This is a genomic window from Streptomyces rubiginosohelvolus (genome assembly GCF_014649875.1).
GTDB lineage: Bacteria > Actinomycetota > Actinomycetes > Streptomycetales > Streptomycetaceae > Streptomyces > Streptomyces rubiginosohelvolus.
In genome coordinates, this window is record NZ_BMTW01000022.1 from 1 (window position 1) to 53715 (window position 53715).

Annotated in this window: 57 protein-coding genes, 1 tRNA gene and 1 pseudogene; 24 read left to right on the top strand and 35 right to left on the bottom strand. The window is 71.2% G+C overall.

Annotated features, from left to right (window positions below; genetic code table 11):
- Positions 1–49: 49 nt before the first annotated feature.
- From IE134_RS31625 to IE134_RS31635, 3 genes are all read right to left on the bottom strand, one after another.
- Positions 50–1051: an ATP-binding cassette domain-containing protein gene (locus IE134_RS31625; RefSeq protein WP_189432450.1), complete on the bottom strand. Its 1002-nt coding sequence runs from the start codon at positions 1049–1051 to the stop codon at positions 50–52.
- Between the two features lie 688 nt (positions 1052–1739).
- Entirely contained in the window at positions 1740–2630 is an 891-nt protein-coding gene (locus tag IE134_RS31630) for a DUF4097 family beta strand repeat-containing protein (RefSeq protein ID WP_189432453.1), read from the bottom strand.
- 106 nt (positions 2631–2736) lie between these two features.
- Entirely contained in the window at positions 2737–3261 is a 525-nt protein-coding gene (locus IE134_RS31635; protein ID WP_030720560.1) for a toxin-antitoxin system HicB family antitoxin, read from the bottom strand.
- Between the two features lie 388 nt (positions 3262–3649).
- Here IE134_RS31635 and IE134_RS31640 point away from each other — a divergent pair, with 388 nt between their 5' ends.
- From IE134_RS31640 to IE134_RS31650, 3 genes are read left to right on the top strand one after another with little or no spacing between them, the layout of a single operon-like run.
- Entirely contained in the window at positions 3650–5212 is a 1563-nt protein-coding gene (locus tag IE134_RS31640; protein ID WP_030720558.1) for a PP2C family protein-serine/threonine phosphatase, read from the top strand.
- A complete protein-coding gene (locus IE134_RS31645; RefSeq protein ID WP_189432455.1) occupies positions 5209–6294 on the top strand; it encodes a cobalamin B12-binding domain-containing protein in 1086 nt (361 codons plus the stop codon). The genes IE134_RS31640 and IE134_RS31645 overlap by 4 nt, the downstream gene beginning before the upstream one ends.
- Positions 6291–6710, top strand: a complete 420-nt coding sequence (locus IE134_RS31650) for an STAS domain-containing protein (RefSeq protein WP_229823789.1) — start codon at positions 6291–6293, stop codon at positions 6708–6710. The genes IE134_RS31645 and IE134_RS31650 overlap by 4 nt, the downstream gene beginning before the upstream one ends.
- 53 nt (positions 6711–6763) lie before the next feature.
- Here the strand turns inward: IE134_RS31650 and IE134_RS34320 are convergent, their stop codons facing one another.
- The 3 genes from IE134_RS34320 to IE134_RS31665 all read right to left on the bottom strand — a co-directional run bounded on the left by IE134_RS34320 (position 6764) and on the right by IE134_RS31665 (position 8280).
- Complete coding sequence (locus tag IE134_RS34320; RefSeq protein ID WP_050513334.1) at positions 6764–7159, bottom strand: STAS domain-containing protein; 396 nt, start codon at positions 7157–7159, stop codon at positions 6764–6766.
- Between the two features lie 88 nt (positions 7160–7247).
- Positions 7248–7691 carry an ATP-binding protein gene (locus tag IE134_RS31660; protein ID WP_189432457.1) on the bottom strand — a complete coding sequence of 148 codons (444 nt, stop codon included), beginning with the start codon at positions 7689–7691 and terminating at the stop codon, positions 7248–7250.
- Between the two features lie 253 nt (positions 7692–7944).
- The gene (locus IE134_RS31665; protein ID WP_050513814.1) at positions 7945–8280 is read right to left on the bottom strand and encodes an STAS domain-containing protein; all 336 of its coding nucleotides are present in this window, start codon (positions 8278–8280) and stop codon (positions 7945–7947) included.
- A 133-nt stretch (positions 8281–8413) separates the two neighbouring features.
- Here IE134_RS31665 and IE134_RS31670 point away from each other — a divergent pair, with 133 nt between their 5' ends.
- The gene (locus tag IE134_RS31670) at positions 8414–8734 is read left to right on the top strand and encodes a hypothetical protein (protein ID WP_030720547.1); all 321 of its coding nucleotides are present in this window, start codon (positions 8414–8416) and stop codon (positions 8732–8734) included.
- A gap of 111 nt (positions 8735–8845) precedes the next feature.
- On the opposite strand, the gene IE134_RS31675 is transcribed toward IE134_RS31670, so the two are convergent.
- Positions 8846–8919 (bottom strand) — tRNA-Thr (locus IE134_RS31675).
- Between the two features lie 176 nt (positions 8920–9095).
- Between IE134_RS31675 and IE134_RS31680 the strand changes: the two genes are divergently transcribed.
- The 3 genes from IE134_RS31680 to IE134_RS31690 all read left to right on the top strand — a co-directional run bounded on the left by IE134_RS31680 (position 9096) and on the right by IE134_RS31690 (position 11702).
- Entirely contained in the window at positions 9096–10232 is a 1137-nt protein-coding gene (locus tag IE134_RS31680; RefSeq protein ID WP_010063542.1) for an ABC transporter ATP-binding protein, read from the top strand.
- Positions 10233–10465: 233 nt separating this feature from the next.
- Positions 10466–10879 (top strand): hypothetical protein, encoded by a 414-nt coding sequence (locus IE134_RS31685; protein ID WP_126932602.1) that lies wholly within the window; start codon positions 10466–10468, stop codon positions 10877–10879.
- Between the two features lie 106 nt (positions 10880–10985).
- A complete protein-coding gene (locus IE134_RS31690) occupies positions 10986–11702 on the top strand; it encodes a nucleotidyltransferase family protein (RefSeq protein ID WP_010063545.1) in 717 nt (238 codons plus the stop codon).
- Positions 11703–11790: 88 nt separating this feature from the next.
- Here the strand turns inward: IE134_RS31690 and IE134_RS31695 are convergent, their stop codons facing one another.
- The 7 genes from IE134_RS31695 to IE134_RS31725 form a co-directional block, all read right to left on the bottom strand.
- On the bottom strand, positions 11791–13431 hold the full coding sequence (locus IE134_RS31695) for a DoxX family membrane protein (protein ID WP_229823790.1): 1641 nt from the start codon (positions 13429–13431) through the stop codon (positions 11791–11793).
- A 161-nt stretch (positions 13432–13592) separates the two neighbouring features.
- The gene (gene rlmB, locus IE134_RS31700) at positions 13593–14549 is read right to left on the bottom strand and encodes a 23S rRNA (guanosine(2251)-2'-O)-methyltransferase RlmB (RefSeq protein ID WP_030720538.1); all 957 of its coding nucleotides are present in this window, start codon (positions 14547–14549) and stop codon (positions 13593–13595) included.
- Between the two features lie 113 nt (positions 14550–14662).
- Entirely contained in the window at positions 14663–16063 is a 1401-nt protein-coding gene (gene cysS, locus IE134_RS31705) for a cysteine--tRNA ligase (RefSeq protein ID WP_030720535.1), read from the bottom strand.
- Between the two features lie 137 nt (positions 16064–16200).
- On the bottom strand, positions 16201–16605 hold the full coding sequence (locus IE134_RS31710) for a PPOX class F420-dependent oxidoreductase (RefSeq protein WP_010063550.1): 405 nt from the start codon (positions 16603–16605) through the stop codon (positions 16201–16203).
- Positions 16606–16752: 147 nt separating this feature from the next.
- Positions 16753–17265 (bottom strand): 2-C-methyl-D-erythritol 2,4-cyclodiphosphate synthase, encoded by a 513-nt coding sequence (gene ispF / locus IE134_RS31715; protein WP_030720532.1) that lies wholly within the window; start codon positions 17263–17265, stop codon positions 16753–16755.
- The gene (gene ispD, locus IE134_RS31720; RefSeq protein WP_032769402.1) at positions 17255–18022 is read right to left on the bottom strand and encodes a 2-C-methyl-D-erythritol 4-phosphate cytidylyltransferase; all 768 of its coding nucleotides are present in this window, start codon (positions 18020–18022) and stop codon (positions 17255–17257) included. Before ispD ends, ispF begins: the two co-directional genes overlap by 11 nt.
- A 371-nt stretch (positions 18023–18393) precedes the next feature.
- Positions 18394–18876, bottom strand: a complete 483-nt coding sequence (locus IE134_RS31725; RefSeq protein ID WP_003953493.1) for a CarD family transcriptional regulator — start codon at positions 18874–18876, stop codon at positions 18394–18396.
- A 687-nt stretch (positions 18877–19563) separates the two neighbouring features.
- Between IE134_RS31725 and IE134_RS31730 the strand changes: the two genes are divergently transcribed.
- Positions 19564–20310 carry a hypothetical protein gene (locus IE134_RS31730; protein WP_030720527.1) on the top strand — a complete coding sequence of 249 codons (747 nt, stop codon included), beginning with the start codon at positions 19564–19566 and terminating at the stop codon, positions 20308–20310.
- Between the two features lie 123 nt (positions 20311–20433).
- Here the strand turns inward: IE134_RS31730 and phoP are convergent, their stop codons facing one another.
- A complete protein-coding gene (gene phoP / locus IE134_RS31735; RefSeq protein WP_007446453.1) occupies positions 20434–21105 on the bottom strand; it encodes a two-component system response regulator PhoP in 672 nt (223 codons plus the stop codon).
- Positions 21106–21110: 5 nt separating this feature from the next.
- Entirely contained in the window at positions 21111–22373 is a 1263-nt protein-coding gene (gene phoR, locus IE134_RS31740; RefSeq protein WP_030720523.1) for a two-component system sensor histidine kinase PhoR, read from the bottom strand.
- Positions 22374–22571: 198 nt separating this feature from the next.
- Between phoR and phoU the strand changes: the two genes are divergently transcribed.
- Positions 22572–23249, top strand: a complete 678-nt coding sequence (gene phoU, locus IE134_RS31745) for a phosphate signaling complex protein PhoU (protein ID WP_006125649.1) — start codon at positions 22572–22574, stop codon at positions 23247–23249.
- A 298-nt stretch (positions 23250–23547) separates the two neighbouring features.
- Positions 23548–23697: a hypothetical protein gene (locus IE134_RS31750; protein WP_179255683.1), complete on the top strand. Its 150-nt coding sequence runs from the start codon at positions 23548–23550 to the stop codon at positions 23695–23697.
- Positions 23698–23783: 86 nt separating this feature from the next.
- On the opposite strand, the gene IE134_RS31755 is transcribed toward IE134_RS31750, so the two are convergent.
- Positions 23784–25112 carry an MDR family MFS transporter gene (locus IE134_RS31755; RefSeq protein ID WP_098895242.1) on the bottom strand — a complete coding sequence of 443 codons (1329 nt, stop codon included), beginning with the start codon at positions 25110–25112 and terminating at the stop codon, positions 23784–23786.
- 218 nt (positions 25113–25330) lie between these two features.
- Between IE134_RS31755 and IE134_RS31760 the strand changes: the two genes are divergently transcribed.
- On the top strand, positions 25331–26092 hold the full coding sequence (locus IE134_RS31760; RefSeq protein WP_010063558.1) for a phosphoglyceromutase: 762 nt from the start codon (positions 25331–25333) through the stop codon (positions 26090–26092).
- 78 nt (positions 26093–26170) lie between these two features.
- On the opposite strand, the pseudogene IE134_RS34325 reads toward IE134_RS31760, so the two are convergent.
- The 3 genes and pseudogenes from IE134_RS34325 to IE134_RS31770 form a co-directional block, all read right to left on the bottom strand.
- Positions 26171–26347, bottom strand: a pseudogene (locus IE134_RS34325) (site-specific integrase); the annotation flags it as partial.
- 511 nt (positions 26348–26858) lie between these two features.
- Positions 26859–28655, bottom strand: a complete 1797-nt coding sequence (locus IE134_RS31765; RefSeq protein WP_229823791.1) for a GmrSD restriction endonuclease domain-containing protein — start codon at positions 28653–28655, stop codon at positions 26859–26861.
- 365 nt (positions 28656–29020) lie between these two features.
- Entirely contained in the window at positions 29021–29761 is a 741-nt protein-coding gene (locus tag IE134_RS31770) for a class I SAM-dependent DNA methyltransferase (protein WP_189432459.1), read from the bottom strand.
- Positions 29762–29857: 96 nt separating this feature from the next.
- Here IE134_RS31770 and IE134_RS31775 point away from each other — a divergent pair, with 96 nt between their 5' ends.
- The 3 genes from IE134_RS31775 to IE134_RS31785 all read left to right on the top strand — a co-directional run bounded on the left by IE134_RS31775 (position 29858) and on the right by IE134_RS31785 (position 30928).
- The gene (locus IE134_RS31775; protein ID WP_229823792.1) at positions 29858–30250 is read left to right on the top strand and encodes a YunG family protein; all 393 of its coding nucleotides are present in this window, start codon (positions 29858–29860) and stop codon (positions 30248–30250) included.
- Positions 30251–30440: 190 nt separating this feature from the next.
- The gene (locus tag IE134_RS31780; protein WP_010063563.1) at positions 30441–30689 is read left to right on the top strand and encodes a hypothetical protein; all 249 of its coding nucleotides are present in this window, start codon (positions 30441–30443) and stop codon (positions 30687–30689) included.
- Entirely contained in the window at positions 30686–30928 is a 243-nt protein-coding gene (locus IE134_RS31785; RefSeq protein ID WP_030720470.1) for a hypothetical protein, read from the top strand. The genes IE134_RS31780 and IE134_RS31785 overlap by 4 nt, the downstream gene beginning before the upstream one ends.
- Positions 30929–30991: 63 nt before the next feature.
- Here IE134_RS31785 and IE134_RS31790 read toward each other — a convergent pair whose 3' ends face one another.
- Complete coding sequence (locus tag IE134_RS31790) at positions 30992–31792, bottom strand: hypothetical protein (protein WP_098016706.1); 801 nt, start codon at positions 31790–31792, stop codon at positions 30992–30994.
- A gap of 218 nt (positions 31793–32010) precedes the next feature.
- Here IE134_RS31790 and IE134_RS31795 point away from each other — a divergent pair, with 218 nt between their 5' ends.
- Positions 32011–33060: a phosphotransferase family protein gene (locus IE134_RS31795; RefSeq protein ID WP_189432463.1), complete on the top strand. Its 1050-nt coding sequence runs from the start codon at positions 32011–32013 to the stop codon at positions 33058–33060.
- On the opposite strand, the gene IE134_RS31800 is transcribed toward IE134_RS31795, so the two are convergent.
- Together IE134_RS31800 and mshA are read right to left on the bottom strand one after the other, a co-directional pair.
- Positions 33026–33538, bottom strand: a complete 513-nt coding sequence (locus IE134_RS31800) for a type III secretion system chaperone family protein (protein WP_189432465.1) — start codon at positions 33536–33538, stop codon at positions 33026–33028. The two genes, IE134_RS31795 and IE134_RS31800, sit on opposite strands and share 35 nt — an antisense overlap.
- 46 nt (positions 33539–33584) lie before the next feature.
- Entirely contained in the window at positions 33585–34937 is a 1353-nt protein-coding gene (gene mshA, locus IE134_RS31805; RefSeq protein ID WP_030720459.1) for a D-inositol-3-phosphate glycosyltransferase, read from the bottom strand.
- A 201-nt stretch (positions 34938–35138) separates the two neighbouring features.
- Between mshA and IE134_RS31810 the strand changes: the two genes are divergently transcribed.
- The 3 genes from IE134_RS31810 (at position 35139) to IE134_RS31820 (ending at position 38902) form a co-directional block, all read left to right on the top strand.
- Complete coding sequence (locus tag IE134_RS31810) at positions 35139–35924, top strand: hypothetical protein (RefSeq protein ID WP_030720456.1); 786 nt, start codon at positions 35139–35141, stop codon at positions 35922–35924.
- Between the two features lie 217 nt (positions 35925–36141).
- Positions 36142–37227, top strand: a complete 1086-nt coding sequence (locus IE134_RS31815) for a C40 family peptidase (protein ID WP_189432467.1) — start codon at positions 36142–36144, stop codon at positions 37225–37227.
- A 325-nt stretch (positions 37228–37552) separates the two neighbouring features.
- Entirely contained in the window at positions 37553–38902 is a 1350-nt protein-coding gene (locus tag IE134_RS31820) for a PP2C family protein-serine/threonine phosphatase (RefSeq protein ID WP_030720450.1), read from the top strand.
- On the opposite strand, the gene IE134_RS31825 is transcribed toward IE134_RS31820, so the two are convergent.
- The 4 genes from IE134_RS31825 to IE134_RS31840 form a co-directional block, all read right to left on the bottom strand.
- On the bottom strand, positions 38884–39219 hold the full coding sequence (locus tag IE134_RS31825) for a DUF2516 family protein (protein WP_030720447.1): 336 nt from the start codon (positions 39217–39219) through the stop codon (positions 38884–38886). The genes IE134_RS31820 and IE134_RS31825 overlap by 19 nt on opposite strands.
- 139 nt (positions 39220–39358) lie before the next feature.
- Positions 39359–40060 carry a hypothetical protein gene (locus IE134_RS31830; RefSeq protein WP_030720444.1) on the bottom strand — a complete coding sequence of 234 codons (702 nt, stop codon included), beginning with the start codon at positions 40058–40060 and terminating at the stop codon, positions 39359–39361.
- A 35-nt stretch (positions 40061–40095) separates the two neighbouring features.
- Positions 40096–40581, bottom strand: a complete 486-nt coding sequence (locus IE134_RS31835; protein WP_030720442.1) for a helix-turn-helix domain-containing protein — start codon at positions 40579–40581, stop codon at positions 40096–40098.
- 129 nt (positions 40582–40710) lie between these two features.
- Entirely contained in the window at positions 40711–41889 is a 1179-nt protein-coding gene (locus IE134_RS31840; RefSeq protein WP_189432469.1) for an alpha/beta fold hydrolase, read from the bottom strand.
- 110 nt (positions 41890–41999) lie between these two features.
- Between IE134_RS31840 and IE134_RS31845 the strand changes: the two genes are divergently transcribed.
- From IE134_RS31845 to IE134_RS31855, 3 genes are read left to right on the top strand one after another with little or no spacing between them, the layout of a single operon-like run.
- Positions 42000–42854, top strand: coding sequence for an alpha/beta hydrolase (locus IE134_RS31845; protein ID WP_030720436.1), 855 nt, complete (start codon positions 42000–42002; stop codon positions 42852–42854).
- Positions 42851–43495 (top strand): HAD-IA family hydrolase, encoded by a 645-nt coding sequence (locus IE134_RS31850; protein ID WP_189432471.1) that lies wholly within the window; start codon positions 42851–42853, stop codon positions 43493–43495. Before IE134_RS31845 ends, IE134_RS31850 begins: the two co-directional genes overlap by 4 nt.
- On the top strand, positions 43492–44274 hold the full coding sequence (locus IE134_RS31855) for a phosphotransferase (protein WP_189432474.1): 783 nt from the start codon (positions 43492–43494) through the stop codon (positions 44272–44274). The genes IE134_RS31850 and IE134_RS31855 overlap by 4 nt, the downstream gene beginning before the upstream one ends.
- Before the next feature lie 50 nt (positions 44275–44324).
- Here the strand turns inward: IE134_RS31855 and IE134_RS31860 are convergent, their stop codons facing one another.
- Complete coding sequence (locus IE134_RS31860) at positions 44325–45050, bottom strand: TetR/AcrR family transcriptional regulator (RefSeq protein WP_189432476.1); 726 nt, start codon at positions 45048–45050, stop codon at positions 44325–44327.
- Between the two features lie 19 nt (positions 45051–45069).
- Positions 45070–45852, bottom strand: a complete 783-nt coding sequence (locus IE134_RS31865; protein WP_030720427.1) for a TetR/AcrR family transcriptional regulator — start codon at positions 45850–45852, stop codon at positions 45070–45072.
- Between the two features lie 131 nt (positions 45853–45983).
- Between IE134_RS31865 and IE134_RS31870 the strand changes: the two genes are divergently transcribed.
- Positions 45984–47045 (top strand): ATP-binding cassette domain-containing protein, encoded by a 1062-nt coding sequence (locus IE134_RS31870; protein WP_030720424.1) that lies wholly within the window; start codon positions 45984–45986, stop codon positions 47043–47045.
- Complete coding sequence (locus IE134_RS31875) at positions 47038–47871, top strand: ABC transporter permease (protein WP_189432478.1); 834 nt, start codon at positions 47038–47040, stop codon at positions 47869–47871. Before IE134_RS31870 ends, IE134_RS31875 begins: the two co-directional genes overlap by 8 nt.
- Before the next feature lie 16 nt (positions 47872–47887).
- On the opposite strand, the gene IE134_RS31880 is transcribed toward IE134_RS31875, so the two are convergent.
- The 3 genes from IE134_RS31880 to IE134_RS31890 are packed head-to-tail and all read right to left on the bottom strand — an operon-like array spanning position 47888 to position 50860.
- Positions 47888–49144 carry a GNAT family N-acetyltransferase gene (locus IE134_RS31880; protein ID WP_189432480.1) on the bottom strand — a complete coding sequence of 419 codons (1257 nt, stop codon included), beginning with the start codon at positions 49142–49144 and terminating at the stop codon, positions 47888–47890.
- A 24-nt stretch (positions 49145–49168) separates the two neighbouring features.
- Positions 49169–50155, bottom strand: a complete 987-nt coding sequence (locus IE134_RS31885) for an asparaginase (protein WP_030720415.1) — start codon at positions 50153–50155, stop codon at positions 49169–49171.
- A 51-nt stretch (positions 50156–50206) separates the two neighbouring features.
- Positions 50207–50860, bottom strand: a complete 654-nt coding sequence (locus IE134_RS31890) for an RsiG family protein (RefSeq protein WP_229823793.1) — start codon at positions 50858–50860, stop codon at positions 50207–50209.
- 115 nt (positions 50861–50975) lie between these two features.
- Between IE134_RS31890 and dtd the strand changes: the two genes are divergently transcribed.
- Positions 50976–51425, top strand: coding sequence for a D-aminoacyl-tRNA deacylase (gene dtd, locus IE134_RS31895; RefSeq protein ID WP_030720412.1), 450 nt, complete (start codon positions 50976–50978; stop codon positions 51423–51425).
- Positions 51426–51476: 51 nt separating this feature from the next.
- Here the strand turns inward: dtd and ygfZ are convergent, their stop codons facing one another.
- The 3 genes from ygfZ to IE134_RS31910 are packed head-to-tail and all read right to left on the bottom strand — an operon-like array spanning position 51477 to position 53563.
- Complete coding sequence (ygfZ, locus tag IE134_RS31900) at positions 51477–52442, bottom strand: CAF17-like 4Fe-4S cluster assembly/insertion protein YgfZ (RefSeq protein WP_030720409.1); 966 nt, start codon at positions 52440–52442, stop codon at positions 51477–51479.
- A gap of 9 nt (positions 52443–52451) precedes the next feature.
- On the bottom strand, positions 52452–52934 hold the full coding sequence (locus IE134_RS31905) for a Fur family transcriptional regulator (RefSeq protein ID WP_032769396.1): 483 nt from the start codon (positions 52932–52934) through the stop codon (positions 52452–52454).
- A gap of 56 nt (positions 52935–52990) precedes the next feature.
- On the bottom strand, positions 52991–53563 hold the full coding sequence (locus tag IE134_RS31910) for a heme-binding beta-barrel domain-containing protein (protein ID WP_010063594.1): 573 nt from the start codon (positions 53561–53563) through the stop codon (positions 52991–52993).
- Positions 53564–53715: the final 152 nt, after the last annotated feature.

Here is a 53715-nt window from a genome sequence, read left to right on the forward strand (position 1 = left end):
TTGCGGCGCAGCATGGTGGTGGTGTCGCGGGCGGCGAGGGTGAGGGAGCTCATCGGGCGTTCTCCTTGGGCTGGTTGTTCTGGGCCGGGACGGTGGAGGCGGTGAGTGCGAAGAACACGTCGTCGAGGTCGGGTGTGTGGACGGTGAGTTCGTCGGCTTCGACACCGGCCGAGTCCAGCCAGTCGAGGATGGAGCGCAGTTCGCGTTGGCTGCCGTCGCTGGGGATCTGCAGCGCCAGCGCGTCGTCGTCGCGGACGGCCTCGCCCAGGGCGGAGGCGGCGGAGCGGTAGGCGCCCGGGTCGGTGAAGCGGAGCTTGACGTGTCCGCCGGGGACGATCCGCTTGAGTTCTTCGGCGGTGCCCTCGGCGGCGATCTTTCCGTTGTTGAGGACGGCGATGCGGTCGGCGAGTTCGTCGGCTTCTTCGAGGTACTGGGTGGTGAGGAAGACGGTGACGCCGTCGGCGACCAGGCCGCGGATGATGCCCCACATGGTGTGGCGGGAGCGGGGGTCGAGCCCGGTGGTCGGCTCGTCGAGGAAGATGATGCGGGGCCCGCCGACCAGGGTCATGGCGATGTCGAGGCGACGCTTCATACCGCCGGAGTAGCCCGCGGCGGGCTTCTTCGCCGCCTCCACCAGGTCGAAACGATCCAGGAGTTCGGCGGTGACGCGTCGTCCTTCGGCCTTGGGCAGGTGGTGGAGGTCGGCCATGAGGAGCATGTTCTCCTCGCCGGTGATCAGCCCGTCGACGGCGGAGAACTGCCCCGTGACACCGATCGCGGCCCGCACGGACTGCGGATCGGTGGCCAGATCGTGTCCGCCGACGCTCAGGTCACCGGCATCGGCGGTGATGAGGGTGGAGAGGATCTTGACGGCGGTGGTCTTGCCCGCGCCGTTCGGGCCGAGCAGAGCGAAGACCGTGCCTGCCGGGACGGTCAGGTCGATACCGTCCAGGACGGCCTTGTCGCCGTAGGACTTGCGCAGTCCGGTGGCGGTGATCGCCTGCGTCGCGGCCTGAGCGGCACGCGGCGCGGAGGCCCGGGTGACAGTCATGCTGGTTCCCTTTCGCGAGTGGTGGGTCGAGCGGGGTGGGGCGGGACGGGCGCTTGCCGGGCGGTGTCGAGATGCCGGGCCGGCCCGAGTTGGGCTGCCGGGGTGGTGCGGGGGCGAGCCGGCCGGTGCAGGCCGGGGTGGGCTGCCGGGTGGTACGGGGCCGGACCGGGCGGTGCTGGCCGGGCCGGGGCGCGTCGGGCTGGGCCCGGAGGCCCCTGGGCGGGGTCGGGCTACTGGCCTGTGCGGGACGGAGTCGGGCTGCCGGGCGCCAGGGGGCCGAGCCTGCTGTGCCGGGGCGGAGTTGGACTGCCGGGTGGCACACGCCCGGGCGGGCGTGCGGGGCTGGGCTGACCGGTGCAGTGCGGCGCTGAGCCGCCGGCCGGTGCCGGGCGGTGTGGAGCTGTCGGCTGGTGCGGGGCCGAGCCGGGCGGTGCCAGTCGGTGTGGAGCTGCTGGCAGGTGCGGGCCGAGCCAGGCGGGCCTGGCGGTGTTGAGCTGCAGGATGGTGCGGGGCCGAGCCAGGCGGGGCAAGGCGGGGTTGGGCTGCCGGGCAGTACGGGGCCAGGCGGGGCCGGGCGGTGCGGGGCTGGCCGGTCCGCGTCGGGCCTGGCCGGGCCCCCTCCGGCCTGGCCGGGCCACCTCGGCCCGGACCCCGAGGCCCCCGGGCCCCCCGGACGCCCCGCGCGGGGTCAGGCGCGGCGGACGATGATGTCGCCGGCCCCGCTCCGGGCGTGCACCTCGACGGTCTCGTCGGAGTCCTCGGGACCGGCGGCGGCGCCGAGCGCGTTGCGTACGGTGCCGAACTTGGGGTTCAGGTCGAGCCAGGCGGCGGTGCCCTCGTGGATGCCCACTTCGAGGTCGCCGACCGACGTCCGCAGGGCGATCCGCCCACGGATCACGTCGCCGACCCGGATGCGGCCGTTGGAGGAGGTCGCCTCCACCCCGGCGTGGGCGACGCCGATCTCGATCCGGCCGTTGGCGGACTTGGCGACGACATCGCCGTGCGCGACGCCCACGGAGACGTCGCCGTTGGCCGCGTTGACCTTCAGCTCCCCGCCGACCTCGTCGATCTCGGTCGTACCGTTGCCGTTCTTGACGACCGCCGCCCCGGCGACCGAGCCGATCTCGACCCGGCCCGAGCCGACGGCCTCGGCGTTCCCGGTGGAGCGCGCCAGCCGGATGTCGCCGTGGTCGGTGGTGAGTTCGGCGCGGGCCACCTCGTCCACGTGGAGATCGCCGAGCGAGGTCTTCAGCCGTACCTCGCCGAGGGAGCCCTCGCAGAAGAAGCCGCCCAGGGCGGAGGTGCCCCGCACGTCGGACCCGGCGGGCAGTTCGATGCTCACCACGACGGAGCCCGGCTTGCCGAACAGGGACCGCTTCTTCGGGGTCTTGACGGTGAGGCGACCGCCCGAGAACGAGACCTGGGTCTGCTGCACGGCGCGTACGTCGTCCTGGTCGGCTCCGTTGCCCGGCAGCACCTCGACGACCGTGTCGGTGCGCTTGCCGGCGGTGATACGGGCGGTGCCGGCGTCCAGCTCGACGACGGCGGAGATCGGCTCAGGGGTGTCGAAAGAAGGCATGGCTGTCCCGTCCTCTTGGCTCGGTGAGTTGATGAGCGATCGGTTACGTCGGCCGGATCGGCGATCCGCCGGTGAAAGGGTGAGAGGGAGCCGGCGCTCCCGGTCGCTAGCGGACCCAGCCGGTGAAGCCGCGACCGCCCGAGTCCTTGCCCCGGCCCGGTGCGCTCGCGCGCCCCCCGCCGTCGAGGGCGACGGACACGGCCCGTACGAGCCAGGCGTTGACCGACAGGCCCTCCGCCGCCGCCGCACCCTCGGCGCGGCCCTTGAGGTGGGCGGGGAGGCGGAGGTTGATCCGCACCATGGTGCCGTCGTCGGCCTCCGCCGCGGGCGGCGCGGCCACGACGGGCGCCGCGACCGGTTCCCGCTCCTCCCGCACCGGCTCGGGGGCCGGCGGCGGTGTCACCACGAACTCGGGATCGAGCCCGCGCAGCCGCACGTCGACCGAGCCGGGAGCCAGCTCCCGGGTGACATCGCTCATCGCCGCGGAGAGCACGTTGAGCAGGGTCAGCCGGGCGGCGGACTCCAGGGGAGCACTGAGCCGCTCGGCGAGGGCACGGGCTTCGTCACCGCTGGCATCCGCGGCGACGGCGAGTTCCCGCCGGAGATGGTCGACGTAGGGGGTGAGGTCCATGACGCCATCATGGCACATGAATGGCACCACGTCGAGCCAACCTGGCACCGCGCTTCGCAAAACCCCTCCTACCTGCAAGAACGCAACGAACAGATAGGCGGCGGCGCCATCGGAACCCTCACAAGGGCCAGAGATGGCACCACTCCGATGCCAGATGACACCCCCGGCGCGCCACCTCGGCACAACCCGACCCGGCCACCGGGAAGGTTTGCCAGCGGGGACCACGAGGGTGGATGGTTGCCGAACGACAACATTCCCGACCGGATGAGGTGAGGAGTTCGCCCAGCGGGCTCTCCCCGATGTGACGTCAATTCCGCAGGTCCCCACGGCCCGCACGGCCGAGCCCCTCGAAGCCTCGGCGTGGAACACGGCTCCGTATCCCGCGCTGATGGTGGACGACCTGGGCACGGTCCGCCTCTACAACGACGCCGCAAAGGCCCTGATACCTCGGCTGCGCCGGGGCCGCCCCCTGTCCGAAGCCGGGATCGACTGGCTGGACCAGGGGCACCGTCGACGCGCCGCCGGACCGGTGGACGACGCACCTCTGAGCGGCACCATCGGCGACCGCGACTTCGAAGCACACCCGAGCGACCACACCGACGGCACAGCCGTCTGGTGGCTGGTCGACGACACCGACCACCGCCTCGCCCGCCAGGCGCTGCGGACGGAGCGGCAGCGCAGCGCGTTCCTCGGCGAGGCGTCCAACGCACTGCTGTCGTCGCTGAACCTCGAACGGTGCATGGACGTCACCGCGGAACTGGCGGCCCAGCACCTCGCCGACGCGGCCCTCGTCATCACACCGCGCACGGGCAAGAGGTACCCGGTGGTGACCTGTCTGCGCGACGGGCAGCCCCACTCCGCCATACGGCTGGAGGACCCGGAGGAGGTGCCCGGGCTCGCCGAGGCGCTCCAGGGCTTCCCCCCGGTCCCGTCCCGCTGGATCGACCCCGCCTCCGCCCCCGCCTGGCTGGAGCCGGAGGGATTCGGCCCGATCGGCTCGATCGTCGTGACGCCGCTGCCCGGCCACGGCGTCCCCGCCGGGGCCCTCGTCCTGCTGCGCCGGGACGCGTCGGCCGCCTTCAGCAGCGAGGAGGAGGTCTTCGCCCGGATCTTCGCCGCCCGGGCCGGTGCCGCCATGTCGGCCGCCCGCCTCTACGCGGAACAGTCCTCCCTGGCCCACACCCTGATGCAGGACCTGATGCCGCCGGTCCTGCGCCGGTTGGCCGGGGTGGAGTTCGCAGGCGGCTACCGGCCGTCGAAGAACAACGAGCGCGTCGGCGGGGACTTCTACGACGTGCACCCGGCCGCCGACGAGGCGGAAGCCTCCCTCGCCGTGCTGGGCGACGTATGCGGCAAGGGTCTGGAAGCCGCCGTGCTGACCGGGAAGATCCGCAACACGCTGCACGCCCTGCTGCCCCTGGCCGACGACCACCAGCGGATGATCAACCTGCTGAACGGGGCGCTGCTCAGCTCGCACCACACCCGCTTCGCCTCCCTCGTCCTGGTCTCCACCCTGCGCAAGGCCGGATCCGTACACCTCGCGGTGACCAGCGCCGGCCACCCCGCACCCCTCGTCGTACGCAACGACGGCACGGTGGAACCGGTCCCCTCCCGGGGCACGGTCGTCGGCGTCCTCCCGAACGCCGCCGCGACCACGAGCCGTACGGCCCTGGCGCCCGGCGAGTTCTGCCTCCTCTACACGGACGGCATCACCGAGGCCAGAGGCGGCCCGCTCGGCGACGAGATGTTCGGCGAGGCCCGGCTGACCGAGGCGCTCTCCCACTGCGCGGGCATGCCGGCGGAGGCCGTCGTGGAACACGTGCAGATGCTCGCCTCCCAGTGGACCGGCGACCGGGCCCACGACGACATGGCCGTCATGGCCATCGCGGCACCCCGCTCGCACCACCTCAGCGCGGTGGACGGCCACACCCGGGGCAGGTTCACCGCATGACGCTCGCTCCCCCGCTCGCCCCCGCACCCTGGATCGAACAGCTGTGGCAGTCCGTGACGGACGGCGACGAGTACGCCGCCACCGGGCTCGTCCTGCGCGCGCTCGACGAGGGCTGGGAGCCGGAGAGCATCCTGCTCGACCTGATCGCCCCGGTCCAGGGCAGAGTCGGCGAGGAATGGGCCGCCAACCGCTTCACCGTGGCCCAGGAACACGCGGCCACCGCGATCAACGACCGCGCCATCGCCGCCCTGTCCCACCGCACCCGCACCCGGCCCGCGGGGCAGCCCAGACGGCTCGCCGTGGCCTGCGTGGACGGCGAGTGGCACGCCCTGCCCGCCCGCCTGGTGGCGGAGGTGTTCCGACTGCGCGGCTGGCACGTGGACTACCTCGGCGCCCAAGTCCCCACCCACCACCTGATCTCCCACATCCACCGCACCGGCCCGGAGGCCGTGGCCCTCTCCAGCTCCATCGCGACCCACCTGCCGACCGCGCACGCGGCCATCACCGCGGTACAGGCCACCGGAACCCCCGTCATGGTCGGCGGAGCCGCCTTCGGCGACCGGGGACAGTACGCGGCCCTGCTCGGCGCGGACCTGTGGGCCCCCGACGCCCGGACCGCGGCCGCCCGCCTCCACGAAGGCCCCCTCCCCCGGCCCGCGTCGCCGCACCAGCCCGTCGACGACCTCCCCCACCTGTCCGACCAGGAGTACACCCTGGTCACCCGCACCCGCCCGGCACTCGTGCGCACGGTCATGGCAGGCCTGGCGGAACGGTTTCCCCCGATGCGGGACTACAGCCGCGCCCAGCACGACCGCACCGCCGAGGACATCGCCCACATCGTCCACTTCCTGGCCACAGCCCTCTACCTCGACCGGGCCGACCTGTTCACCGGGTTCCTGGCCTGGACGGCACGCATCCTCGACGCGCGCGGCGTGCCCGCCCACTCACTCGTCCCGGCGCTGGACCTCCTGCGCGCCGAGCTCAAGGACTTCCCCCGCACCACCCGCATGATCGACCAGGCGACGGACCACCTGACCGGTGCAGGCCCCGTCCACCGCACCGACACCAGGAACCCCGCATGATGCCGCCCTACAGGTCCGCCCCGTCCCCCTTCACCCTCACGCCCGCCCCCACCCCGAGCACCAGGAGCGTCCGGGTACGGGCGGAGGGCTACCTGGACTACGACACCTGCGACGACTTCCTGGTCACCGCCACCCGGTACCTCGACCAGATCCCCGCCCCGGACGTACTGCACCTGGACTGCTCCGGAATCGACGGCCTCGACTCCATGGGCCTGGCCGCCCTCCTGATGCTCCACCGCCGCTGCACGGCCGCCCGCGTGACCCTGAACCTGGAACGCCTCCACCCCACGGTCGACCGGATCCTGCGCCTCACCGGCACCCTGGAACATCTCGTCCCCGGCAGCACGACGAGCGGAGCGACCACCCGCCCCGGAGACCACGGAAGACCTTCACCCGGACTCGACGGCGACGCCTGACCCACACCCGTACCGCTACAGCGGCGTACGCAAGAAGAAACGCGTCCGTACCGCTACAGCGGCGTACGTACGAAGAACGCGTCCGTGCCGGTCACCGTGAACAGCCGCTCCACCACCGGCTGAAGAGCCCCCGCCAGAACGAGACGGGCGTCCCTGGCCCGGTGGACACGCTGTGAATCCAGCAGCAGATGGAGCAACGAGGAGTCGGCGAACTCCAGACCGGAAAGGTCGAGCCAGGTCTCCGACGTGGCCGCCAGACACTCGTGGTCCAGGGCCTGTTCCAGCGGCCAGGTGCACCGCCACTCCATGCCGCCCACCGCCGTGACCAACGCCCTGCCGTCGGACAGCGCCAGCGAAACCGCCAGCTCACCACCGTCCGAAGACGCGGCCCGCCGGTACCACACGGTCCCCGAGCCGCCCTGCTCGTCGGCCGTCGCACTGCTGCTCATCGATCTTTCCTCGGTGTCCGGGTGACGGGCGTGTACCCCCCGGCTGAACGATCAAGCACGCGCTTCGACACCACCGGCCGCCCGCGCCTCACTCCAGCCGCAGGGACACCACGATCGTCTTGCCCGGTCCGTCACCGGCCGGCCACGGCCTGATCCGCGCGTCGGCGGACAACCGCCGCACCAGCGACCAGCCGAAGCCACCCGGGACCAGCGGATCATGGGCGGCACTCTCCGGCAGCACCTCACTGTGATCGGCCACCTCCAGCCACAGGTGCCCGTCCTCGACACCCGCGGCGAACTCACGCAGCCCGCCGCCGTGACGGTCCGCGTTGGAGATCAGCTCGGAGACGACCAACAACGCGTCGTTGACGCACCTCTCACCGGCCACACCGGCCAGCAGCCGGCTCACCTCCGCCCGCGCGTCCCGGGCCTTCAGGGGAGCGGCGATCCGTACGGAACGCTTCTCCGGCCCCGGACTCCGTACGCCGACGGCCTCAGGATCGAACTCCGGAAGGCGGGAGCCCTCATCCACCGGGAACACCTCAGGAAGGCGGGAGCCCCCGTCCGCTGGTGAGAACTCCGGAAGGCGGGAGCCCCCGTCCGTCAGCTCGGACATCGGCCCACCTCGTCCTCTCCGTACAGAATCGTGCTCGCCCGGTCAACAGGGTCTGACCCTCCCCGCTACCCGCTCCGCGTCTCAAAATACCTACCGGACCGGCAGGACCCCGCTCCCGCGGCGAAGACCGACACACGATCCCGGCCGGACGCCGCACCGAGTCACCGCCTCACGCCGCGTCCCCGGCACCCGTGACGGTGAAGGCCGCATAGGTGCCCGTCTCCCGCAGCAGGCGCTCCACCGCGGGAGCGAGCGGCCCCCGGACCTCCAGCCGCCCCCCGGCAGCCGTCTGCGCCCGCTGCGCGGACAGCAGGAAGTGCAGCAGCACCGAGTCGCCGAAGAGAAGGCGCGACACATCGACGATCAGGACCGGGGGCGAGTCCTCCACCACCACCGTGAGCGCCTGCTCCAGGACCTGCACATCGTCCTGGTCGCACTCACCAGAGATGACCAGCGTGGTACACCCGGGGGCGACCTGGGTGTCGAGCTGCAACGACGGAACCATGCCCGCATTCTGTCAGCCCCCCGAAAGGACGCCGCCCGCCCCCACCCGGCGGACGCACCGGAGAGCCGCCCCCTCCGAAGCCGCCGCTCCGCCCATACTGAAGGCCCGTTCACGCCCGCCCCGGGAGCCCGGAATGACCGAACCGGACGCCTACCTCGCCCTCTGCACGCACACCCACCTGTTCCCGGGCGCGCGCTGCCGCCTCCAGGGCCTGCCCCACCCGGCGGCCTTCGCGGCGGCCCCGGAGCCGATCGAGGTACACCTCCGCTTCTCCGACGGAACGGCCACCGCGGCAGAACTCCACCCCGGCTCCCCGACCGGCCCGACCCTCACGGTCGCCGCCTACACCACCGCGGCCGGCACTCCCATCGACGACAGCGCCTGGACCGTCAAGGGGATCGCGCGGAAGCAGGACGAGGTGGAACTGACCATCGGCACCCCGAACCGCGCCTGAACAACCGCCACGCCGACCCCGCCCCCGCGGCCCTGGGAAACATAGGCCCGCCCACGGCAGACCAACGACAGAAGCCCAGGCCGGAGGAGATCCGGCCTGGGCTTCACGGTGAGCCCCCTGTCGGATTCGAACCGACGACCTACGCATTACAAGTGCGTTGCTCTGGCCAGCTGAGCTAAGGAGGCGTGCCGGAGCAGTCTAACCAACGCCGGACCTCCGGCGTCCGCGATTTCCGTGTGCTCCGGACTACTGACAGATCGGGAAAGGCCAGGTAGCGTCACCGCAGGTTCACTCAGTGGACCAGACCACTCCCTACTCGGATCGTCCGGCACGTTCCTGCCGGTTGAGGAGAAGATCCATCATGGCCAGTGTCACGTTCGACAAGGCGTCCCGCGTCTACCCCGGCTCCACGAAGCCGGCTGTGGACCAGCTCGAGATCGACATCGCGGACGGTGAGTTCCTCGTCCTCGTCGGTCCCTCCGGTTGTGGCAAGTCGACCTCCCTGCGCATGCTCGCGGGTCTCGAGGACGTCAACGGCGGCGCGATCCGCATCGGTGACCGCGACGTCACGCACCTGCCGCCGAAGGACCGGGACATCGCCATGGTGTTCCAGAACTACGCGCTCTACCCGCACATGTCCGTCGCGGACAACATGGGCTTCGCGCTCAAGATCGCCGGTGTGAACAAGACCGAGATCCGGGCGAAGGTCGAAGAGGCCGCCAAGATGCTGGACCTCACCGAGTACCTGGACCGCAAGCCGAAGGCGCTCTCCGGTGGTCAGCGTCAGCGTGTGGCGATGGGCCGGGCCATCGTGCGGGAGCCGCAGGTCTTCCTCATGGACGAGCCGCTGTCGAACCTCGACGCCAAGCTCCGTGTCTCCACCCGTACGCAGATCGCCTCGCTGCAGCGCCGTCTCGGCATCACCACCGTGTACGTCACCCACGACCAGGTCGAGGCCCTCACCATGGGCGACCGGGTCGCGGTGCTGAAGGACGGGCTGCTCCAGCAGGTCGACTCGCCGCGCAACATGTACGACCGCCCGGCCAACCTCTTCGTCGCCGGCTTCATCGGCTCGCCCGCGATGAACCTCGTCGAGGTCCCGATCACCGACGGTGGCGTGAAGTTCGGCAACAGCGTGGTGCCGGTGTCGCGTGAGGCGCTCTCGGCCGCCGCGGACCGCGGTGACACCACCGTCACGGTCGGCATCCGGCCCGAGCACTTCGACATCGTCGAGCACGGTGGCGCCGCCGCGAAGTCGCTGACCAAGGACGCCTCGGACGAGCCGGCCGGCCTCGCCGTCTCCGTCAACGTCGTCGAGGAGCTCGGCGCCGACGGGTTCGTCTACGGCTCCACGCAGGTCGGCGGCGAGCACAAGGACCTGGTCGTCCGCGTCGGCGGCCGTGCCGTCCCGGAGAAGGGCACCGAGCTGCACGTCGTCCCGCGCCCGGACGAGCTGCACGTCTTCGCGACCTCCACCGGCGAGCGGCTCACCAACTGACCCGCCTCCTGCCGTACGCACGGCCCCGCGTCCCCCGGCAACGCCCGGCGGCGCGGGGCCGTTTGCGTGGTCCCGGCGGGTTTGGGTTTCGGCGCGGGGTCGCGTCAAATACCCCGGCACACTGGGCATTTCACCCCGGGTCGTCAACCTCGTATTCGAAAGGACGCGTCGAACCATCCCCCGCGAGGGTGACGAATTGTCGCCAAGTCATCACCGGCCGCTACGCTCGCTGCGTGACCCACACCGCGCGCCGCATCGGCCGATCCCTCGCTCTCGTCCTGCCCGTCGTCATGGTTCTGTCCGGGACCCTCGCGGTCACCAGCGTCCAGTGGGCGGAGTCGGACAACAACTCCCAGCTGCTGGCCGCCTCCTCGGAGACCGTGTCCAAGCCCGCGAAGCCGCACGCCCCGCAGGACGTCCTGCGCGAGAAGCTGCTCGTGGAGCTCCAGGAGAAGGACCCGGGCGCCGCGCTCACGGGCCTCCAGCGGGCCGTCGAGCAGCGTCCGTCGCTCGCCCGCCACTGCATGTCGATCGCCAGGGCGCTCGGCAAGGCGGCCGTCGAGCAGTACGGCCCGACCCGGGCGCACCGCTTCTCCCGGCCGGTCTGCGACACCTCGTTCGCCTCCGGCGTCGCCCAGTTCAGCTGAGTCGTTCAGCTGATTCCCCCGGAGGCTGAGCCCCGGAAGCTGAGTCCGGTGGGCGTTCTGGTCGAGCGCCGCCTTCCGTCGGCGGGCACCGCATATCGTGCCTGCCATGCATACGTATCCGACGCAGGCCGTGATCCTTGCCGGTGGCCAGGGGTCGCGGCTGCGGCCGTACACCGACGACCGCCCCAAGCCGATGGTCGAGATCCCCGGGACCGGGACTCCGATCATCGGCCATCAGCTGTCCTGGCTGGCCGCCGAAGGAGTCACCGACGCCGTGGTCTCCTGCGGGCACCTGGCCGAGGTGCTCCAGGAGTGGCTGGAGGAGGCCGTCCTGCCGCTCCGGGTCACCACCGTCGTGGAGACCGAGCCGCTGGGGCGCGGCGGCGGGCTGCGGTACGCGGCCGAGCGGCTGCCCGACGCGGATCAGCCGTGGTACGCCACGAACGGTGACATCTGGACCCGTTTCTCGCTGCGCGAGATGGCGGCCTTCCACGCGGAGCGCGACGCCACCGCCACCCTGGCCCTCGCCCGGCCGCGCATCCCGTGGGGTGCGGTGGAGACGGACGCGTTCGGGCACATCACCGACTTCATCGAGTCGCCGCCGTCCCCGTATCTGATCAACGCCGGGGTGTACGTGTTCTCGCCCGCGTTCACGAAGCTGCTGCCGGACCGCGGTGACCATGAGCGGACCACGTTCCCCCGGCTCGCCCGCGAGCGCCGGCTGGCCGGGTATCCGCTGCCGAACGGGGCGTACTGGCGGGCCATCGACACCGCGAAGGATCTGACCGAGGCGGCCCGCGAGCTGGGGTCCCACGGCGTCTGACGGTCCGCCCGTACCCACGCGCGAAAGGGCGGCGCCCACCCGGCAGGAGAACCGGGTGGGCGCCGCCCTTGTCGCGTGGCCGTGCGGGTCAGCCGAGGAGGCCGCCGATCGGGTTCCGGCCGCCGCCGCCGCCCGAGGTGGATCCTTCGCCGCCGGAGGAGGTCGAGCCGCCGGTGGGGGCCGGTTCGCCGCCTCCGCCCGTGGAGCCGTCGCCACTGGTGGAGCCGGACGAGGTGGGTCCGGCGCTGGTGGCGGCCGGGGGCTGCTGCGGGGTGGTCTGCTGCGGGGGTGCCTGGCCGGTGCCCTGGGTCTGGCTGGGCTGGGTGCCCTGGCCGGTGCTCTGGCCGCCGCCGGAGTCGCGGGTCGCGCCGGGGCTGGCCTGGCCGGTGGCGGGGGTGCTCGCCGCTCCGGAGGGGGTGGGGTCCGGCCCGCGCTGCTGCTCCGGGGTACGGGAGGCCTGGCGTTCGCCGGTGGACTCCTGGGGCAGCGGCATGCCGGGGAGGCGGTTGGTGGGGTTGTCGTTGCGGCCGGGGACGGTGACGACCTCGGTGGAGCGGACCGCGCCGCCGAGGATGGAGCCGACGAGGAGGGTGAGGCCGACGACGACGGTCGCGACGACGGTGCCCCGGCGCAGCACCCGGCGGCGCAGGTCCCAGATCTCCGAGCGGGGGCCGAGCTTGCGCCAGGCTTCCCCGGCGAGCCGGCCGTCGACGGAGTAGACGGGGGCGCCGGCGATGATCAGCGGGCTCCAGGCGGCCAGCAGGATGATGTCGGGGGCGTCGTACACGGGGACCGTGCGCCAGCTGACCGTCACCAGCAGCGCGGCGGAGAGCAGGGCGCCGAACGCGGCGGCGACCCGCTGCCAGAGGCCGAGGACGGTGAGGACGCCGACGACGACCTGGAGGAAGGCGACGGTCAGTCCGGCGCCGACCGGGTGGGAGAGCGCGAAGTCGCGCAGGGGTTCGGCCACCGCCCACGGGTGCAGGGAGGTCAGCCACTTGACCATCGAGCCGCGCTCGCCGCCGTCGAAGTAGACGGGGTCGGACAGCTTGCCCATGCCGGCGTAGATGGAGATGAAGCCGAGGAGGACCCGCATGGGGAGCAGGACCACGCCCAGGTTCATCCGGTGGCCGGGGTAGTAGGCGTGCCGGACGGGGTCGCCCGTGCCGCGCCGGGCGCGGGAGTCGGCTTCGTCGGAGTCCGGGGAGTCGGCGTCGTTGTAGTCGTCGCCGGGTCCTCCGGGTCCGTCGAGCGGGTCGTCGTACGCGCCGACGGCCTGCCGCATGGGCGGCAGCAGGGGGCCGGTGCGGGCCGGTTGGTGGGGGGCGGTCAGTACGGGGTTGGGCTGCGTCTCCTCCAGGAGCGGGATGACCTGGGTCGCGCCCGCTTCGTGGCCGTGCCCGCCGGGGGCCGCGCCGAGTCCGGCGTCGAGGTGTCCGGCGGTGGAGTTGCGCACAGCCTGGAGGAGTCCCGTCGCACCGGGGTCGCCGGGAGCGGACTTGCCGCTCCAGACGACGGGTGCCCGCCTGCGGCCTCCGCCGGCGCCGCTCATGGCGGGGATGCGGGCCGTATCCGCGGGGGCACCGCGCAGCCGTGCGCGCTGGCCCGGGGCGAGCTGCACCCGGAAGCTGGCGTGGTTGACGATGACCTGCGCGGGGTCGCTGTCCACCTTGGTCATGCTCAGGGCGGGTTGCTCGTCGAACCGAGGCGTTCTGGTGTCCACACTCATCTAACCGAGTGATGTGTGTTTAGGACACTGCCTTGACCGCACCGGATGTGTCCGAGACCCGTCAAGATCAGGCCAAACTCGGGCATCCTGGATGGATGTTCGGCGTTCGCCCGTCGACTCGCCCGGCGGGCGGGCCTGTCGACGGGCGAGCGCCCGGCGTTCTAGGCGCGGCGGCGCGCCACCTCGTACAGCACGATGCCCGCGGCGACACCGGCGTTGAGCGACTCGGCGCCGCCCGGCATCGAGATCCGCACCCGGTAGTCGCAGGTCTCGCCGACGAGGCGGCCGAGGCCCTTGCCCTCGCTGCCGATGACGATGACGACCGGGCCGTCCAGCTCTTCCAGGTCCTCCACCGTGTGCTCGCCGTCGGCGGCCAGGCCGACGACCGTGAGGCCCGCCTTCTGGTAGCCCTCCAGGGCGCGGGTGAGGTTGGTGACCCGGGAGACGGGGGTGCGGGCCGCCGTGCCGGCGGAGGACTTCCAGGCTCCGGCGGTCATGCCGGCCGCGCGGCGCTCGGGGACGACGACGCCGTGGCCGCCGAACGCGGAGACCGAGCGGACGATGGCGCCGAGGTTGCGCGGGTCGGTCACGCCGTCCAGCGCGACGATCAGCGGGTCCTCGTGGTTCTCGTCGGCGGCGGCGAGCAGGTCGTCCGGGTGCGCGTACTCGTACGGCGGGACCTGGAGGACGAGGCCCTGGTGGTTCAGGCCGTTCGTCATCCGGTCCAGCTCGGGGCGCGGGGCCTCCATCAGGTTGATGGTGCCGCGGTCGCCGGCGAGCTTGAGGACGTCGCGGACGCGCTCGTCGTTGTCGATGTACTGCTGGACGTACAGCGTCACGGCGGGGACGCCGTCGCGCAGGGCCTCGTAGACCGGGTTGCGGCCGACGACCATCTCCGATGTGCCCTTGACGCCGCCGCGCCGGGGCGCGGGGCGGCGTGCCGCGGCCTGCTTGGCCTGGGCGTTGGCGACCCGGTTCTTCTTGTGTCCCTTGCGGGCGGACGCGGGCGGGGTCGGGCCCTTGCCCTCCAGGCCACGGCGTCGCTTGCCACCGCTGCCGACCTGCGCGCCCTTCTTGTTGGACGTGCGGCGGTTCCTGCGCTGGCTGTTCCCGGCCATGACCTACCTGTTCCTGTAAATCCTCGATCCACACGCGGGTGTGGATCGTGTACGTCTCATCAGTGTGCCGCCCGGATCGCCGGGCGGCACCATTGCCCTGCTCAGAGGTTCGCTCAGCGCGGTCCCAGCGTCCACCGGGGGCCGGTGGGGCTGTCCTCGATGACGAGGCCGGACTGGTTGAGCTGGTCGCGGATGGCGTCGGCGGCGGCCCAGTCCTTGCGGGCGCGGGCCGACTGCCGCTGGTCGAGGACGAGGCGCACGAGGGTGTCGACGACGCCGTGCAGGTCCTCGCCGCGGTCGCCCTCGCCCGCCCACTGCGGGTCGAGGGGGTCCAGGCCCAGGACACCGAGCATGGCCCGGACCTCGGCGAGGCGGGCCGCGGCGGCTTCCTTGTCGTCGGCGGCCAGCGCGCTGTTGCCCTGGCGGACGGTGGTGTGGATGATCGCCAGCGCCTGCGGGACGCCCAGGTCCTCGTCCATCGCCTCGGCGAAGGCGGGCGGCACCTCGGCGGCGGGGGCGACGGTCTCCCCGACCTTCTCGGTGACGCGCTGGACGAAGCCCTCGATCCGGGCGAACGCGGACTCGGCCTCGCGCAGGGCCTCCTCGCTGTACTCGATCATCGACCGGTAGTGCGGGGTGCCGAGGTAGTAGCGCAGGACGATGGGGCGCCAGTGCTTGACCATCTCGCTGACGAGGACGGAGTTGCCCAGCGACTTCGACATCTTCTCGCCGGCCAGGGTGACCCAGCCGTTGTGCACCCAGTAGTTGGCGAACGTGTCGCCGTAGGCCTTGGCCTGGGCGATCTCGTTCTCGTGGTGCGGGAAGATCAGGTCGATGCCGCCGCCGTGGATGTCGAAGGCGGAGCCCAGGTACTTGTGGGCCATGGCCGAGCACTCCAGGTGCCAGCCGGGCCGGCCGCGGCCCCACGGGGTCTCCCAGCTTGGCTCGCCCGGCTTGACGGCCTTCCACATGGCGAAGTCGCGCGGGTCGCGCTTGCCGGTCTCGCCGTCGCCGGAGGGCTGGCGCAGATCGTCCAGCTCCTGGTTGGAGAGCTCCAGGTAGCCGGGGAGCGAGCGGACGTCGAAGTAGACGTTGCCGTCGGCCTCGTAGGCGTGGCCGCGCTCGATCAGGCCGCGCATCATCTCGATCATCTCGGGGATGTGGCCGGTGGCGCGGGGCTCGTAGGTGGGCGGCAGGCAGCCGAGCACGTCGTAGCCGTCGTTGAACGCGCGCTCGTTCTCGTAGCCGATCGACCACCAGGGGCGGCCCTGGTCGGCGGACTTCGCGATGATCTTGTCGTCGATGTCGGTGACGTTCCGGATGAACGTGACGTCGTAGCCGCGGTAGGTGAACCAGCGGCGCATGATGTCGAAGTTCAGACCCGAGCGGATGTGGCCGATGTGCGGTGCTGCCTGGACGGTGGCGCCACAGAGGTAGATCGAGACACAGCCCGCGGTGAGCGGGACGAAGTCACGGATCTGCCGGGCGCTGGTGTCGTGCAGGCGAATAGTCACGCCTCAAGGGTAGTAGGCCGACACCAGTGCCCCGCGACCCTTGGGGATCGCGGGGACAACTTTCTGGTACCGGGATGGTTCCGGACACCCCGGAGAGCGTTTTCCAGCCGTACGGGTACCGGGTAGCGCCCCGGGTCTCAGATGCTGCCGACCACCTTGCGCGGCGAGATCCGGACGACCACGCGGGGGTCGTCGGCGCCGGAGTTCGGGTTGAACTCCGCGTACGGCTTGCCGGTGTACTTCACCGAGAGCTCGTCGATCAGCTCCTGCCCGCCGTCCGTCGTCAGGGTCGCCTCGCCGCGGATCTCGGCGTAGCTGTACGGGGCGTCGAAGGGCTGGACGACCACGGTGACGCGCGGGTCGCGGCGGAGGTTCTTCTCCTTGCGGCGGCCGACGGTGGTGGAGATGAGGACGTCGTCGCCGTCTCGCTTGACCCAGACCGGGGAGACCTGGGGGCTGCCGTCGGGCTGGATGGTGGCGATGTTGACGAACACGGGGGTGTCCAGCAGGTTCTTGAGCTCGGTGGAGAGTGCGGCGGTCATGCGTACGTCCTCCTGTGCGCTGCGGTTCGGTCGGAGCTGACCGGTGTTCCGATGCTGCTCCTACCCGGCAACCGCGCGCGCTCCCGCTTCCTTCCCGCCGTGTCCGGCCGGAAGGGTGAACACCCCCCGGCCGGCGGGCCCCAGGACCTAGCGGGTCCGGTAGACCAGGGCGGTGGCGATGCCGGCGATGCCCTCGCCGCGACCGGTGAAGCCGAGCCCGTCGGACGTGGCGGCGGAGAGCGAGACCGGGGCGCCCACGGCGGCGGACAGCACCTTCTGCGCCTCCTCGCGCCGTTTGCCGATCTTCGGGCGGAGGCCGACGACCTGGACGGCGACGTTCCCGATCTCGAAGCCCTCGGCGCGGACGATCCGGGCGGCCTCGGTGAGCAGGGTGATGCCCGCGGCTCCGGACCACTCGGGGCGGCCCGTGCCGAAGTGCTGCCCGAGGTCGCCGAGGCCCGCGGCGGAGAAGAGCGCGTTGCAGGCGGCGTGCGCGACGACGTCGGCGTCCGAGTGGCCGGCGAGGCCCGGGCCCTCGCCCTCCCACTTCAGGCCCGCGCACCACAGCTCGCGGCCCTCCTCGAAGGCGTGGATGTCGGTGCCGATGCCGACGAGCGGGATGACGGGGGCGGGGCCCACCGCGGACGTGTCAGAAACCATCGTTGGCCCTCCTGCGGGCGAGTACCGCTTCGGCCAGCACCAGATCGAGCGGCCGGGTCACCTTGAACGCCTCTTCGTGGCCGGGGACGACGACCACGGGCCGGCCGAGGCGTTCCACCATGCCCGCGTCGTCCGTGGCGCCCTCGCCGTCGACCGCGACCTCGGCGTGCGCCCGCTCCAGCGTCTCCCGGTCGAAACCCTGCGGCGTCTGCACCGCGCGGAGCCTGGCCCGTACGGGGGTGGCGAGTACGGGCTCCGGCTCCCCGGGCGTCGCGGCCGGCTCGACCTCCTTGACGGTGTCCGCGAGCGGCAGCGCGGGGACGACGGCGGGCGCCCCGTCCCGTACGGCGGCGGCGACCGCGTCGACCGTGTCGACCGGCACCAGCGGGCGGGCGGCGTCGTGGACCAGGACGACGGCGACGTCCTCGGGCAGCGCTTCGATGCCGAGGCGGACGGACTCCTGGCGCGTCTCCCCGCCCGGCACCACCAGGTAGTCGGTGCGCTCGGGCAGCGCGTGCTCGTCGAGGAGGTGCTTCACCTCGGGCGCGCCGTCCGGCGGGGCGACGACCACGACGAGGGAGACGGCGCGGGAGGCGGCCATGGCGCGAATGGCGTGGATCAGCATGGGCGTCCCGCCGAGCCCCCGGAGGGCCTTGGGCGCGCCCGGACCGAGCCGCACGCCCCGCCCGGCCGCGGGAATCACCGCGGCGGTACGGGGAGGGCGCGGACGGGCGGTCGGGGGTGGCGTCGATGACATCGGTTGCACTCCGAAGGTCCGAGGGGTCCGAGGGGGCCGAGGATTCGGGGGCCCGGGAGAAAGGTCCGAAGGTTCGGCAGGTTTGTTTCCACGACCGACATGGGTAGGGGCCCAGCGAGCCGGGCGTGACACCCTGACTCGCACCGGGCCCCTTCCGTGATCACCCGCCCGGTCGAGCGCAGGTCTCGCCGGGCTCACACAGCACCGGGGCCGCCTCTGCTCGACGGCCCCGTCAACACGGATTCGGGTAGTTCACGGATTCGGGATACGCGCATGCGGGTCCGAACATGCCGCAGCGCCCGACGACGCAGCGTGAAAACGGCTGGTCAGCGGGCACCGCGGCACATTCATACGACCGGTGCGATCCGGTTTCAGGACGCGAGGACCTCGTCGAGCAGAGCCTCGGCCTTGTCCTCGTTCGTGTTCTCCGCGAGGGCGAGCTCGCTCACCAGGATCTGGCGGGCCTTGGCGAGCATGCGCTTCTCTCCGGCGGAGAGACCGCGCTCGCGCTCCCGACGCCACAGGTCACGGACGACTTCCGCGACCTTGATGACATCGCCGGAGGCGAGCTTCTCGAGATTTGCCTTGTAACGCCGGGACCAGTTCGTCGGCTCTTCGGCGTACGGCGCACGCAGCACCTCGAAGACCCGGTCCAGCCCGTCCTGCCCGACCACGTCGCGCACGCCTACGAACTCCGCATTGTCCGCCGGCACACGGACCGTCAGGTCGCCCTGGGCGACCTTGAGCACCAAGTAGGTCTTGTCCACGCCTTTGATCTGGCGAGTTTCGATAGCCTCGATCAGCGCGGCCCCGTGATGGGGATAGACCACGGTGTCGCCAACCTTGAACGTCATGTGACAGGTACCCCTTCCGTGGCTATCCAGAGTAACACGAGAATCGACTCTCCTGAATGGCGTTTTCGCAGGTCAGGGCATATCTCGGGGCTTGACAACAGCGACACGAACGTGCTGCGGAAGGCATCCGGAGGACGGTATTCGCAGGTCGGAGCCGCTGTGCGCCCGGAGTGAAACATCCACGTCACACGGCCCGGAAGCCCTACAGAAGAGGACGAAAGTACCGTTTTGTCGGTTTTGAGATGGCGATCATTCCCTACTCCGTTCGGTGATCGCTCACCCGTACGGGTGCAACTGCCCGGCCGCAATGAATTTGATCAAGCCAAGCCCCACACGGCACTTTCCGCCCGGAACGCGAAGGCGAACGCGAAGGCGAAGAAGCCGCCCGGCGAAAAAGGCCGAAGAAGCGGCGGGGCGCCCGGAAGAATTGATCACGCGGATTATGTGAACAGCACATGACCTACCGGCCGGTAGAACACCCCTGCGGTGGCCCGGGCCCCCGCCTGATCGTCGATCGGACCCACCCCCGGCCGACGAGACACCTCCTAGAGGCGGGTCGGGTGCAGGGCGGGCGCGGCGGCTCGGTAGCCTAAGGCCGCTGACACACCCTTAGGGCGGCTTTACACCACCGCCCGACGCCCGACGTCCGAAGTCCGCAGTCCGAACGTTCAAGGAGTTGCCGCCGCCGTGAGCCGCAGCCTTCGACACGGCGCCCTCGCCGCCACCGCCACCGCGCTCTCGATCTTCTCCCTGTCCGCCTGTGCGGCGGGCAACAACGCCGAGACGCTCAAGATCCGGCCGGACAACCCGGCCACGACGGTGGGCGACATCAAGGTCCAGAACGTCAACGTGATCACGCAGCCCGGCGCCGCCCCGGACGGTCCCGCCGTCGTGGCCGCGACGCTGTTCAACGGCGGCACCGAGCGCGAGGTGCTGGAGGCGATCACGCTGCCCGGCAGCGACGTCGAAGTGAAGCTCCAGGCGGCCGGCGGCAAGGGCCCCATCGTGGTCCCGGCCGGGGGTCAGGTCATCATCGGCGGCAAGGGCAACGCCGCCGCCGTGATCGAGAACAGCGGCGAGGCCGCCCGCAACGGCGACGTGCAGCAGGTCGTCTTCAAGCTCAGCCGGACCGGCGATGTCGGCCTCGGCGCGAGTGTCTTCCCGGCCGAGGGCTTCTTCAAGGACTTCGGTCCCAGCCCGAAGGCCGAGGCGCCCGCCCCGAAGCCGAGCCCGACGCCGTCCGGCAGCGCGACCGGCGACGCCGAGACCCCCGGCACGGCCGAGGGCGCGACCGGCGGTACGCCGGCGGACGGCGCGGCCGCCGAGGGCGCCACGGGCCAGGGCGAGACGGGCACGCAGGGCCAGACGGGCGCCCAGGGCGACGCGGCCACGCAGGGCGCGGGCGACGGCGCCTCGGTGCCCGCGGCCAACTGACCGCCGCCGCCGAACCCCGTAAGCCAGGCGGCACACGCACGCAGCACGCCGAAGGGGCGCTTCCCGTCCGGGAAGCGCCCCTTCGGCGTACACGGGACCGTGCGGACCGCGCGGTCTCGCGGTTTACGGCTCGAACTTGTACCCCAGGCCCCGCACGGTGACGAGGTAGCGCGGCGCGCCCGGGTCGGGCTCGATCTTGGCGCGCAGGCGCTTGACGTGGACGTCGAGGGTCTTGGTGTCGCCGACGTAGTCCGCGCCCCAGACCCGGTCGATGAGCTGCATCCGGGTCAGCACGCGGCCCGCGTTGCGCAGGAGCATCTCCAGGAGGTCGAACTCCTTGAGCGGGAGGTCGACCTTGCCGCCGGAGACGGTGACGACGTGCCGGTCGACGTCCATCCGGACCGGGCCCGCCTCCAGGGCGGCCGGGGTGACCTCCTCCGGCTCCCCGCGGCGGCGCAGGACCGCGCGGATGCGGGCGACGAGCTCGCGGGAGGAGAAGGGCTTGGTGACGTAGTCGTCGGCTCCTATCTCCAGCCCGACGACCTTGTCGATCTCGCTGTCCTTGGCGGTGACCATGATCACCGGGACGTTGGAGCGGCTGCGGAGCTGGCGGCACACCTCGGTGCCGGGCAGGCCGGGCAGCATCAGGTCGAGGAGGACCAGGTCGGCGCCGTTGCGCTCGAACTCGTCCAGACCGTCGGGGCCGGTCGCCGCGATGGCGACCTCGAAACCTTCCTTGCGCAGCATGTAGGACAGGGCGTCGCTGAAGGATTCCTCATCCTCGACGACAAGCACTCGGGTCACGGAAGAGCCTCCGGGGCAGGGAAGGGGTCAAAGGTGTCGGTCTCGTACGGCCCCTCGTCGTCGCCGTTGACGATAAGCGGTCCGCCGGTGGTTCGCTCCCTCGTGGCGCCCGTTTCGGGCAGCCGGAGGGTGAAGGTGGAGCCCTGTCCCTCGGAGCTCCAGACGGTGACCTCCCCGCCGTGCGAGGCGGCCACGTGTTTGACGATGGCGAGGCCGAGACCGGTGCCACCGGTGGCCCGTGAGCGGGCCGGGTCGACGCGGTAGAAGCGCTCGAAGACCCGTTCGCGGTCCTTCTCGGAGATGCCGATGCCCTGGTCGGTGACGGCTATCTCGATGAGGTCCCCGCCGGGCGATGCGAGGCGGCGTGCGGCGATGCCGACGCGGGTGTGGGCGGGGCTGTAGTTGACGGCGTTCTCGACGAGGTTGCCGAGCGCGCCGACGAGCTGGCCGCGGTTGCCCCAGACCGTGAGGCCCTCGGCGCCCGCGGAGGCCATGGTGATCTGCTTGGAGCCGGCCTGCTGGCGGCAGCGGTCGATCGCCTCGGCGACCAGCGTCTCCACCTTGACCGGCTCGGCGTCCTCCAGCGGGTCGTCGTTCTGCACCCGGGAGAGGTCGATGAGTTCCTGTACGAGGTTGGTGAGCCGGGTCGCCTCGATCTGCATCCGCCCGGCGAACCGCTCCACGGCCTCCGGGTCGTCCGAGGCGTCCATGACCGCCTCGGAGAGCAGGGAGAGCGCCCCGGTCGGGGTCTTGAGCTCGTGGCTGACGTTGGCGACGAAGTCGCGCCGTACCGCTTCTATCCGGCGGGCCTCGGTGAGGTCCTCGACGAGCAGCAGCACCAGCCGCGAACCCAGCGGGGCGACCCGGGCGGAGACGGCGAGGGTGTCCCCCCGGCCCGTGCCGCGCCGGGGCAGGTCCAGCTCGACCTGTCGTATCTCGCCGTCCCGCCGGGTGTCCCGGGCCATGTTGAGCATCGGCTCGACGGACAGCCGGCCGCCTCGCACCAGGCCCAGGGCGTACGCCGCCGAGCTGGCCTTGACCACGCTGTCGCTCTCGTCGAGGACGACGGCGGAGGAGCTGAGGACGGAGAGGACGGTGTCCACTCCGGGGGGCAGAGCGGCGTTGCTGTCGGGCCGCAGCGAGGTGCGCGTGGGCCGTTTCAGGTCGCGCTCGCTCCAGCGGAACGCCAGCATGGCGATCACACCGGTCAGGAGACCGGCGATCGCCGCAGCTGCGGCGACCGCCGCGTTCACGTCCATGCTTCAAGGTTATGCGGGTGCGACGAGTCCCTCCCAGCCGTCCGAGTGCCATCTCGAACACTCGTCGCCCAGAGTTCACCGAGGGGTAGGAGCCGGTTCACTTAGGGGGCCGGATCCGGACGCGTTACGGCCCCACCGTGTAACCGTGGGGGTCGGTCCGAGACCCCGGCCTCAGTTTGGAACTGGAGAGGGACTTCCATGCGCGACGCTTACCACGAGGAACTCGATTCGATCGGAGAGGGCCTGGTCGAGATGGCCCGGCTGGTCGGCTCGGCGATCGGGCGGGCGACCACGTCCATGCTCGACGCCGACCTGACGCTGGCGGAGAACGTGATCGCCGGCGACCAGAAGGTCGACGACCTCCAGCACGACCTGGAGGCCCGCGCCATCGCGCTCCTGGCCCGCCAGCAGCCGGTGGCCACCGACCTGCGCATCGTGGTGACCTCGCTGCGGATGAGCGCCGACCTGGAGCGCTCGGGCGACCTCGCCCAGCACGTGGCGAAGCTGGCCCGGCTGCGCTTCCCGCAGTCGGCGGTCCCGCACGACCTGCACGCCACCATTCTGGAGATGGGCCAGCTCGCCCAGCGCCTGATGGCCAAGGCGGCCGAGGTCATCATCACCAAGGACGTCGACCTGGCGCTCCAGCTGGAGCAGGACGACGACGAGATGGACCTGCTGCACCGCACGCTGTTCCAGCACCTGATGGACGACCGCTGGAAGCACGGCATCGAGACGGCCGTCGACGTGACGCTGCTGGGCCGCTACTACGAGCGCTTCGCCGACCACGCGGTGTCGGTGGCCAAGCGCGTCGTCTACCTGGTGACGGGCGAGCACGCGGACGAGATCCAGGCGGCGGCCCCGGTCGAGGGCGCGTAGCCGAGGGCGCGCTGCCGGTGGGGCACCCGGGCGCGGTCGAGGGCGCGTTGTCGGTGGGGCACGGTCGAGCGCTCACGGGGGGACGGGCCGGGGCGCCTCCGGCGTACCACCGGCGCTTCACCGGCGTACGCGAGTCGCACATCCGTTCCTGCGCGTGTGCGCCGTTGATGCGCCCGCCGGGATGGGCATGCAATGGGGCGGGGGCGGCGCCATGGCCGTGAGCGGTGGGTCATGCCGCACGTCCCCGGCGGCGGCGCACCGGCGTCCGCCGCCCAGCCGTATGCCCTGAGGAGGGACCATGGCCGATTCCCCCACGACCGAACCCCAGCAGGAGACCCCGACCGAAGTGGTGCGCCTGACCGTGCTCGGCGCCTGCGGATGCGGGTCGGGCTGCGGGTGCGGCTGCCAGTCCGGTGCCCCGTGCCAGTGCGGCGGCTGCTGCGGCTGACCCGTACCCGTACAGGTACACGTACGGATGCGAACGCGCGGCGCCCACCCGGTGCAAGGCCCGGCTGGGCGCCGCGCGCCGACGATTCAGCGGGCCCGCTCGACCGCCGCCGCGGGTGCGGCCTCCGGTTCGGCCTGGTCCGGGCGGGCCTCGGCCGGTACGGGCGCGGGCTCGGGGAGCACATCCGCTCCGGTCTGCTCCCCGCGCGGCAGGTTCCGCATCAGCAGCCAGTAGCCGAACCCGGCGACGGTGCCGATGACGGCGCAGGCGGCCCACAGCCAGGCGGCGCCGTAGTGGTCGATCACGAAGCCGGACATCAGCGGCGCGACGAGCGCGGCCACCGACCAGGACATCGTGTACATGCCCTGGTAGCGGCCCCGGCCCTGCGCGGGCGACAACTGGACGACGATCCCGGTCTGGGTGGGCGCGTTCACGATCTCGGCCAGCGTCCAGACGCAGACGGTGAGGGCGTACGCCGCGACCGACCCGGCGAAGGCGGTGAGTCCGAAGCCGTACCCGGCGAGCAGCGAGGAGATGATCAGCAGCCGGCGTGGGTCGCGGTCCTGGATGAAGCGGGTGACGGGGATCTGGAGGACCACGATCAGCACGCCGTTGACGGCGATGGCGGTGCCGAAGTCGGAGCTGGACAGCCCGTCCGTGCCCATCGCCACCGGCAGCCCGACGTACCCCTGCTGGAAGATCAGCGACACCAGGAACGACAGCCCCACGACGCCCATGAAGCGCCCGTCGCGCAGGACGGTGGTCAGCCGCACCTCGTCCCGGGGCCGCTTGCCGCCGACGCTCTTGACCACGGCTTCCTCGGGCCGTGACTCCGGCACCTTCAGGAAGACGAGGACGGCGCAGACGAGGGTCATCAGGGCTTCGCCGAGGAAGCCGGCGAGGTAGCTGTACTCGGCGATGAAACCGGCCCCGGCGGAGGAGATCGCGAAGCCGAGGTTGATGGCCCAGTAGTTGAGCGAGAAGGCCCGGACGCGGTCCTTCGGGGGCACGATGTCGGCCATCATCGCCTGGACGGCGGGGCGGGAGGCGTTGCTCGCCATGCCGACGAAGAACGCCACGGCGGCGATGGCGAAGGGGTGCTGCATGAACCCGAGCACCGCCACGGACACGGCGGTGGACGTCTGGGCGATCAGCATGGTGGGCCGCCGCCCGAGCCGGTCGGTCATCACGCCCGCGCCGAGCGAGGAGATGACCCCGCCGAGCCCGTGGAGGGCGGCGACGAGCCCCGCGTACGAGGCGGAGTAGCCGCGGTCCAGGGTCAGGTAGAGGGCCATGAAGGTCGCGACGAACGCGCCGAGGCGGTTGACGAGGGTGCTGGTCCACAGCCACCAGAACTCGCGGGGCATCCCGGAGACGGTCTCGCGGGCGGCTGTGCGCAGACCGGCGACGGACATAAGGATTCCCCCCACGGGACGTACAGACGGACGGATGCGGCAGGGTTCCCGGGTAACACCCCCGGCCCCGTCCGAGACATTACGAAGCCCGGCTCCCCGCCCGCCACTGGATTGACGCCCCCCGTCAATCGTCCGCGCGCCGGGCGCCCGGGCCCCGGCGCTGTCCGCGTTACGGGCGGGCGCGCGGGGGTCGCACGGGTTCGATTACGCTCGGGCTCATGGCCGACGCACCGTACAAGCTGATCCTCCTCCGCCACGGCGAGAGCGAATGGAACGCGAAGAACCTGTTCACCGGTTGGGTGGACGTCAACCTCACCGAAAAGGGCGAGAAGGAAGCAGTCCGCGGCGGTGAGCTGCTCAAGGACGCCGGTCTGCTCCCCGACGTCCTGCACACCTCCCTCCAGCGCCGCGCGATCCGCACCGCGCAGCTGGCCCTGGAGTCCGCCGACCGCCTGTGGATCCCGGTCCGCCGCTCCTGGCGCCTGAACGAGCGCCACTACGGTGCGCTCCAGGGCAAGGACAAGGCGCAGACGCTCGCCGAGTTCGGCGAGGAGCAGTTCATGCTGTGGCGCCGCTCGTACGACACCCCGCCGCCGCCGCTGGCCCGCGACGCCGAGTACAGCCAGTTCGACGACCCGCGCTACGGGACGCTCCCCCCGGAGCTGCGCCCGGACACGGAGTGCCTGAAGGACGTCGTCGTCCGCATGCTCCCGTACTGGTTCGACAGCATCGTCCCGGACCTCCTCACGGGCCGCACGGTCCTGGTCGCCGCGCACGGCAACAGCCTCCGCGCCCTGGTGAAGCACCTGGACGGCATCTCGGACGAGGACATCGCGGGCCTCAACATCCCGACGGGCATCCCGCTCTCCTACGAGCTCGACGCCGACTTCAAGCCGCTGAAGCCGGGCGGCACGTACCTGGACCCGGATGCGGCGAAGGCTGCGATCGAGGCTGTGAAGAACCAGGGCAAGAAGAAGTAGGTTCGCTGATCATGCCCCCGACCTGCGCATACGGCGCGGATCGGGGGCATTTTCACGGCCTGGGCCCACTGTGGGACCTCAGCGGGGCGAATCCTCCGGCGGCCGGAGTGCCTGCCCGAGTGCTTTTCGGGCCCGGTCCCGGCTGCTCGGCATGAGGTGCGCGTACACCTTCAGCGTCAGCCCGGGGTCGGAGTGCCCGAGGTACTCGCTGACGGCCTTGATGCTCTCCCCCGCGTCCAGCAGAACGGGGGCGTAGTTTTCGCCAGCAGCCTTGCCCCGATGTTGCGCGGCTATCTCGCGGAGTCTCTGGCACAGTATGACTTCACTGCGGATAGCAAGACTCACGTCACCGATAATCCCATGACAGTTATTCAAGTCGGCCCGTAGGGCGTAGGGGACAGTCTGTAGAACGATCGAGGAAGAATTTACCAGAGCCGAGGTGAACACCGCACGGCCAGAGGAGCTAGCCCTCAGCGAGACGGACGCCAATGTGGACTGATGGCCGATTCTTTGGTTTCCTCATAGACGGCAGCCCAGGGCGCCATGACTAACCTGCAAACCAGAGCGACCCGCGTGAGCACAGTTCTACGGCTCAGCGAAGCCGCCTCGGCGCTAGCCTCAAATACCATGGCCCTGACCTCCTGTTTACCGAGCAAGACCGAAGGCCGCCCGACGCGCCGGAAGCTATACGAGCCATGATCACATACGCCAAGGCAGCGTCATTTCCGAAGCAGTTCCCACCGCTCTACTTGCAGAGCGTGTACCGTCAACTGAAACCTTTTGCTAGCGCTGCGATCTTCCTGACCTCGGTGACTGATTCCGTGGAAGAGCCTCGCCTAATGAAGACGCGATCTCCGCAGTAGGAGAGATCACTCTGACCGGGAATCAGGACCCTAATGACCGAGAGACCTTTGTATTCGATCGTATCTACACCGCTCAGAATCTGAGTTGCTAGAGGCTCGCTGATCGGCTGTTGGGATAGTTTTGTCACGAAGCGCTGCACGTAAGCATCCAACGACATCTTCAGAATTTTCGCCTCTCTATCCACTCCGACGACGTGATGATGTCGACCGACCGGTACGGCAGTCACAGAGTCGAGATTTTCGACTCGCTTTACATCGGATTCCTTGTCTGCCACACCGATGAAAAGATATCCCTCATGCCCTCGTTGCACATTAGCGATTCCACAAATGGTTTCTGCTAGCCGCACGAAGAGGCCGTCGTCTCTCACCCTACGATCATCTAGCCTGAGAACCCCCTGCTTGAACTCATACCGACTAGTTTCGATTTTGGACCTACGCAGAGAGTTCTCAAAATCTAGCGCCAAGCCGGGGCCATGCCCGAACACCGGCGGCACCTTCGCTACGAAATGCTTCTGAATTAGCCCTGTGATCATGTCGATATTCGAAGTTCGATCTTCGGCAGAAGTGTAATGCCGCGCACTCTTGAGACGGGGCCCCACATTCCTGATGGCTTTCACGATGGCCGCATTATCGTCGGGTGACTTCTGCTGGCGAACAATGAGCTCGAAAAATGACATGAAAATTGCATAGAAGGGTGTACGGATTGGATTTCCGCCACCAGGACGAACCAGGTTCCGTAGACCGTTAGGGCCGGCGAGCTGAGAGTCAATTACCTCTGTAAGAACAGAGAAAGTTGACTGGATTTCCGACTGAAGTCGCCTACCACCATAGGCGGCTAGAGTTCTTTCCAGCCGCTTATGCTTTTCGCTTTGTGAGTCATAAATCTCATCGAACTCCTCTTTACTTGCAGGAAAAGGGATCCCGGACAAGATGGAGGCAGAAATGTCTGCCACCATTTGCTCATCATCGCCCTCCCGCAACTGCTTCACATTAAGAATTCCATGCCTGATCCACACAGTATCCTCCGCCCGCACCCCATACTGCTGGTTCTCCCGAGAGGATTCGATAGAGATACTCGGCATGTCATGCAGCAGTACCACGTCATCCGAGACGTCACCCCTCAGAGAGCTTGCCACCGTTCGCACAAGCTCTGAGAATTGGTTGAGCATTCCCGCTTGCCGCTTCTCCTGAGCGCTCAATTGGCGCCCGTTCGAGTTGATTCGACTAAATACGTCGGTGATTTGCCCCTCGGTTTGGGTTGGGAAAATCGTGACAGCCAACTGGTAATCGACCAGGTTCGCACATTTATCAGCAGGAAGTAGGCTCCCGGCATCGACAGGCTTAAATGCGCCGGCAGCAGCTGCTTGGCGCGCCCTAGCGCTTTGACCTAGATCGAAATGCATACCATTGTATTCAAACTTTTGCTCAATGAAGGCAAAAATGGCATCAAGACGCTGCATTCCATCGATAATCTCATACTTGCCACTCCCGTGAATCTCAGGCCTTTCGGCTAGGAGAATCAGCGGGATAGGATAGCCGTCCAGAATGCTATCGATCAGGAGTTGCTTCTCGGCGACCGACCAAACCAGCTTTCGTTGATACCGTCGATTTACGAGGAGTGAATCCTCTCTAAAGAGTCGATACGCCTCCGTAACGCTCATGCCTCGGGGGGTGATGGAAACGTGGACTTCAGACGACAAGATCCGCTCCCTCAGGTGGGTAATGCTGGCATCACAGCTCGGCACGCACGTGCCGCCCGCGTCTGAGTTTTGGCAACGACGGATAGCGTTACGTGCCCCGGCAGATCAGGACGGTGCGAAGCGAGGCAACCCGACGAAGGGAGGGGGCTCTTCCGCCTGAAGCTGGTGACCACAAGTTGAGCTCAGGAATCACTAGCTCCGGCTGACATCCCCCGGTGACATCAACAGCGCGGACAGCGAACGTCCCAGGCTCGGGCGCGACCGGAAGGAGCCGCCACGGAGCGACCCGAAGGCTGTGGATCGCATTATCGAATCGGGACATAGGGTCGATTCAGAGAAATTTCCGCCGATGAGGGCCATCTGTCTCAAGCCGGCTTGCGCCAGACTGAGATGTGCTTGGCGGAGTCGTCGGTGAAGGGTGAACCGTCCCAGTCCGCCACGCGCTGTTCCAGCTCAAGGCCTGCGATGCGGGCCATCAGGTCGAGCTCCGCCGGCCAGGCGTACCGGTGGCGGGAGGCGCCCCTGCGGTAGTGGCCGTCCTCGCCTTCGCGGGTGAAGTGGTGGGAGACCAGCAGCTGTTCGACCAGGTCGAAGGTGTCGAAGCCGAGATGCCGGTCGGAGACGTCGAACGGCACCGCGGCCTGACCGGGCGGCAGGAAGCGTAGTGGCGGTACGCCCAGTTCGATGACGAACCGGCCGCCGGGGGCCAGATGGCGGGCCGCGTTGCGGAAGCACTCGACCTGCTCGTCCTGGGTGAGCAGGTTCGAGATGGTGTTGTAGACGAGGTAGACCAGGGTGAATTCGCCGGGGACGACGGTGGTGGCCATGTCCCCGATGGTCACCGGGAGGGCGTCCTCGTCGGCCTTGCCGCGGAGCACCGCCGCCATGGGCTCGGACAGTTCGATGCCCGCCACCGGCACGCCCCGTTCCCGGAGCGGCACGCCCACGCGCCCGGTCCCGATGGCGAACTCCAGGGCCCGTCCGTCTCCGGCGAGTTCGGCGAGGAAGGTGAGTGCCGGTTCGAGGGCGGCGTGCGAGGAGTTCTCTGCCTCCTCGGCGTCGTAGCGGTCGGCGGTCGCTCGAGTCCACAGTTCGCTGCTCGTCACGGGCGACCACTCTGCCGGGCGCCCGGGGAGCCTGTCGACGGAATTTGCCCCGGAAGCGGCCCGGCGTTGTCAGTGCCCCCTGCCACGATGATCCCCATGGCGACGACCTACCTTCTCACCGACATCGAACAGGCCCTCCGCAGCAGTTGGAGCGCCGAGACCTGTACCCCGGAGTACCGGGACCGCTGGACTCCGGACAATCCGGCGCGGGATCAGTGCGGGGTGACCGCCATGGTGGTCAACGATCTGCTCGGCGGGGAGCTGATCCGGGGCGAGGTGCATGTCGACGGGGTGCGCACCGACTTCCACTGGTGGAACCGCCTGGGCGCGGGTCTCGACATCGACCTGACCCGGGAGCAGTTCGGGCCCGAGGAGGTCGTCGTGGGCGGTGACGTCATCGTCCGGCCGCCTGTCGGCGAGTGGCGGCGGCTTCAGGAGGAGTACGCGATCCTGCGCGACCGGGTCGCGGAGCGGCTCGGGCGGGGGTGAGTCCCGGCCGGGTCGCGGAGCGGCTCGGGCGGGGGTGGGTGAGTCCGGGCGGGTCTTCGTGTACCGCCGGCCGGCCCTTCCGTACCCGATCCGTGACCCGGTCGCCCAGGCCGAAATGCGCCTCGTACGAACTACGGTGGGCCCATGCCGTCCGTCTGCTTCCAGGGCAAGGAGATCGAGGAGAGCGATCATGGGTGAGTCTCTGAAGACCTTCGTCGGCGGTACCGAGGTCGAGGTGCCCAACAGCATCCCGGACATCCGGGCGACGCTCCCCGAGGAGAGACGCGAGGAGTTCGACCTCGCGATCAACGAGGCGGGGGTGCACGAGATCCAGGCCGTCATGCGGCACTGGATGCTGGAGGCCGTCCCCGATCCCGAGGCCGAGAAGATCCTGGACCGGCTGGCGCGGGACGAGGCCGAGAGGCGGAGCGTCGCTTGAGCTTCCGCATCTCCTACGCACCGCCCGCCGACGACACCCTGGCCAAGATGCGCGGCGGCGAGGCCTTCCGGGACGAGATGGTCCGCACCCTCGGCATGGAGCCGTACGGGCACGCCTCCTCCGCCGTCAAGCGCGAACGGGACCGGCGTGAGGCGACCGTCGCCGGGGCCATCGTCCTCTACTACGTCTCCCGGTCCGTCCTGACCGTGACCGTCGTCCGGCTCGTGCCTCTGCCCTGATCCCCCACGGCCGCGGCGCCCCTGCCCCGTGGTGGATCAGGACAGAGGCGCCGCGGGCGTACGTCAGGCGAGCTTCCTGTCCTGCGCCGCCACGACCGCGGTCGGCAGCTCGAACTTCACGCCTTCGCCGCCCGCCGCCGCCAGGTTGAAGGCGAAGAACGTCGCCACGGTGCCTTCCTTGCGGAGCACCGCCAGCTTGAGCGGGACGGTGTCGCCGTCGTCCTCGCTGGTGACCGTCCAGGCTGCGGCCTCGTCGCCGCCGGTGACCTTCTCCTCGGCGATCGAGGCGATCTTCGTCGGCGTCTTGCCGACCGTGGCGGTGAAGCCGCCCGCGCAGTCCGCCGCGGCCTTCTTCAGCGTGGCGAACGCGTCCGGACCCGCCGCCCCCTCGTACGAGCTCAGCACGACCGCCGTGGACGTCAGGTCGAACGCGTTCTTGAACAGGTCCTCGGCCTCGCCCTCGCCCAAGTCCTCCAGCGACTTCTCGTCGGTCTTCTTCGGCTCGTCGATCACCTTGCGCTTCGTGGTGGCCACCGCCCCCTCCTGCGGCACGCCGGACATGGCGTGGGCGATCGGCAGGCAGGCCTCCTTGTCGACCTTGATGCCGTCCGCCGGGACCTCGTCGGCCGGTCCGGCCTTGGTGATCTTGGTGCCCTTCACGTCGCCCTGGGCGAGGGTGGCCTTCTCCAGCTCGGCGGCGGTGAGGGCCTTGGCCGGGGTCTTCGGGGCCGAGCTGCTGCCGTTCGCGGCGCCCTTCTCGTCCTTGCCGTCGGCGTCCGACGAGCCGCTGCAGGCGGTGGCCAGCAGGGCGAGGGCGGCCGCGGAGGCGGCGAGGGCGGTACGTCGTACGGCAGTGGCGCGCATGGTTCTTCTCTCCGGTTCGGTGAGCAACCGCCCCTCTTCCGTACGGCACTTCGACGCCGTCTGGGACGGGCCGTCGCAGTGATGCACACCTTACGATCGAACCCGTGAGCGAAGACCGGTCCGGCAACACCCTTCCGTGATCGTGATTCCGTTGTGATCATCCTGTGAATGCACTGTGCGGAAGGGCTGTACAACCCTCCCGAAAGGACGTCATCCGCGTGTCCGACCAGGCCCTCGCCGCCTCCCCTCTGCCTCGCGTCCTCGACGCCCTCGGGGTCGGCGAGCGCGACATCGCGTCGATCGCCCCGCTCACCGGCGGCACGTACAACACCGTCACCCGCGTCACGCTCGCCGACGGCCGCGACTGGGTGGTCAAGACACCCCCGCCGCACACCGCCGCCCTGCGCTACGAACGCGACCTCCTGGTCAACGAGGTCGCGTTCTACACCGCCGCCGCGCGGGCCGGCGGACCCGCGATCCCCCGGGTCGTCCGCAGCGAAGCGGATCCCGCCGCGCCGACCGGCGCGTACCTGGTCATGACCGCCCGCCCCGGCCGGCCCTGGCACGAGGTGTCCCCCACGGCGGACGACGGGGACGAGCCCCGGCTGCGCGCCGAACTCGGCCGGATTGTCTGGCAGTTGCACGCCACGACCGGGGCCGCCCCGTCCGGGTTCGGCTATCCCGCCGAGCCGTTCGGGCCGCTCGCCCCCACCTGGCGTAGCGCGTTCACGGCGATGACCGAGGCCGTGCTCGCCGACGCCGAGACCTACCGGGCCCGCCTGCCGTACCCCGTCGGCGACATCCGTACGCTGCTGGCGGGCGCCGCCCCCGTCCTGGACGAGGTGACCCGGCCCGCTCTCGTGCACTTCGACCTGTGGCCGGGAAACCTGCTGGTCACGGGCGAGCCGGGCGCACGCACGATCGGCGGGGTCATCGACGGTGAGCGGATGTTCTGGGGCGACCCGGTGGCCGACTTCGTCTCGCTCGCGCTCTTCGGGGACATCGAGCGGGACCGGGATTTCCTCGCCGGGTACGCCGAAGTCCGTTGCAGTGAACTGGAGTTCACGGATGCGCTCCGGACCCGCTATGCGCTGTACCGGAGTTACCTCTACCTCATCATGCTCGTCGAGACCGTTCCCCGTGGCGTCGGGCCCGAAGCCGCCGACGAGACCTGGGAGTTGGTCGCTCCTCATCTCGTCGACGCCCTGGATGCCGTACGCCTCGGGGCGGACATCAACTGTCGGACACACCTCGGGTCAGATGACTGAACGCGTCCAGGTTCCGGGTGGACTCGCCGCGCGCCACCCGCCACGCGTACTCCTTGCGGATCGAGCTCGCGAAGCCCAGCTCCAGCAGGGTGTTGAACGCCCCGTCGGCCGCTTCGAGGATCACGCCGAACAGCCGGTCCAGCTCCTCGGCGGTGACCACCGCGAGGGGGAGCTTGCCGACCAGGTAGACGTCGCCGAGCGAGTCGATCGCGTAACTCACCCCGAACAGGCGGAGGTTGCGCTCCAGCAGCCAGCGGTGCACCGCTGCGTCGTTCTCGTCCGGGTGCCGGACGACGAACGCGTTGAGGGAGAGGGAGTGCTTGCCGATGATCAGGGAACAGGTCGTCGACAGCTTGCGGGTGCCCGGCAGGGTCACGACGTAGTTGCCGCGCTCCGGGCTCTCCCATGCGAGCCCGGCATCGTTCAGCGTCGCCTCGATGACCTGGGCCGCTGCGGTTTCGTCCGGTACGTCAGCCATGCTGCGAGCCTACGACAGGGCCGTACGCCGCACGCGCCCGGCAGCCTCAGCCGTGGTGCGCCCGGGCCCGGCGGCGGTGGTCGCAGAGCGCGGCCGTGTACACGTCGGCGGTCGCCGACGCGGCCGTGTCCCAGCCGAAGGACTGGGCGTGCGCCGCGGCGGCCGCCCCCATCCGGTCGACCAGCTCCGGCGCGTCCGCGAACCGCCCGAGCGCGCGGGCGTACGCCTCCGGCTCGTGTCCGGGTATCAGGAAGCCGCTGACCTCGTCGCGCACCGCCACCGGCAGTCCGCCCACGGCCGCCGCGACGACCGGCGTACCGGTCGCCTGGGCCTCGATGGCGACCAGGCCGAAGGACTCGCTGTACGACGGCATGACCAGCACCGACGCGGCCCGGAACCAGTCCGCCAGCAGGTCCTGGCCCACCGGCGGACAGAACCGTACGACGTCGGCGATACCGAGCCGCGCGGCCAGCTTCTGGAGCCCCTCGGGCTTGGCGAGCCCGCTGCCGCTCGGCCCGCCGACCACCGGCACCACGATGCGCGAGCGCAGCGACGGGTCCCTCTCCAGCAGCACGGCCACCGCGCGCAGCAGCACGTCCGGGGCCTTCAGCGGCTGGATGCGGCCCGCGAAGAGCGGGATCAGCGCGTCCTGCGGCAGGCCGAGCCGGGCGCGCGCGGCGGCGCGGCCGTCGGCCCGGCGGAAGCGGTCGAGGTTGACGCCGGGGTGGACGACGGCGACGGCGGCCGGATCGGCGCCGTAGAAGCGGACGAGTTCGTCCGCCTCCTCGGCGGTGTTGGCGATCAGCCGGTCGGAGGCGTTCACGATCTGGGTCTCGCCGATGACCCGGGCGGGCGGCTCGGGGGTGTCACCCTCGGCGAGCGCGGCGTTCTTGACCTTGGCCATGGTGTGCATGGCGTGCACGAGCGGGACGCCCCAGCGCTGGGCGGCGAGCCAGCCGACCTGGCCGGAGAGCCAGTAGTGGGAGTGCACGAGGTCGTAGTAGCCGGGGCGCTGACCGGCCCAGGCCTGCATCACGCCGTGGGTGAAGGCGCAGAGCTGGGCGGGCAGGTCCTCCTTGGCGAGACCTTCGTACGGTCCGGCGTCGACGTGCCGGACCAGGACGCCGGGGGCCAGCTCGACCGCGGGGGCCAGGGAGCCGGTGGTCGCCCGGGTGAAGATCTCGACCTCGATGTCGATCGCGGCGAGGCGCTTGGCCAGCTCGACGATGTAGACGTTCATCCCGCCCGCGTCGCCGGTACCGGGCTGGTGGAGGGGGGAGGTGTGCACGGAGAGCATCGCGATGCGGCGCGGCTTGCGGGAGGCCCCGGAGAATCCTCCGGGGAACCTGAGCCGCGCGGCCGTCCGGGTGGAGCCGAGCCGGGAGACGTACTGGCTCACCTCGTCGGTCCTCCTCGATAGGGGCATGCTGCGGGGAAGGGCGTGGGGTCCCTCCGAAGGTCGCAACAGTGGAATGCCGCCTTTCATTTCCGCTTTGCCAAATCATTACGCGGCGCTCGGCGCGTCGCACCGCGCGCCCGTCCGGCCGGGCGGGGCCGGACGGAACCGGGTACCCCGCACCGCGTCGCATACGCTCGACCCATGCGCCAGCGCCCCATCGGCACCGCCACCCGCGGGACCACCAACCCGAACCGGCTGCGGCGCATGGACCGCTGGATCGCCGACGTACACGGCCCCGCCCTGCGCCGCGCCGGGACGCCGGTGGCCGTCGATCTCGGGTACGGGGCGGCCCCCTGGACCGCGGTCGAGCTGCTGGCCCGACTCCGTACCGCCGAGCCGCGCACCGCCGTGGCGGGGATCGAGATCGACCCGGACCGGGTCGCGGCGGCGAAGCCGTACGAGCGGGAGGGGCTGACCTTCGTGCACGGGGGCTTCGAGGTGCCCCTGGCGGTGCGGCCCCTGCTCATCCGGGCGGCGAACGTGCTGCGCCAGTACGACGAGGACCAGGTCGCCGAGGTCTGGGCGCGGCTGTGTTCCCGCCTCGACGCGGACGGGCTCCTGGTGGAGGGGACCTGCGACGAGATCGGCCGCCGGCACGTCTGGGTGGCGCTGGGGCCCGAGGGGCCGCGCACGGTCACCTTCGCGACCCGGCTCGGCTCGCTGGAGCGCCCCTCGGACCTCGCGGAACGGCTGCCGAAGGCGCTGATCCACCGCAATGTGCCGGGCGAGCCGGTCCACGCGTTCCTGCGGGACTTCGACCGGGCGTGGGCGGCGGCCTCCCCGTACGCCTCGCTGGGTGCGCGGCAGCGCTGGATCGCCGCGGTGCGGGCGGTGGCGGCCGACTGGCCGGTGACGGACGGCGTGCGGCGGTGGCGGCAGGGCGAGATCACCGTGGAGTGGGACGCGTTGCGGCCCGCCGGGCACTGAACTCTTCCCCGATCGGGCAGAGATCGCCCGCTCCGGGAACGCCGCGGGGGCATCGTTCGTCCCTGTGGGTGGGGATGACGAAGTGGCCCTGTGCGGGCGCTATGTGACGTGCCGGGTGCCGTCGGCCTCTGTTGCTTTGGAGGACGACATGGCACGATCGCGACGTTGCCGAAAAGTTACTGACGGTAAGTCAGATATGCGCCCGGAGGGGGAGCTCGTGAACCGACGCCACTGCGCCACGGCCGCCATCACGCTGGTCTGTGCGCTGGCCCTGCTGACGTCCACGGGCCAGGCCTCGGCCGCCCCGGTTCCGGAGCCCTCGCCCTCCTCGTCCTCCGCCCCGGCCGGCGCGCCGCAGCGCTACTCCAACGCGGACCTGGAGAAGGTCCGCGAGCAGATCGAGACGCTGTACCGGAAGGCGGGCGCGGCGACCGACGCGTACAACCTCGCCGAGGAGCAGACGAAGAAGCAGTCCGGCGAGATCGTGAAGCTGGCCAAGGCGATCGTCGACGGCCAGGCGCGTATCGCCGCGTTGAAGGACCGGGCCGGCGCCCAGGCCCGCGAGCAGTACCGCAACGGCGGCCTGCCGCCCGGTGCGCAGCTCGCCCTGAGCAACGACCCGAAGCTCTTCCTGGACGGGATCAACAAGGTCCGCCAGGGCCAGCAGGCCTCCAAGTCGCTGCTGGCCGAGCTGAACCAGACGCAGCAGGACCTGGAGACGTACACCCAGGACGCCAGCGCCAACTGGGCGAAGCTGGAAGCGAACCGGGTCAAGCAGGCCAAGGCCAAGAAGAAGATCAACGCGCAGATCAAGGCGGCGGAGAAGCTCGAATCGCGGCTGGAGAAGAAGGAGCGCGACCGGCTGCGCCAGCTGGAGCAGGACGCGGCGAACGAGGCGCAGACCGCCTGGCTCTCCTCCGGCGCGATCAAGGACGTCAGCGGCGAGGCGAGCGAGGCCGGAGCGGCGGCGGTGGCCTTCGCGACGGCGCAGATCGGCAAGCCGTACGTCTGGGGGGCCGAGGGCCCCGGTTCGTTCGACTGCTCCGGCCTGACCTCCCAGGCCTGGCTGGCGGCGAAGCGGCCGATCCCGCGCACCTCGCAGGAGCAGTGGCGGCTGCTGCCGCGCATCGACGTCCAGGACATGCGCCCCGGCGACCTGATCATCTACCACGCCGACGCCAGCCACGTCGGGATGTACGTCGGCGACGGCGCGATCGTCCACTCCCCGCGCCCCGGCCGCAACGTCACGCTGGCGGGCGCGGGCTCGATGAAGATCCTCGGCGTGGTCCGCCCGGACAAGTAGGGGACCCACCGGACCGGCAGGGGCCCACCGGGGTGACCGGGGCCCACCGGGGCCCCCCGGGGTGACCGGGGTGATCGGGGCCACGTGAGCGGGGCCACGCCGCCGTCCGTGGACGCGTGATGTTTGTCATGGGCGCTTCCGCCCCGTACAGCCGCCCATCGCGCCGGATCCGTGTCGGGACGCGGCTTATGACGGCGCATATGACAGGGGCCGATCCCCGCGCGCCATTCCGTTCCCCCACCGCGGACCGCTATCGTCCCCGACTGGCGGATCGTCGATCGTCGACCCGCCGCGCCCTCGGGGGGAGGGAAGGAAACCAGAACCGATGCCCGTACCCGTACCGCAGCAGCGCTCCGTGCCCGCTGCGGAGACCTCCCACGGCGACCTCACCCTGCTGGTGATCGAGGACGACCCGGCGGGCACCACCATCACCGTCCCCGAGCTCTCGGCAGCGGCCGGGACCCGGGTCCGTATCCGTACCGCCCGCAACCTCACCGAGGCGGCGCGGCTGCTCACCGACGACGTCGACTGCATCCTGCTGGACCTGGCCCTGCCGGTGGCGGGCTCCGACAGCGGCTCCGGCGACGGCCCCGCCCCCGGCCGGGCCGACGAGCTGGCGGCCCTCACCCACATCCTCCGCATCGCCCCGCTGCACGCGGTCCTGGCGCTGACCGCCGAGGACGACACGGAGCTGGCGGCCGAGGCGGTACGCGTCGGGGCGCAGGACTACCTCTTCCGGGGCGAGCTGGACGCGCGCGTCCTGAGCCGCGCCATCCGGTACGCCGTGGAGCGCAAGCGCGCCGACCTGGCCCAGTACCAGCTGACCGAGTCCCGGCTGCGCGCCCAGGAGAACGCCCGCCTGGAACGCGGCCTGCTCCCCACCCCGCTGCTGGACGGCTCCGGCCTGAGCTTCGCCGCCCGCTACCGCCCCGGGCGCAGCCGCGCGCTCCTCGGCGGCGACTTCTACGACGTCGTCCGCACCCCGGACGGCACGGTGCACGCGATGATCGGCGACGTCTGCGGCCACGGCCCGGACGAGGCGGCGCTCGGCGTCGAGCTGCGGATCGCCTGGCGGGCGCTGACCCTGGCCGGGCTGTGCGGGGACGAGCTGCTCTCCACGCTCCAGCAGGTGCTGGAGCACGAGCGGCAGAGCGAGGAGATCTTCGCGACGCTGTGCACCGTCGACATCGCGCCCGACGGGCGGCGGGCCGGGCTCTGCCTGGCCGGACACCCCGCGCCGCTGCTCGCCCGCCACGGCCGGCCGGCCCGGCTGCTCCCGTACGAGGACGGCGGCCCGGCCCTGGGGCTGCTGCCGCGCGCCCGCTGGCCGCGCCGCCAGGTCGAGCTGGGCGCCGCCTGGAGCCTGATGATGTACACCGACGGGCTCATCGAGGGACGGGTGGGGACCGGCGGCAGCGAGCGGCTCGGCCAGGACGGCATGGTCGCGATGGTCAACGGCCGGCTGGACGAGGGCCTGGCGGGCGAGGAGCTGCTGGAGGCGGCGGTCGCCGAGGTGCGGGAGCTGAACGGCGGTGAGCTGACCGACGACGTGGCGGTCCTGCTGCTGGGCCGCGATCCGGAGCGGATACGACGAGGGGGCGGCAGCGCACCGCGCTCCCGCCCCGCTTCACCCGTCGTCGCACGCCCCCTGGGCGTTCAGCGACCGCCGTTGTAGGGACCGTACGGGCCGTCGCTGCTGGAGCCGCCGCGGCGACCGCCGCCGCCCGAGACCGCCTTGAGCGCGGGGCGCACGTCGACCATGAACACGATCGACGCGACGACGCCCGCGAGCTGCAGGAACAGCATCGGGATGAGCAGGTTCACGGCGACGGCGATGCCGAGAATGATCAGCCAGAACGACTTCTTCTTCTTGTCGGCGGCACGGTAGGCGTCCTCACGGGCGGTCGCCGCGAAGACGAACGCGACCACGGCCAGCACCAGCATCGCCAGATAGAGCAGCTGGAGGAGTGAGCCGAATGCTGAGAGCAACATGCTGTGTACCGCCTAGTGAGTGGATGAGCGCCCTGCGGCCGGGAGGGCCAAGGTACCGGGACAACGAACCGGCCACCCCTAAAGGTGCCCGCCCCGCGTCCCGGTCACGCGTACCGCGTCGGGCAAGGACCCGTGCGGGTCACTTGCCGTCGGCCGGCGGGGTCTTCCTGGCCGCGGGCTTGCGGGGCGCGGGCGTCTTCTTGGCGGGCGCGGCCTTGGCCTCGGCGGACTTCACCGAAGCGGCGGGCGCGGCCTTCGTCGCGGCGGGCTTGGCCGGGGCGGCCTTCACGGAGCCCCCGGCGGCCGGCGTGCTCTTGGCCGCGCTCTTCGGGGCGGGCTTGGCCGCGGCGGCCTTGGAGGGGGCGGGCTTGGGAGCGGCCTTCGGCTCGGCCTCGACGACGGCGGCGATCTCGACGATCTCGTCGGCCGTCTCCCCGCGCCAGGTCCGTACGGTCTGCTCGCCGTGCTCGGCGACCTTCTCGTACGCCTCACGGGCCTTGATCGCGTACTCGGCGGCCACGCCCACACTGCGGAGCGCCAGGTCCTGAGCGTTCTCGCCGAGCTTCTTCAGATCGGCGGCGTCGAACGAGCCGAAGACCTCGGTGACCTTCGCCTGCACGGTGGCCTGGGCCTCCTTGGCCTGCGTGGTCACCTTCTCCTGCACGGCCTTGGGGTCGGTGTTGCGCACGGCGTCGATCCGCTCGGGCGCCTCGGCCCGCAGCTGCTCGATCAGCGCCGGCACCTTGCGCGCCTGCTGGACGGCCAGGTCGGCCGTACCGGCGGCGAAGTAGAGGGGGGTGGGGTCGGTGAGGGTCTTGCGCAGGTCATCGGTGATGGCCATGACTGTGGTCCTCCCGGATCACTCGGAACCAGCTGCTAGCTGTGAGGGTCGTGGTCTTTGGTGGTGCCCGTACCGGCGTCGTCGCCGTTACGGGTCCCGGCATCGCCGTCCGCACCGGTGTCGGTGTCCGCTGTCACGCCATCGGCGGAGCCGGCGTCCGCGTCGGGCCCGGGCGCGAATCCGTTCTCGCGGCGGAAGGAGTCGTAGATCTGCAGCAGAACGTTCTTCTGCCGCTCGTTGATCGACGGATCGGCCAGAATGACCGCCCGCGTCTCCAGCTCCTCCCGCTCCCGCTCGTCGAGGATCCCCGCACGGACGTACAGGGTCTCGGCCGAGATCCGCAGCGCCTTGGCGACCTGCTGGAGCACGTCCGCGCTGGGCTTCCGCAGACCGCGCTCGATCTGGCTGAGATACGGGTTCGACACCCCGGTGGCATCGGCGAGCTGCCGCAGCGAGAGCTGCGCTGCACGGCGCTGCTCCCGCAGGTACTCACCGAGATTGCCGACGTTGAGTGATGCCATGACTCGATAGTGCAACACCTCTGCTAACTTTTGCAAGCAGGCGCTTGCAAAAGTGTCGTGTGTCGCGGCGTGCGAATTCCCTACCCACCCGGCGGCTCGAAAAGACCAAGAAGCCCCACACGGGCGCGCTCAGGGTTCGAGCAGGAGCCCGAGTGCCCGCGCGAACTCCGCCGGCTCGGCGCTCGCGCCGAGGTGGTTGCCGGGCATGTCGATCAGAGGCAGCTCCAGAAGGCCGGCGAGCGCCCTGGTCGCCCGGCGCGCCATCTGGTGGTGGCTCAGCGAGCCGGCGCACAGCGTCAGCGGCACGCGGCGGACGGCCTCGACGTCGGGGGCGTAGAAGACCGTGGGGCCGGCCATCCGCCCCAGGAAGTAGCGGTTCTTGTCGAGTTCCTCGGCCGGCAGCGCGGGGAGCGCCATAGGCGCCGGAGGCTTCTCATCCGGTCCGGTGCGGTGAGCAGCGCCGCTGAGGTCGAAGAACTCCTGCACGGCCCGCTGAGGGTCGGCCTCCGCCACGCCGAACGCCGCCGCGGCCCGGGCGGCCAGGTCAGGGTCATCGAGGAGCGACACCAGGGGCGGTTCGTGCAGGACGGCCCGGCCGACCATGCCGGGATGCCGTCTGCCCAGCTCCAGCAGCGTCACGGCGCCACCGCTGGTACCGGCGAACAGGGCGGGTCCGCCGGTGAACCTGTCGACCAGTGCGGCGAGATCCTCGGCCAGGACCTCGGGCGTGGGTGCGGCCATCCCCGGGACGGCGCGGCTGTCACCGATACCGCGCGGGTCGTGGGTGACGACGGTGAACCTGCCCGCCAGTTCGTGCGCCAGCGCCGCGAAACCGGCCCGCCCGACGGGCGCGCCGACGAGGAACAGCAGCGGCCCGTCACCCTGAACGCCGAAGGCGATCGTGCAGTCGGGTCGTTCGAGGAGGTCCACCGGGCTCGTGATCCGGTCGCTGAAGTCCGCGATCTTCCGGGTGATGACGTCGAGCGCACGGTCCAGCTCCTCGCGCCGGTCGTGGATGCGACGGCGATGAGCCGTCAGCAGGTCCAACCGGAGCCCGGCCGGATCAGCCGCCTTGCCGTCGGCGCCGGTGAACTGCGCGATATCGGCCAGGGGCATCCCCGTCTCGCGGAGATGGACCAGCATGCGGATCAGCTCGACATCGGCCGTCGTGTACTGACGGCGTCCCGCACCGTCGCGCCGTGGAGACGGTACGACCCCCTGACGTTCGAAGTACCGCAACGTGTCGGGTTCCAGACCGATCGCGGCCGAGACCTCCGCGATACCGAACAGCTCATCTGCCTCACTCATGCCGCAAGCCTCGCCCCTGGACCTCGGTCCAGGTCAAGCGGGACGGAAGCCCGCGTCCCCGTCCCGTTCCTGGCCCTTGTCCCGAAGATCGTTCTGTTGGAGGCTGAAGCATGCAGAATCCACCGACTTTCGTCCTCGTCCACGGCGCCTTCGCCACCTCGTTCTCCTTCGCGCCGCTCCAGGCCGAACTCGCCCTGCTCGGGCACCGATCGGCCGCGGTCGACCTTCCGGGGCACGGCTTCGGGGCCACGTACCCCGCCGCCTACCAGACACCCCAGGATCTCGGTGCGCTGGCCGCCGAGCCGGGGGCGATCAAGGGCGTCACCCTCGCGGACAACGTGGCCCACGTGATCGAGGTCCTGGAACGGGCCAAACGGAACGGGCCCACGATCCTCGTCGCCCACAGCCGGGGCGGCATCACGGTCACCGCCGTCGCCAACGCCCGGCCGGACCTGATCGACCGGATCGTCTACGTCTCCGCCTGGTGCCCCGTCGATCTGGACGTGAACGACTACTACGCCGAGCCGGAGATGGCCGATGTCGACGCGGGAGCCCTGGCCCTCGCGCTCGTCGGGAACCCTGCCGAACTCGGGCTGCTGCGGGTCAACTTCCGTACGGCCGACGCGGCTGCGCTCGCCGCCTTCAAGCACGCGTTCGCGGCCGACCTCACCGACGACGAGTTCCGGACCTTCCTCAACACCTTCCAGCCCGACGAGAACCTCGACGTCGGTACGTCGGCCGACCGGGCGCAGGCCGCGACCTGGGGCCGGGTCCCCCGGACCTATGTGCGGCTGTCCGCCGACACCAGCCTTACGCCCGCCCTCCAGGACCGCATGATCCGCGAGGCCGACGCGCTCACGCCCGACAACCCCTTCGATGTCCGGACCCTCGAAGGCGGCCATCTGCGCTGGCTCGTCCGCCCGAAGCCGGCCGCCGAGCTGCTCGCCGGACTCGCCGGACTGTGACACCCGCCCCCGCCGACCGCGCCTTCGACGCCGTGCTCTGCGACCTCGACAACGTCATCCGCTTCTACGACACCGCCCCGCTCGCCGCCCTGGAGCGGGCCGCCGGACTGCCGGAAGGCACCACGACGGACCTCGGCTACGCGCCCGAGACCGACCTCCCGCTGCTCCTCGGCCGGATCACCCCGGACGCCTGGGTGGAGTCCATCGCGGCCGGGCTCACGGAGCGGGTGGGCGCGGAGCGGGCCCATGAGCTGGGGCGGGCGCTCGCGGACGCGCCGTTCCGGGCCGACGAGGAGGTGGTGTCGCTGCTGCGCCGGGCCAGGACCCACGTCCCGCTGGTCCTCGTCACCAATGCGACCCTCCAACTGGAGGCGGACCTGGCACTGTTGGGCCTGACCGATCTCGCCGACGCGGTCGTGAGCAGCGCGGTGGAGCAGGTGGCCAAGCCGGACCCGGCCATTTACCGCATCGCGGCCGCGCGGGCCGGCGTACCGGTGGAGCGGTGTCTGTTCGTGGACGACCGCCAGGAGAACACCGACGCGGCCGCCGCCCTCGGCATGACCACCGCTCTCTACCGCGAACCGGACGATCTGCGGCGGGCGTTGGGGGCCTGCGCCGAGGAGGCAGTCGTGGCCCCATGACCCGTGAGCCGGAAGTGCTGTCCGGCGGACTGGCCAACGCCGGCGCCGTCCTGCGCCACGGCGACACCGTCGAACGTCCCGCCCCGCCGCACGTCGCCCTCCTGCACCCCCACCTCCGGGCCCTCCGGGAGCGGGGGTTCGACGGCGTGCCCGTGCCCCTGGGAGCCTCCGGGCATCGTGAGCGGCTCTCGTACGTTCCCGGCGAGGTCGCCGTCCCGCCGTATCCGGAATGGGCCTGGACGGACGACGCCCTGCGCTCCGTGGGTGCGCTGCTGCGGCGCATGCACGACGCGGCGGCGGGCGTACCGTTCGACCGCGCCGCCGGCTGGCCCTCCGACCTGGCCGATCCGGAGGGGGCGGCTTCCGGCGCGTTGGTCTGCCACAACGACGCGTGCCTGGAGAACGTGGTGTTCCGGGAAGGGCGCGCCGCCGCCCTCATCGACTTCGACCTGGCCGCGCCCGGCCGCCCGGTGTGGGACGTGGCGATGGCGGCGCGTTACTGGGCGCCGATGCGGGGCCGGCCCGGTCTCGACCCGGCGCACCGCCTGCGCGTCCTGGCCGACGGCTACGGGCTGGGGCGCGCGGACCGGGCCGCCCTGCCCCGGGTGATCGAGCAGGCAACCTCGGTGTGCCGGGCGTTCGTCGAGCGGCGGGTGGAGCGGGGGGACGCGGCGTACACGGCGGCGTACCAGCAGAGCGGGCGTGCCGTGTGGGACCGGCACCAGGACTGGCTGGCGGACCACCGCCCCGCGCTCACCGCCGCCCTGCTCGCCGACTGATCACGGCCTCGCGCACGCACCGGCGCCCCGCTCACCGTCGGCCGCGCCCCTCAGCCGCGGGGGTGCGGCAGAGGTTCCAAGCCCGTCCGCAGCTGGACGAACGCCTCCTCGGCCGCCTGGACCGCCCCCGCGTAGATCCGGTCCGCGCTCTCCCCCGCGTCGATCCGCCGCCAGTTCTCCAGGGCCAGGATGCGCAGGACCGCGATGATCTGCCCGGCCGCGAGGCGGTCGGACAACCCGCCGCCGAGCGCGCGGGCGAGGGCCGCCTCGGAGCGGCCCTGGTAGGCGTGCAGGCGGGCGACCAGGGACGGTGTCCCGTACAGCAGGCGCAGGAACGCCAGCACCTGCGGTGCGTCGCAGAGGCCGGTCACCGGGTCGCGGCGGTCGAGGCCGTCGAGGAAGTGGCGGCGCAGGGCGTCCAGCGGGGTCTCGTCCGGGGCGCGGCCCGTGACCACCCGGGCCGCCTCGTCCTCGTGGTCGGCGAACCGGTGCAGGACCAGGTCCTCCTTGGCGGGGAAGTACCGGAACAGCGTCGGCTTGGAGATGTCCGCCGCGGCCGCCACCTCCGCCACCGACACCTTGTCGAAGCCCCGCTCCAGGAACATCGTGATCGCCGCGTCGGAGACCGCCTGGTAGGTCAGCCGCTTCTTGCGCTCCCGCAGACCGACCGGCGCCGGCCCGTCGCCGGAAGCGGAACCGGAACCGGAACCGGAAGGGGAAGCGGAAGCGGGGCCGGAACGGTCGCCGTTCGCGGGGTTCTCTCCGTTCATGACCATGAAGCGTACGCGCCTCGGCTCAAGCGGACTTGACGCCTCCGTCCGTCTTACGGATCAGCGCCTCCACCCCGTCCAGCAGACGCTCCAGCCCGAAGGTGAACTCGTAGTCCGGGTCGTCCGGCTCGCTCATCGCCCCGGACTCCAGCAGCCGGGAGATCCCGGGGTGCCGGGCGGGGTCGACGAGGCGTTTGAGGGTGCGCTCGTAGGACGCCGTCACCTCGTCGGGCGACACCCCGCGCGCGACCACGGCGGCGGCCAGGTCGGCCATCAGGACCGCCTCGCTGCGGACGAAGTTGGAGACCAGGAGGACCACCGAGGTCTTGTCGCCCTCGGCGAGCCCGCTGCCCTCCAGCGCCTGGATCCCCTGCTCCCACCAGGCCAGCGAGTTCGGGGTCGCGGGCGGGCCCCCGACGGGGATCCGGAGCAGCCAGAGGTGGGCGTGGAGCCGGTCCCGCTGCGCGGACGCCCACTCGGCGAGCGCCTCCCGCCAGCCCGCGCCGGACTCCAGGGCGGACAGCGGTTCCGGGGGGCCGAAGGCGGCCTCCTGCATCAAGACGTACAGCTCGTCCTTGGCGGAGACGTACCGGTACAGCGACATCGTGGAGGCGCCGACCTCCTGGGCGACCCGGCCCATCGACACGGCCGCGAGCCCGTCGGCCGACGCGACGTCCACCGCCGCGGCCACGATCCGCTCCAGGCTCAGGCCGGGCTTCGGGCCCTTCGCCGGGCGGGCCCGCAGCCCCCAGGCCGCCTCCAGGCTGGCCGGCAGGTCACCGCCGCCCGAGCTGCTCTTCTCCGCCACCGCATCCCCTTCGCCCGGCTTCCGGCCCTGCCCGGCGCCCCGCCCGTGCCCGCGTACGCCTTGACCCCATCCTAGAGATGCGTAAGGCTTACGCCGTAACGCGTATGTCATACGCAGAAGGGGGTCCGGACATGACCGACCCGATCCGGCCGGGTGGAGACTCCGCCGCCACCATCGAGGCGCACGGCCTCACCAAGTCCTACGGAAAGCCCGCCGTCCGGGTTCTCGACGGCATCGACCTCCGGGTCGGACGCGGCACCGTCTTCGCCCTGCTCGGGCCGAACGGCGCGGGCAAGACCACCACCGTGCGGATCCTCGCGACGCTGACCGAGGCCGACTCCGGCACCGCCCGGGTCGCGGGGTACGACGTCGTCGCCGACCGGAGCGCGGTACGCCGCTCCATCAGCCTCACCGGCCAGTTCGCCGCCGTCGACGAGACCCAGACCGGCGAGGAGAACCTGCGGATGATGGCCCGGCTCACCGGACAGTCCCGGGCCGCCGCACGACGCCGGGCGGCCGAACTCCTGGAGCGCTTCGGCCTCACCGCGGCCGCCCGTCGCCCGGTCCGGACGTACTCCGGGGGGATGCGCCGCCGGCTCGACCTCGCCGCCGGGCTCGTCGGATCACCGGAGCCCGGGGTGTTCTTCCTCGACGAGCCGACCACCGGCCTCGACCCGCGCAGCCGCCAGGAGCTCTGGGAGGCCGTCCGCGAGCTGGCCGCACGCGGGGCGACCGTCCTGCTCACCACCCAGTATCTGGAGGAGGCCGACCGCCTCGCCGGCCGGATCGCCCTCCTCGACCGGGGCCGGATCGCCGCCGAGGGCACCGCGGCCGACCTCAAGTCCCGCGTCGGCGGTCACCGCCTCGACCTGGTCCTCACCAGCCAGGAGGCCTATCTGAGGCTCGCAGGCCGGGCCGTCCACCACTCCCCCGAGACCCTGACGCTCGGCATCCCCACCGACGGCTCGGCGGCCCAGGTGCGCGCCCTGCTCGACGAGATCGACCCGGTCGGCCGGGAGATCGAACGCTTCAGCCTGCACAGCGTGACCCTCGACGACGTCTTCCTGGCCCTGACATCGAGCACTCCGACGCCGAACGGGCCCACGACGGACGCGACCTCGACGAGCGCGTCCACGCCGGACGCGATCTCGCCGGACGCGCCCACGACCCCGGAGGCATCCGCCCATGTCTGACACCGCCGTTCAGCACAGCATCCCGGACCGGCTCTCCGAGCGGGCCCCTGCCCCCGGACGCGGGCCCGGCCCCTTCACCCACACCGCCGTCATGGCCGCCCGCGCCCTGCGCATCAGCAGCCGCAACATCGACGCGCTGATCACGTCCCTGGCCCTGCCGATCATGCTGATGCTGATCTTCGTCTACTTCTTCGGCGGCGCGATCGACACCGGGACGGACTACGACTCGTACGTCATGTACGTCGTCCCGGGCGTCCTGCTCCTGTCCGCCGGGTTCGGCGCCGCGACCACCGCCACCGCCGTCAGCGAGGACATGAAGGGCGGCATCATCGACCGGTTCCGCTCCCTGGACGTGGGCGGTACGCCGGTGCTGGCCGGGCACGTGGCGGCCAGCACCGTCCGCAACCTGTGCTCCACCGCCCTGGTCTTCGGCGTCGCGCTCCTGATCGGCTTCCGGCCCGCCGCCTCCTGGAGCGGCTGGCTCGTGGTCGGCGCCGTGCTGGTCGCCTACATCGCGGCCCTGTCCTGGATCTCGGCGGCGATCGGCCTGCTGGCCCGGACTCCCGAGGCGGCGAGCGGCTTCACGTTCTTCATGTCGTTCCTGCCCTACCCGAGCAGCGCGTTCGTCCCGACCGAGAACATGCCGGACTGGCTGCACGGCTTCGCCGACCACCAGCCGATCACCCCGGCCATCGAGTCGCTGCGCGGGCTGCTGCTCGGCCAGGACGTGGGCAACACCCCCTGGGTCGCGCTCGCGTGGGCGGCGGGGCTGCTCGCCGTGGCGGTCGGCGCCTCGGGGACGCTGTTCCGGATCCGGACGCGCTGACCCCCGGCGCCGGGCCTCAGAACACGTCCGGGCACCACGGCCGGCGGCCCGTGCGGAACACCGCGTCCGCCGTCGTCGCCGCACCCGGCCGCAGCTCCTCCACCCGGCCCAGGTCCACCAGCCGCCGCACGGACTCGTCGCCCAGGTACAGCGTGGACAGCTCCGCCACGTCCAGGGTGAGATCGGCGCTCCGGGTGGTGGGGACGCAGCGGGCGCCGGAGTCCGAGACGTCCAGCAGGAAACGGCCCCCGGCCAGGCCCGCCGGGTCCCGGACGTCCAGGACGAGCGACGCCTCGACGGCGTACGTCCGGGCCTCCAGGGCACGCGGCACGTCCAGCATGCGCAGCCACAGCCAGTCCGCGTTCGTGATCATCCGGGCCGCGCGCGGGTCGGGGAGCAGCAGCGGGAGCAGGTCGTCGGGGGCGCGGTAGCCCGAGCGGACCGTGGTGATCCAGTCGACCGAGCAGAGGTAGTGCCACAGGGCCCGCTCCGCCGCCGGGTTCAGCGCGATCATGTCCCGTACGGAAGCGGTGTTCAGCGGCTGCTTGGAGTCGCCCCACTTGTCGTCCACGCTGTACACCAGCAGGCCGTCTGCCTCCCCGTTCGCGGCGCGGTGCACGACGTAGAACGGCTCGGTCCAGGTCTCGTGCTCCGCGCGGGGTGCGACGCCCGTGCGCATCCGCCACCAGCGCTCGCCGCGGCCGACGATGCCGGGCTGCCGGGCCGCCAGCGCGGCGTGCACCTCGGGGCCGGTCTTGCGGACGTCAGCGCCGTCCACCAGCTCGATCCGGCCGCCGTCCGCCGGCTGCCCGGAGCGGCGCGGGTCGAGCCCGGTGCGGGGCACCGCGATCTCCCACTCGGCGGTCCAGGAGGCGGGGCCGAAGCCGTACCGCCCGTAGATCGGGTACTCGGCGGCGATCAGCGAGGCGACCACCTCGCCGCGCTCCTTGGCCGCCGCCAGGTCCGTCGCCATCATCCGGCTGAGCAGTCCGCGGCGGCGGTGCGTGGGCGACACCGTGACCCCGGTGACCGCGTCGGCCGTCACGGTGGCCCCGCCGACCACGGTCAGCTGCTGGGCGAACGAGCGGAACGTCGCCACGCACCGCCCGTCGTCGAAGACGCCCTGCATACGGGAGAGGTCGGCGTCCCCGAACCGGTCGGCGACCAGCTCCTCGCCCGGCTTCTCGGCGGTGGGGGTCAGGAAGCCGGTGCCCACCGCCTTCATCCAGTCGGCGATCTCGGAGGGGGCGACGGGGCGGACATCGAGGCTCATTCCTCCACGCTAAGCAGGCACGGTTCAGAATGTCGCGCGAATTTCCCCGACCTCGGCCGCCCCGCCGAGCAGCGGCGACCGTCCGATCCTCGCGACCACCGGGGCGTCGACGCCCAGCAGCTCCAGGGCGCGGGCGAGCACCGGGCCGAGCGCCCGGGCCGACCCGTCGTCGATCTTGAAGGCGAGGGCCCGTCCGTCGGCCAGGGCGACCGCCTGGACCGCCTCGGCGCCCATCTTGGAGAGCGTCCCGGGCACCTCGCGCATCAGCCAGGTGTCGGGGCGCCGGGTGCCCGCGACGTACTCCGGGTGGGTGCGCATCGCGTCGGCGACCCGGCGCTCGGCGCTCCCGGGCTCCGCGAGCACGAAGGAGCGGAAGGCGCGGGCCAGGCCGGTCAGCCCGATCGCCATCAGCGGGGCCCCGCAGCCGTCCGTGCCGACCGAGGCGACGGGCTCGCCCGCGGCCTCGGCGACGACCTGGCCGACGAGCTGCTGGAGCGGGTGCGCGGGATCGAGGTAGGTGGCCGTGTCCCAGCCGTTGCGGACGCAGACGGCGAGCATCGCCGCGTGCTTGCCGGAGCAGTTCATCGTGATCCGCTCGCGTACGTTCCCGGCCGCGAGGTACGTCTCCGCCTCCACCGGGTCCAGCGGCAGGTCGGGCGGGGTCTGCAGGTCGGCGGGGCTCAGCCCGTGCTCGGCGAGCATCTTCCGCGCGAGGTCGAGGTGAAAGGGCTCCCCGGAGTGGCTCGCGGCGGCCAGCGCCAGCCGTTCGCCCGCCAGGTCGAGGCCGGCCCGCAGGATCGCGGCGGCCTGCATCGGCTTGTTGGAGGACCGGGGGAAGACCGGTGCCGCCGGATCGCCGATCGCCCGCTCCACGCTGCCGTCGGCGGCCAGCAGGACCAGCGACCCCCGGTGGTGGCCCTCGGTGAACCCGGAGCGCACGACCTCGGCCAGGACGGGCGGGGCGGCTGCCGGGGCGGAGGATATGGCGGACGGGGCGTCGCTCGACGTCATGGGTGGCCTTCCGGGGACGGGGGTGCGGGACCCGCGCCCGGAAGGGTCGCTTCAGGCGAGCAGGTCGTCCACTTGTGCTTCCCCGTCACGGTACCTGCGGGCGATCTCCGCGCCGCAATCGTCGGCCGTGCGCTGGAGCTCGTGACGGCGCCGGGAGACCTGCTGTTCGAAGCGGACGAGCCGGCCCATCGCCGTGTGCAGCTCCTCGTCCGTCCGGGCGTCCAGGTCGGACAGCTCGACCTCGGCGAGGTTCTCCGCGGCGAGCTGCCGGAACTCGTCGCCGCGCGGCGTCGTCAGCGTGACGTGCCGGGCCGAGGTGCGGTGCCGGGACGGGGTGTCGGCCAGGATCTCCGAGAGCCGGTCGACCACGGCGGCGTCCTCCACCGGCGCCTCCGGGTCCCGGCGGCGGGCCAGTTCGGCCCGGAGGATGTCGATCCGGCCCTGCACGAGCCGGCGTACGTAACTGAGATCGGCCTCGTCGCGCTGGGCGTCCCGGCGCAGCGTCCGCAGCTCCGGCAGCCGCAGCCCGACGAACCCCGCGTCGCCGCCGGCCTGCTCCGGCACGGTGGCGGTGGCGGGCGTGGCGGGTGGCAGTACGGGACCCTGTCCCGGCAGACTGCGCTGTACGGGTGACCGCAGGGTTCCGGCGCGGTGACGTGCGCCCGGTACGGCACCGGGAGATTGTCCGGCTCCATATGTACTCATGCTGTTCCGTCCCCTCGACCGGTGCGTCGGCACACCGACATCGTGCATCGTGCCACCCCGCGAGGGGCCGACGCAGGTGCTCTGTACCCGTTCAGCCCAAGATAGGTTGGTCTGTATGCGTGCAGTGGTACAGAGAGTGGATGGCGCGAGCGTCTCCGTCGCCGGGGCGACGGACGACCCCTCGGCCCCCGGAGTCGTCGGGGAGATCGTCGGCGAGGGCCTGTGTGTGCTGGTCGGGGTCACCCATGACGACACCCCCGAGAAGGCGGCGCAGCTGGCCCGCAAGCTCTGGTCGGTGCGCATCCTGGAGGGCGAGAAGTCCTGTTCCGATGTGCATGCGCCCCTCCTGGTGATTTCTCAGTTCACTCTCTACGGGGACGCCCGCAAGGGTCGCCGCCCCACCTGGAACGCCGCAGCGCCGGGCGAGGTCGCCGAGCCGCTGGTGGACGAGGTGGTGGCACAGCTGCGGGCGCTGGGAGCGCACGTGGAGACGGGCCGGTTCGGAGCGGACATGCGCGTCTCGCTCACGAACCACGGCCCGTTCACGGTGATCGTCGAGGTGTAGCCGTACGCCGTCGGGACAGGGGTCCTGGCGTACGGCGTCGGCACGAGGCCCCTACGGCTCGACGACCGTCTCCTGGGCGGCCGCCGTGTCCCCGGCGATCAGCTCCGCGTCGACGGCCACGTTCCGCTTGACCAGGGCGAGGGCGATCGGGCCCAGTTCGTGGTGGCGGGCCGAGGTGGTGATGAAGCCGAGCTGGCGGCCCTCCTGGCCGTCGGCGGCCAGCCGTACCGGCGTGCCGTGGCCGGGCAGGTGCACCTCGCTGCCGTCCAGGTGCAGGAAGACGAGCCGGCGCGGCGGCTTCCCCAGGTTGTGGACGCGGGCCACGGTCTCCTGGCCCCGGTAGCAGCCCTTCTGGAGGTGGACGGCGGTGCCGATCCAGCCCAGCTCGTGCGGGATGGTGCGGTGGTCGGTCTCGAAGCCGACGCGCGGCCGGTGCCCCTCGACGCGCAGCGCCTCGTACGCCAGGATCCCGGCGGCGGGCCCGTGGGCGGCGGCGAACGCCTCCAGGTCCCCGCGCGGCAGGAACAGGTCCCGGCCCTGCGGGGTCTCCCGTACGGTCACCCCGTCCGGGGCCTGGGCGATGGAACCGGCCGGGAGGTGGACGACGGCGATGTCCGCGGTGCGGTCGGCGACCTCGACCCGGTAGAAGAACTTCATCGACTCCAGGTAGGCGATCAGCTCGGCCTGGGTGTCGGGTTCGACGTGCATCCACACCGTCGTGCCGTCGTCCACCAGGTACATCGCGTGCTCGATGTGCCCGTTGGCGGAGAGGATGAGGGCCTCGGTGGCCTGGTGAGGGGCGAGATCGCTGACGTGCTGGGTGAGCAGCAGGTGCAGCCAGCTCAGCCGGTCGTCGCCGGTGACGGTGACGACGCCCCGGTGGGAGAGGTCGACGAGGCCGTTGCCGTCGGCGAGGGCGCGTTGCTCGCGGAACAGGTCGCCGTAGTGCGCGGCGACACCTTCGTCGCGGCCTTCGGCGGGGACGGCGCCGGGCAGGGACAGCAGGGGGCTCTTCATGCGCCCAGCCTACGACTTGGCGACGGAGTCCTTCGCGGCGTCCTGCGCCTTGCCCGTCGCCCTGCCCGCCGCCTTCGCCGCCGTGCAGTCCGCGCAGCGGCCGAAGATCGCGAAGTGCTTCATGTCGGTGTCGAAGCCGAAGTCGGCGCGCAGCTTCCGCGTGAACTCGGCGACGACGGAGAGGTCCGCCTCGATGACGTCCTTGCAGTCCCGGCAGACCAGGTGGATGTGGTGGTGCCGGTCGGCCAGGTGGTACGACGGGGCGCCGTGGCCGAGATGGGTGTGGCTGACGAGCCCGAGCTCCTCCAGGAGCTCCAGGGTCCGGTACACGGTGGAGATGTTCACGCCGGACGCCGTCCTGCGCACCTCGCACAGGATGTCGTCCGGAGTGCCGTGCTCCAGGGCGTCGACCGCCTCCAGGACGAGCTGCCTCTGGGGCGTCAGCCGGTAGCCGCGCTGCCGGAGGTCGGTCTTCCAGTCGGTGGTCACCACACGCCCAGTCTAGGGCGTGTGGTCAAACCCCGGCCGGGTCCTGCACTCCCTGGGCTCTACTTGAAGAAGGCGATGCCGTCGTCGGGCATGTCCTCGAGGTTCCGCGCCATCTCGGCGACCTCCTCGGGGGTGACGACCTTCTTCAGGTGCGCCGACATGTACGGGCGCAGCTCGACCTCGGGGGTGGCCTTCTCGCCGACCCACATCAGGTCGCTGTTGACGTAACCGTAGAGCCGCTTGCCACCGCTGTACGGGCCGGAGGCCGCCGTGCGGGCGACCGCGTCGGTGACCAGGTCGATCTGCGGCTTCTGGTCGGCCAGCTCGCCGTACCAGATCTCGATGACGCCCTGGTCGCGGGACATGACGACCTCGACCTTGCGGTCCTTGTCGATGCGCCAGTAGCCGCTCTCGGTCTCCAGCGGCCGGACCTGCTTGCCCTCTCCGTCCAGGACCCAGGTGTGGGAGACGTACTCCAGGAAGTCCCGGCCGTCGTGGCTGAAGGTGACTTCCTGGCCGAAGTTGCACTTCTCGGCGCCGGGGAAGTCGGACACGCCCGCGCCCGCCCAGTTGCCGAGGAGGAAGGCCAGCGGGACGAGGTCCGGGTGGAGGTCGGACGGAATCTCGATCATGAGCGGCTCAGACGATCTGTGAGGGTGCGGGGTGGGCGGGGAACCGTTGCGCGACGAGGGTCAGCGCTGGCCCTGGTACAGCTTCTTCACGGTGATCGCGGCGAAGGCGGTGACGCCCACGCAGACCAGGACCAGCAGGGCGGTGAAGAATG

What these genes read in the sequence shown, in the direction of transcription:
- IE134_RS31840 (WP_189432469.1), bottom strand. Translation starts at nt 41,889, where the DNA reads ATGAGTGAGGCAGATGAGCTGTTCGGTATCGCGGAGGTCTCGGCCGCG.
- IE134_RS31780 (WP_010063563.1), top strand. Translation starts at nt 30,441, where the DNA reads ATGGGTGAGTCTCTGAAGACCTTCGTCGGCGGTACCGAGGTCGAGGTG.
- IE134_RS31890 (WP_229823793.1), bottom strand. Translation starts at nt 50,860, where the DNA reads ATGAGTACATATGGAGCCGGACAATCTCCCGGTGCCGTACCGGGCGCA.
- IE134_RS31755 (WP_098895242.1), bottom strand. Translation starts at nt 25,112, where the DNA reads ATGTCCGTCGCCGGTCTGCGCACAGCCGCCCGCGAGACCGTCTCCGGG.
- ygfZ (WP_030720409.1), bottom strand. Translation starts at nt 52,442, where the DNA reads ATGAAGAGCCCCCTGCTGTCCCTGCCCGGCGCCGTCCCCGCCGAAGGC.
- IE134_RS31790 (WP_098016706.1), bottom strand. Translation starts at nt 31,792, where the DNA reads ATGCGCGCCACTGCCGTACGACGTACCGCCCTCGCCGCCTCCGCGGCC.
- IE134_RS31820 (WP_030720450.1), top strand. Translation starts at nt 37,553, where the DNA reads ATGCCCGTACCCGTACCGCAGCAGCGCTCCGTGCCCGCTGCGGAGACC.
- phoU (WP_006125649.1), top strand. Translation starts at nt 22,572, where the DNA reads ATGCGCGACGCTTACCACGAGGAACTCGATTCGATCGGAGAGGGCCTG.
- IE134_RS31710 (WP_010063550.1), bottom strand. Translation starts at nt 16,605, where the DNA reads ATGACCGCCGCACTCTCCACCGAGCTCAAGAACCTGCTGGACACCCCC.
- IE134_RS31825 (WP_030720447.1), bottom strand. Translation starts at nt 39,219, where the DNA reads ATGTTGCTCTCAGCATTCGGCTCACTCCTCCAGCTGCTCTATCTGGCG.
- ispD (WP_032769402.1), bottom strand. Translation starts at nt 18,022, where the DNA reads ATGTCATCGACGCCACCCCCGACCGCCCGTCCGCGCCCTCCCCGTACC.
- ispF (WP_030720532.1), bottom strand. Translation starts at nt 17,265, where the DNA reads ATGGTTTCTGACACGTCCGCGGTGGGCCCCGCCCCCGTCATCCCGCTC.
- rlmB (WP_030720538.1), bottom strand. Translation starts at nt 14,549, where the DNA reads ATGGCCGGGAACAGCCAGCGCAGGAACCGCCGCACGTCCAACAAGAAG.
- phoR (WP_030720523.1), bottom strand. Translation starts at nt 22,373, where the DNA reads ATGGACGTGAACGCGGCGGTCGCCGCAGCTGCGGCGATCGCCGGTCTC.
- IE134_RS31880 (WP_189432480.1), bottom strand. Translation starts at nt 49,144, where the DNA reads ATGAGCCTCGATGTCCGCCCCGTCGCCCCCTCCGAGATCGCCGACTGG.
- IE134_RS31635 (WP_030720560.1), bottom strand. Translation starts at nt 3,261, where the DNA reads ATGGACCTCACCCCCTACGTCGACCATCTCCGGCGGGAACTCGCCGTC.
- IE134_RS31810 (WP_030720456.1), top strand. Translation starts at nt 35,139, where the DNA reads ATGCGCCAGCGCCCCATCGGCACCGCCACCCGCGGGACCACCAACCCG.
- IE134_RS31665 (WP_050513814.1), bottom strand. Translation starts at nt 8,280, where the DNA reads ATGGTTCCGTCGTTGCAGCTCGACACCCAGGTCGCCCCCGGGTGTACC.
- IE134_RS31680 (WP_010063542.1), top strand. Translation starts at nt 9,096, where the DNA reads ATGGCCAGTGTCACGTTCGACAAGGCGTCCCGCGTCTACCCCGGCTCC.
- IE134_RS31750 (WP_179255683.1), top strand. Translation starts at nt 23,548, where the DNA reads ATGGCCGATTCCCCCACGACCGAACCCCAGCAGGAGACCCCGACCGAA.
- IE134_RS31870 (WP_030720424.1), top strand. Translation starts at nt 45,984, where the DNA reads ATGACCGACCCGATCCGGCCGGGTGGAGACTCCGCCGCCACCATCGAG.
- IE134_RS31640 (WP_030720558.1), top strand. Translation starts at nt 3,650, where the DNA reads ATGGTGGACGACCTGGGCACGGTCCGCCTCTACAACGACGCCGCAAAG.
- IE134_RS31800 (WP_189432465.1), bottom strand. Translation starts at nt 33,538, where the DNA reads ATGGCTGACGTACCGGACGAAACCGCAGCGGCCCAGGTCATCGAGGCG.
- IE134_RS31835 (WP_030720442.1), bottom strand. Translation starts at nt 40,581, where the DNA reads ATGGCATCACTCAACGTCGGCAATCTCGGTGAGTACCTGCGGGAGCAG.
- IE134_RS31855 (WP_189432474.1), top strand. Translation starts at nt 43,492, where the DNA reads ATGACCCGTGAGCCGGAAGTGCTGTCCGGCGGACTGGCCAACGCCGGC.
- IE134_RS31670 (WP_030720547.1), top strand. Translation starts at nt 8,414, where the DNA reads ATGACCGAACCGGACGCCTACCTCGCCCTCTGCACGCACACCCACCTG.
- IE134_RS31695 (WP_229823790.1), bottom strand. Translation starts at nt 13,431, where the DNA reads ATGAGTGTGGACACCAGAACGCCTCGGTTCGACGAGCAACCCGCCCTG.
- IE134_RS31760 (WP_010063558.1), top strand. Translation starts at nt 25,331, where the DNA reads ATGGCCGACGCACCGTACAAGCTGATCCTCCTCCGCCACGGCGAGAGC.
- IE134_RS34320 (WP_050513334.1), bottom strand. Translation starts at nt 7,159, where the DNA reads ATGAGCAGCAGTGCGACGGCCGACGAGCAGGGCGGCTCGGGGACCGTG.
- IE134_RS31860 (WP_189432476.1), bottom strand. Translation starts at nt 45,050, where the DNA reads ATGGTCATGAACGGAGAGAACCCCGCGAACGGCGACCGTTCCGGCCCC.
- IE134_RS31645 (WP_189432455.1), top strand. Translation starts at nt 5,209, where the DNA reads ATGACGCTCGCTCCCCCGCTCGCCCCCGCACCCTGGATCGAACAGCTG.
- IE134_RS31625 (WP_189432450.1), bottom strand. Translation starts at nt 1,051, where the DNA reads ATGACTGTCACCCGGGCCTCCGCGCCGCGTGCCGCTCAGGCCGCGACG.
- IE134_RS31690 (WP_010063545.1), top strand. Translation starts at nt 10,986, where the DNA reads ATGCATACGTATCCGACGCAGGCCGTGATCCTTGCCGGTGGCCAGGGG.
- IE134_RS31830 (WP_030720444.1), bottom strand. Translation starts at nt 40,060, where the DNA reads ATGGCCATCACCGATGACCTGCGCAAGACCCTCACCGACCCCACCCCC.
- IE134_RS31885 (WP_030720415.1), bottom strand. Translation starts at nt 50,155, where the DNA reads ATGACGTCGAGCGACGCCCCGTCCGCCATATCCTCCGCCCCGGCAGCC.
- IE134_RS31845 (WP_030720436.1), top strand. Translation starts at nt 42,000, where the DNA reads ATGCAGAATCCACCGACTTTCGTCCTCGTCCACGGCGCCTTCGCCACC.
- IE134_RS31725 (WP_003953493.1), bottom strand. Translation starts at nt 18,876, where the DNA reads ATGACGTTCAAGGTTGGCGACACCGTGGTCTATCCCCATCACGGGGCC.
- IE134_RS31875 (WP_189432478.1), top strand. Translation starts at nt 47,038, where the DNA reads ATGTCTGACACCGCCGTTCAGCACAGCATCCCGGACCGGCTCTCCGAG.
- dtd (WP_030720412.1), top strand. Translation starts at nt 50,976, where the DNA reads ATGCGTGCAGTGGTACAGAGAGTGGATGGCGCGAGCGTCTCCGTCGCC.
- IE134_RS31630 (WP_189432453.1), bottom strand. Translation starts at nt 2,630, where the DNA reads ATGCCTTCTTTCGACACCCCTGAGCCGATCTCCGCCGTCGTCGAGCTG.
- IE134_RS31775 (WP_229823792.1), top strand. Translation starts at nt 29,858, where the DNA reads ATGGCGACGACCTACCTTCTCACCGACATCGAACAGGCCCTCCGCAGC.
- IE134_RS31650 (WP_229823789.1), top strand. Translation starts at nt 6,291, where the DNA reads ATGATGCCGCCCTACAGGTCCGCCCCGTCCCCCTTCACCCTCACGCCC.
- IE134_RS31910 (WP_010063594.1), bottom strand. Translation starts at nt 53,563, where the DNA reads ATGATCGAGATTCCGTCCGACCTCCACCCGGACCTCGTCCCGCTGGCC.